This is a genomic window from Sessilibacter sp. MAH1, assembly GCF_054658315.1.
The window spans coordinates 1-57,671 of record NZ_BAAGIC010000022.1 but is presented as its reverse complement, the minus strand read 5'-3'; the positions used below and the strand labels follow the sequence as shown (position 1 = coordinate 57,671).

The 57,671-nt window shown below is 40.5% G+C and carries 36 protein-coding genes and 1 tRNA gene (1 of these 37 running past the window's edge); 13 read left to right on the top strand and 24 right to left on the bottom strand.

Annotated features, from left to right (window positions below):
- Window positions 1–779, bottom strand: partial view of a dTDP-glucose 4,6-dehydratase gene (gene rfbB / locus ACYQ28_RS17685; protein ID WP_460052389.1) — the 5' portion only. The gene continues 274 nt to the left of window position 1, outside the view; only the first 779 of its 1,053 coding nucleotides appear in the window; it begins with the start codon at window positions 777–779; its stop codon lies beyond the left edge, outside the window.
- Between the two features lie 256 nt (window positions 780–1,035).
- Between rfbB and ACYQ28_RS17680 the strand changes: the two genes are divergently transcribed.
- Complete coding sequence (locus ACYQ28_RS17680) at window positions 1,036–3,036, top strand: polysaccharide biosynthesis protein (RefSeq protein ID WP_460052388.1); 2,001 nt, start codon at window positions 1,036–1,038, stop codon at window positions 3,034–3,036.
- A gap of 27 nt (window positions 3,037–3,063) precedes the next feature.
- Here the strand turns inward: ACYQ28_RS17680 and ihfB are convergent, their stop codons facing one another.
- From ihfB to ACYQ28_RS17640, 8 genes are all read right to left on the bottom strand, one after another.
- Window positions 3,064–3,348, bottom strand: coding sequence for an integration host factor subunit beta (gene ihfB / locus ACYQ28_RS17675; protein ID WP_460052387.1), 285 nt, complete (start codon window positions 3,346–3,348; stop codon window positions 3,064–3,066).
- A gap of 194 nt (window positions 3,349–3,542) precedes the next feature.
- Window positions 3,543–5,222 (bottom strand): 30S ribosomal protein S1, encoded by a 1,680-nt coding sequence (gene rpsA / locus ACYQ28_RS17670; protein ID WP_460052385.1) that lies wholly within the window; start codon window positions 5,220–5,222, stop codon window positions 3,543–3,545.
- A 471-nt stretch (window positions 5,223–5,693) separates the two neighbouring features.
- Window positions 5,694–5,768 (bottom strand) — tRNA-Asn (locus tag ACYQ28_RS17665).
- A gap of 146 nt (window positions 5,769–5,914) precedes the next feature.
- Window positions 5,915–7,126, bottom strand: coding sequence for a lipopolysaccharide assembly protein LapB (gene lapB, locus ACYQ28_RS17660; RefSeq protein ID WP_460052383.1), 1,212 nt, complete (start codon window positions 7,124–7,126; stop codon window positions 5,915–5,917).
- A 114-nt stretch (window positions 7,127–7,240) separates the two neighbouring features.
- The gene (gene cmk / locus ACYQ28_RS17655; protein WP_460052382.1) at window positions 7,241–7,915 is read right to left on the bottom strand and encodes a (d)CMP kinase; all 675 of its coding nucleotides are present in this window, start codon (window positions 7,913–7,915) and stop codon (window positions 7,241–7,243) included.
- Window positions 7,916–7,963: 48 nt separating this feature from the next.
- Window positions 7,964–8,698, bottom strand: coding sequence for an orotidine-5'-phosphate decarboxylase (gene pyrF / locus ACYQ28_RS17650; RefSeq protein WP_460052380.1), 735 nt, complete (start codon window positions 8,696–8,698; stop codon window positions 7,964–7,966).
- Window positions 8,699–9,344: 646 nt separating this feature from the next.
- Window positions 9,345–9,668: a ComEA family DNA-binding protein gene (locus ACYQ28_RS17645; protein WP_460052379.1), complete on the bottom strand. Its 324-nt coding sequence runs from the start codon at window positions 9,666–9,668 to the stop codon at window positions 9,345–9,347.
- Between the two features lie 449 nt (window positions 9,669–10,117).
- Window positions 10,118–10,783: an OmpA family protein gene (locus ACYQ28_RS17640; RefSeq protein ID WP_460052378.1), complete on the bottom strand. Its 666-nt coding sequence runs from the start codon at window positions 10,781–10,783 to the stop codon at window positions 10,118–10,120.
- Between the two features lie 482 nt (window positions 10,784–11,265).
- Here ACYQ28_RS17640 and ACYQ28_RS17635 point away from each other — a divergent pair, with 482 nt between their 5' ends.
- From ACYQ28_RS17635 to ACYQ28_RS17625, 3 genes are all read left to right on the top strand, one after another.
- A complete protein-coding gene (locus ACYQ28_RS17635) occupies window positions 11,266–12,822 on the top strand; it encodes a cryptochrome/photolyase family protein (protein ID WP_460052376.1) in 1,557 nt (518 codons plus the stop codon).
- A gap of 530 nt (window positions 12,823–13,352) precedes the next feature.
- Complete coding sequence (locus tag ACYQ28_RS17630; RefSeq protein ID WP_460052375.1) at window positions 13,353–13,856, top strand: DUF302 domain-containing protein; 504 nt, start codon at window positions 13,353–13,355, stop codon at window positions 13,854–13,856.
- Between the two features lie 718 nt (window positions 13,857–14,574).
- Window positions 14,575–17,784: an extracellular metalloproteinase gene (locus ACYQ28_RS17625; RefSeq protein WP_460052374.1), complete on the top strand. Its 3,210-nt coding sequence runs from the start codon at window positions 14,575–14,577 to the stop codon at window positions 17,782–17,784.
- Window positions 17,785–18,241: 457 nt separating this feature from the next.
- Here ACYQ28_RS17625 and ACYQ28_RS17620 read toward each other — a convergent pair whose 3' ends face one another.
- The gene (locus ACYQ28_RS17620; RefSeq protein WP_460052372.1) at window positions 18,242–18,694 is read right to left on the bottom strand and encodes a response regulator; all 453 of its coding nucleotides are present in this window, start codon (window positions 18,692–18,694) and stop codon (window positions 18,242–18,244) included.
- 800 nt (window positions 18,695–19,494) lie between these two features.
- Here ACYQ28_RS17620 and ACYQ28_RS17615 point away from each other — a divergent pair.
- Window positions 19,495–21,192 (top strand): PAS domain-containing sensor histidine kinase, encoded by a 1,698-nt coding sequence (locus ACYQ28_RS17615; protein WP_460052370.1) that lies wholly within the window; start codon window positions 19,495–19,497, stop codon window positions 21,190–21,192.
- Here the strand turns inward: ACYQ28_RS17615 and ACYQ28_RS17610 are convergent.
- Both ACYQ28_RS17610 and ACYQ28_RS17605 read right to left on the bottom strand, forming a co-directional pair.
- Entirely contained in the window at window positions 21,189–24,239 is a 3,051-nt protein-coding gene (locus ACYQ28_RS17610; RefSeq protein ID WP_460052369.1) for a CheR family methyltransferase, read from the bottom strand. The genes ACYQ28_RS17615 and ACYQ28_RS17610 overlap by 4 nt on opposite strands.
- A gap of 277 nt (window positions 24,240–24,516) precedes the next feature.
- Window positions 24,517–27,129, bottom strand: coding sequence for a sensor domain-containing protein (locus ACYQ28_RS17605; RefSeq protein WP_460052367.1), 2,613 nt, complete (start codon window positions 27,127–27,129; stop codon window positions 24,517–24,519).
- A 631-nt stretch (window positions 27,130–27,760) separates the two neighbouring features.
- Between ACYQ28_RS17605 and ACYQ28_RS17600 the strand changes: the two genes are divergently transcribed.
- Window positions 27,761–28,270 (top strand): serine acetyltransferase, encoded by a 510-nt coding sequence (locus ACYQ28_RS17600; protein ID WP_460052366.1) that lies wholly within the window; start codon window positions 27,761–27,763, stop codon window positions 28,268–28,270.
- A 620-nt stretch (window positions 28,271–28,890) separates the two neighbouring features.
- Here ACYQ28_RS17600 and ACYQ28_RS17595 read toward each other — a convergent pair.
- The 7 genes from ACYQ28_RS17595 to ccmA form a co-directional block, all read right to left on the bottom strand.
- On the bottom strand, window positions 28,891–29,424 hold the full coding sequence (locus ACYQ28_RS17595; RefSeq protein WP_460052364.1) for a DsbE family thiol:disulfide interchange protein: 534 nt from the start codon (window positions 29,422–29,424) through the stop codon (window positions 28,891–28,893).
- Window positions 29,425–29,486: 62 nt separating this feature from the next.
- Window positions 29,487–31,502: a heme lyase CcmF/NrfE family subunit gene (locus ACYQ28_RS17590; protein ID WP_460052363.1), complete on the bottom strand. Its 2,016-nt coding sequence runs from the start codon at window positions 31,500–31,502 to the stop codon at window positions 29,487–29,489.
- Window positions 31,492–31,956: a cytochrome c maturation protein CcmE gene (ccmE, locus tag ACYQ28_RS17585; RefSeq protein ID WP_460052362.1), complete on the bottom strand. Its 465-nt coding sequence runs from the start codon at window positions 31,954–31,956 to the stop codon at window positions 31,492–31,494. The genes ACYQ28_RS17590 and ccmE overlap by 11 nt, the downstream gene beginning before the upstream one ends.
- A 27-nt stretch (window positions 31,957–31,983) precedes the next feature.
- Window positions 31,984–32,211, bottom strand: coding sequence for a heme exporter protein CcmD (gene ccmD, locus ACYQ28_RS17580; RefSeq protein WP_460052360.1), 228 nt, complete (start codon window positions 32,209–32,211; stop codon window positions 31,984–31,986).
- 76 nt (window positions 32,212–32,287) lie between these two features.
- The gene (locus tag ACYQ28_RS17575) at window positions 32,288–33,028 is read right to left on the bottom strand and encodes a heme ABC transporter permease (RefSeq protein ID WP_460052359.1); all 741 of its coding nucleotides are present in this window, start codon (window positions 33,026–33,028) and stop codon (window positions 32,288–32,290) included.
- A 248-nt stretch (window positions 33,029–33,276) separates the two neighbouring features.
- Window positions 33,277–33,999: a heme exporter protein CcmB gene (ccmB, locus tag ACYQ28_RS17570; protein WP_460052358.1), complete on the bottom strand. Its 723-nt coding sequence runs from the start codon at window positions 33,997–33,999 to the stop codon at window positions 33,277–33,279.
- Entirely contained in the window at window positions 33,996–34,652 is a 657-nt protein-coding gene (ccmA, locus tag ACYQ28_RS17565) for a cytochrome c biogenesis heme-transporting ATPase CcmA (RefSeq protein ID WP_460052357.1), read from the bottom strand. Before ccmA ends, ccmB begins: the two co-directional genes overlap by 4 nt.
- 703 nt (window positions 34,653–35,355) lie before the next feature.
- Here ccmA and ACYQ28_RS17560 point away from each other — a divergent pair.
- The 3 genes from ACYQ28_RS17560 (at window position 35,356) to ACYQ28_RS17550 (ending at window position 37,849) form a co-directional block, all read left to right on the top strand.
- Window positions 35,356–36,684 carry a hypothetical protein gene (locus tag ACYQ28_RS17560; RefSeq protein WP_460052355.1) on the top strand — a complete coding sequence of 443 codons (1,329 nt, stop codon included), beginning with the start codon at window positions 35,356–35,358 and terminating at the stop codon, window positions 36,682–36,684.
- A 3-nt stretch (window positions 36,685–36,687) separates the two neighbouring features.
- Entirely contained in the window at window positions 36,688–36,930 is a 243-nt protein-coding gene (locus ACYQ28_RS17555) for a hypothetical protein (RefSeq protein ID WP_460052353.1), read from the top strand.
- A gap of 67 nt (window positions 36,931–36,997) precedes the next feature.
- Window positions 36,998–37,849, top strand: a complete 852-nt coding sequence (locus tag ACYQ28_RS17550; protein WP_460052352.1) for a sulfurtransferase — start codon at window positions 36,998–37,000, stop codon at window positions 37,847–37,849.
- 188 nt (window positions 37,850–38,037) lie between these two features.
- Here the strand turns inward: ACYQ28_RS17550 and ACYQ28_RS17545 are convergent, their stop codons facing one another.
- Both ACYQ28_RS17545 and msrA read right to left on the bottom strand, forming a co-directional pair.
- Window positions 38,038–38,247, bottom strand: coding sequence for a cold-shock protein (locus ACYQ28_RS17545; protein WP_460052351.1), 210 nt, complete (start codon window positions 38,245–38,247; stop codon window positions 38,038–38,040).
- 163 nt (window positions 38,248–38,410) lie between these two features.
- The gene (msrA, locus tag ACYQ28_RS17540; RefSeq protein WP_460052349.1) at window positions 38,411–39,046 is read right to left on the bottom strand and encodes a peptide-methionine (S)-S-oxide reductase MsrA; all 636 of its coding nucleotides are present in this window, start codon (window positions 39,044–39,046) and stop codon (window positions 38,411–38,413) included.
- Between the two features lie 1,222 nt (window positions 39,047–40,268).
- Between msrA and ACYQ28_RS17535 the strand changes: the two genes are divergently transcribed.
- Window positions 40,269–41,765 carry a Ppx/GppA phosphatase family protein gene (locus ACYQ28_RS17535; protein ID WP_460052348.1) on the top strand — a complete coding sequence of 499 codons (1,497 nt, stop codon included), beginning with the start codon at window positions 40,269–40,271 and terminating at the stop codon, window positions 41,763–41,765.
- Window positions 41,766–42,309: 544 nt separating this feature from the next.
- Window positions 42,310–43,017, top strand: a complete 708-nt coding sequence (locus ACYQ28_RS17530; RefSeq protein ID WP_460052347.1) for a J domain-containing protein — start codon at window positions 42,310–42,312, stop codon at window positions 43,015–43,017.
- Window positions 43,018–43,019: 2 nt separating this feature from the next.
- On the opposite strand, the gene ACYQ28_RS17525 is transcribed toward ACYQ28_RS17530, so the two are convergent.
- A complete protein-coding gene (locus ACYQ28_RS17525; protein ID WP_460052345.1) occupies window positions 43,020–43,844 on the bottom strand; it encodes a methyltransferase domain-containing protein in 825 nt (274 codons plus the stop codon).
- A gap of 210 nt (window positions 43,845–44,054) precedes the next feature.
- Here ACYQ28_RS17525 and ACYQ28_RS17520 point away from each other — a divergent pair, with 210 nt between their 5' ends.
- Both ACYQ28_RS17520 and ACYQ28_RS17515 read left to right on the top strand, forming a co-directional pair.
- Window positions 44,055–44,354: a GIY-YIG nuclease family protein gene (locus tag ACYQ28_RS17520; protein WP_460052344.1), complete on the top strand. Its 300-nt coding sequence runs from the start codon at window positions 44,055–44,057 to the stop codon at window positions 44,352–44,354.
- 421 nt (window positions 44,355–44,775) lie between these two features.
- Entirely contained in the window at window positions 44,776–47,697 is a 2,922-nt protein-coding gene (locus ACYQ28_RS17515) for an insulinase family protein (RefSeq protein WP_460052343.1), read from the top strand.
- A 563-nt stretch (window positions 47,698–48,260) separates the two neighbouring features.
- Here ACYQ28_RS17515 and ACYQ28_RS17510 read toward each other — a convergent pair.
- Together ACYQ28_RS17510 and ACYQ28_RS17505 are read right to left on the bottom strand one after the other, a co-directional pair.
- Window positions 48,261–51,116: a hypothetical protein gene (locus tag ACYQ28_RS17510; protein ID WP_460052341.1), complete on the bottom strand. Its 2,856-nt coding sequence runs from the start codon at window positions 51,114–51,116 to the stop codon at window positions 48,261–48,263.
- 727 nt (window positions 51,117–51,843) lie between these two features.
- Window positions 51,844–57,671, bottom strand: a 5,828-nt coding sequence (locus ACYQ28_RS17505; protein WP_460164734.1) for a beta strand repeat-containing protein, incomplete at its 5' end; no start/stop codon positions are given.

Sequence of the window (57,671 nt, the reverse complement as noted above, 5' to 3'; positions counted from 1 at the left end):
ACATCAATGTTTTTCTGTTCATTGTGGCCGCCGATATTATAGGTCGAGCCAATTTCACCTTCGAAAACAACTTTCAATAATGCTCGTGCATGGTCTTCTACGTATAGCCAATCTCGTATTTGCAAACCATTGCCGTAAACAGGTAAAGGCTTGCCTTCTAACGCATTTAAAATTACTAGCGGTATTAATTTTTCCGGGAAGTGATAAGGTCCGTAATTATTCGAGCAATTAGTTTGCAGCGTAGGTAAGCCGTAGGTTTCATGCCACGCTCGAACAAGATGATCAGAAGATGCTTTGGATGCACTGTATGGCGAGTTTGGAGCATAAGGTGTAGTTTCGGTAAAAAAGCCGGTTTCACCTAGGGTACCAAAGACCTCGTCTGTGGAGATGTGATGGAATCGAAATCTTAATTTTTGGTCGGAATCCAAACCGTTAAAATACTCTCTGGCCACTTCTAGCATGGTGAATGTGCCCATGATATTGGTCTGCATAAATTCAACCGGGCCATCAATTGATCGGTCTACATGAGATTCAGCCGCTAAGTTCATCACGATATCAGGTGCAAATTCGGAAAAAGCTTGCTGAACCGCAGCTCGATCGGCAATATCACCCTTGAAAAAGGTATATCGATCAGAATCAGAAACGGAAACTAAAGATTCTAAGTTACCCGCATAAGTAAGTTTGTCAAAGTTACATACACTATGCTCGGTATGATTAATAATCTCCCGCACCACGGCAGACCCAATAAAACCTGCACCACCAGTAACCAGTATTTTCACACACCCTCCCAGAGCAGATTCCATTCAAACAAGTCTAAATTAGGATCAAACCAGAACTTTATCATTAGCGCATTCACAAGAACAGAATGATTACACACCCTGATCAAAACCGGGCGTATGATAATGTAAAAATGATGTAGAATCATCGATCATCGTTGGTAATGCGATCTAATCAATTGAAAACGCAAGAAAAATCGACAAACTACAGCTTAAAGTCAACTCTGAGCGCGTTCGCCTAATTATCGAGATCTAGACAGTGTTAATAAGATTACTTTCATCATCAAGAGCGATAAAAAGAGCCCTATCGGTTTTGTACGACGCTTTGATGATTCCTTTCGCCATTTATGTCTCGGTATATTTTAGAGTCGGGCAATTGTTTGATATTTGGCAAAAACAATTGCTTGTTGTAATTGCGGTTACAATTGCAATCACAATATTTGCTTTTATTAAACTAGGATTATACCGCGCCATTCTAAGATTTATGGCACATCAAGCCGTGTTAACCGTGGTTGCTTGTACCGTGATTTCTGCTTGTACTCTCGTTGTGAGTGCCTATTTTGTTCAGCTACAAATCAAGCTTCCAGATCAAAAAATAATCGAATTACCTCGATCAACACCATTCATATACAGCTGTATACTACTTGTAGCCCTAGGTGTACCACGCATGTTCTTTCGAAGCTTGGTACATCTGTTTTTAGCCAATAGAAATCTGAGCCGAAAACACAATCGTCAGCCAATCATTATTTATGGCGCCGGGCATTCGGGTTATCAAATCGCAGGCAGCCTTCAAGAAGTTGGAGACTATAACGTTGTTGCGTTCATAGATGACAACCCAAAACTCATTAACAACACTGTCCGCGGCATTACGGTTCATCCCGCCAGCGCCATCGAACATATAATTAACATGTACGATGCAAAAGTTGTCTTATTGGCTTTGGGAGCAGCGAGCAAGTCTTCTACCTCTAAAATTGTTGAACAACTTAGCCAGTACCCTCTGCGAATTCAAACGGTTCCAACCCTTGAAGACTTATTGTTCAACCATCCTAAGCATCAAAGGATTCGTGACATACAAATTGAGGATTTACTCGGTAGAGATCCAATTCCGCCGCGGAAAGATTTATTAGATAAATGCACTTGTCAAAAATCAGTAATGGTCACCGGTGCTGGTGGATCCATTGGTTCGGAATTATGCCGACAAATCATTTATCAAAATCCATCGTATCTAATCCTTGTCGAGCAAAACGAATTCGCCTTATATTCGATACAACAAGAACTCTTAAAGCTAACCTCGCAAGCTGGCAGTCCAATATCTGGTTCAAAAATAATCCCGGTCCTAATTAATTGTTTAAATCAAAAAGAAATAACGGCAACCTTAAAAAAATATTCTGTAGACACCATATTTCATGCAGCAGCCCACAAACACGTCCCATTAGTTGAAGCGAATATAATAGAGGGTGTTCGTAACAATGTACTCGGTACGTGGAGTTGCGCTCAATCTGCCATTGAAGCCAGAGTTACAAATTTTGTGCTTATATCAACGGACAAAGCCGTGAGACCTACCAACGTCATGGGTGCCTCTAAACGCGTTGCCGAATTAGTCCTCCAAGGACTTTCTCAAAAAACTGCAAATACTATTTTCTCAATGGTCCGTTTTGGAAATGTCTTAGGCTCATCGGGCTCCGTAGTACCGTTGTTTAAGCAACAAATAAAAGATGGTGGCCCGATCACGGTTACCCACAAAAATATTACCCGTTATTTTATGACCATACCGGAAGCGGCTCAGCTGGTTATTCAAGCATCAGCCATGGCGCAAAAAGGCGATGTCTTTGTTCTGGATATGGGCGAGCCGGTGCTTATTTGGGAACTTGCAGAAAGGATGATTAGAATGTCGGGCTTGTCAGTTAAAACTCCAACATCTCCAAATGGAGACATCGAAATTACTCAAGTTGGACTAAGGCCTGGAGAAAAACTGTACGAGGAATTACTCATTGGAGAAAACGTAAGTGGTACTGATCACCCTTTAATCATGAGAGCAGGTGAAGATCATCTTAACTACGAAGATACTTTGAAACTGATTCAAAAAATCGACGGTTTTTGCCAAGACGGCAACGAAGAACAACTACTTAAAATAATTGCCGAAGCGCCAACACATTACGAAGCAAGTTTTCGAGTTGAGCGAAAACAGAATCAAACACAGAAAAACAATATCATTAAACTGCCATCAGCTCGCGACGGGAAAAAAGAAGAAAAAAGTTAACGAAGCATCATCAATAAAAGTAATTATCTAGATACTTTCATTCACTCTGTCTCTCATTTCTTTGCCGGGCTTAAAATGCGGGACGTATTTACCTTCAAGCTCAACAGGATCACCAGTTTTAGGATTTCGTCCAACTCTTGGTTCTCTGTAGTGAAGAGAGAAGCTGCCAAAACCACGCACTTCGATACGATCACCGGACGCAAGCATCTTGGACATATATTCCAAAATCAGCTTCACTGCTAATTCAACATCTTTTGACGACAGCTGATCCTGTCTTTCAGATATTCTTTCTATTAACTCAGATTTGGTCATTCTCACACTCCATTAGCGCTGGGTGAAACGGGTAATTTGCAATAAGCCAAACTGAATAAGCAGACAATCTGCTAAGTTGCTGATTTATATACTATTAAAATCCTAGCTTCAAGCACACTTTAGCAATAGAGGGTAAAAACTGAACTTACGGGCATAAAAAAAGCGGCTTGCGCCGCTTTTTCAACGAAAAACCATTAATCTTGGCTTTCCATTTGAGCTTTGATGAGGTCACCCAATGTTGCTGGCTGAGCTGTATCAGAAGTTTTTGAAGAATGCTCTTTAATAGCAGCTTTCTCTTCATCTTGATCTTTGGCTTTAATTGAAAGATTGATAACGCGATTCTTACGGTCAACACTCACAATCTTAGCTTCTACAGAATCACCTTCTGATAGAACATTGCGTGCATCTTCAACTTTTTCGCGACTGATTTCAGAGGCTTTCAATGTTGCTTCAACATCATCGGCTAGAACAATGATAGCACCTTTGGCATCAACTTCCTTAACGGTACCGGTAACAATTGCACCTTTATCGTTCTCGGTAACAAAACCTGTAAACGGATCAGTTTCAAGTTGCTTAATACCTAAAGAAATACGCTCACGCTCTGGATCGATTGCCAAAATAACGGTTTCGATTTCATCGCCTTTCTTGTATGCACGAACAGCTTCTTCGCCGGTTTCGTTCCAAGAAATGTCAGACAAGTGAACCAAACCATCAATACCACCTTCAAGACCGATGAAGATACCGAAGTCAGTGATTGATTTGATCTTACCGGAAATCTTGTCGCCTTTAGCAAATTGACGGCCGAAAGCATCCCATGGGTTTTCTTGACAATGTTTGATACCAAGAGAAATACGACGACGCTCTTCGTCGATATCCAATACCATCACTTCAACTTCATCACCAAGTTGAACCACTTTTGATGGGTGGATGTTCTTGTTAGTCCAATCCATTTCAGAAACGTGAACAAGGCCTTCTACACCCTCTTCCAACTCAGCGAAACAGCCGTAGTCGGTCAAGTTAGTAACCTTAGCCTTAACACGCGCACCTTCTGGGTAACGTTGAGTGATTGAAATCCATGGATCTTCACCCAATTGCTTAAGACCAAGAGAAACACGGTTGCGATCGCGGTCGAACTTAAGAACTTTAACTTCAATCTCGTCACCAACACCAACGATTTCACTTGGGTGTTTGATACGTTTCCACGCCATATCGGTGATATGAAGAAGACCGTCAACACCACCCAAATCAACGAATGCACCGTAGTCGGTAAGGTTCTTAACAGCACCTTTAACAACCGCACCTTCTTGAAGGTTAGCTAATAACTCATCACGCTCTGCAGAGTTTGCTTGCTCTAGAACAGCACGACGAGAAACAACTACGTTGTTACGCTTTTGATCAAGTTTAATAACTTTGAATTCTAAATCTTTGCCTTCCAAGTGCGCAGTTTCACGAACAGGACGAACATCAACTAAAGAGCCTGGTAGGAATGCACGAATACCAGAAACGTCAACAGTGAAGCCACCTTTAACTTTACCGTTGATAACACCCTTAACAACTTCTTCAGCAGCGTGAGCGGCTTCAAGCACTTTCCAAGACTCAGCGCGTTTGGCTTTTTCACGTGATAAACGAGTTTCACCGAAACCATCTTCAACAGTTTCTAGCGCAACTTGAACTTCATCGCCTACGTTTAGAGTAAGTTCCCCGTTCTCATTTAAGAATTGAGACGCTGGAATCACACCCTCAGATTTAAGGCCTGCGTGAACAGTAACCCAATCTTTGTCAACGTCGATCACAACACCAGTTACGATCGATCCTGGAACCATATCGACGTTCTTTAAACTTTCTTCAAACAGCTCTGCAAAGCTTTCGCTCATTACGTTACCTATAAATTAAGTGGTCATCCAACCATACAGTTTCTGTGGAGGTCAGAATACACACATCCATGTCGCCAGAAACATGGGGTAGTTAGAAAATCGAGCGCTAAATTCCTTGCCTGGCGGAATAGTAGGCTCTAGTTTGCTGCTTGCAATATACACAACAGCTGAAAAATAGCGCCGAAGACTAGCAGAACAGCCAGCTTTTAGCAATCGAAATTTAAGCGAAGGGTCGCCTGTTCAAAACGGTTACATATCGGGAATTTCGACGCATAGAAAAACAATTCGACCAAAGCGATTGTTTACGCCGAGAACACTCTAAATACAGAAACAAAGAGAAGAAAAAGGGGAATTTTTTAGAACAAGTAAAAGGATTTTTATCTTTGAGAAATGACAAAATTAAACTTAGGAAACGAAAAACCTTAGTGCTGTAAACAAAAAAGCCATGACCTAGATCATGGCTTTGAAATTTGGCTCCGGCACCTGGGATCGAACCAGGGACCAATAGATTAACAGTCTACTGCTCTACCGCTGAGCTATGCCGGATTTATTCTCTCAGAGCAGCTGGCTGCTCGTTGATGGCGCGTATATTATAGAGCGCCCCTAGGGCTGTCAACACATGTGCGAAAAAAAATTAAGTATTTGTTTTTTAACAGTATTTTTGTTTAAAAGACAGTCAAGTTAAGCTTTTTTTACTCACCCTCTATGCCCTTCACCGCTTTGGTTGTGCCCCAAGATTTGCAACTTGGGCATAACCAATGCAGATGATTTCCAGAAAATCCACATGAGCCGCACAAATAATAGGATCGATGAATAACCAACAACTCCAATAGTTCTCTTACTAATTGTTGTGCTCGCTGGTTTTCATTATTTTTTTCTTTTCTTGAAAATTGGAAATCCAAGAATTTACCAATCACTCGTAATGAAGGCCTAGTTTTCAATTTTTGATCCAGCAACTCCACAGCCGCAGTTTCGCCACTAAAACGCTTCACCTGCTCAGCCAGGGAAATCAGGAGCGAGCTACTCGGATAACGATCTTGCAGAAACCTTAAATAATCAATCAACTCATACGGGTTACCTAAAGCTCGAAAACACTCCAACAGCTCAGGAAGAATCTCCGGAATAAAATCCGGGTCTTGATTTGGCACTTTTTGAAACTGCTTAATAGCCTCTGCGTAGTCGCCCAACTCCATTTTAAGTTTGGCCCATTCAAGACTGACTCGCGGGCATTGCGGATCGCTCGCTCGTGCCCGATTAAGGATTTGCTCAACACGCTCTGTAGACTCAAAGTTTTTCGCCTCAAGAGCTAGCTCGCAATAAAAATGAGCTTGTCTATGCAACCACTTAGATCTATTGGCGTCATCCTGAGCCAATTTGATCAGCTCATCCGATGTGGCAATAGCTTTTGGCCAATCGCGCTCATCTCGAAAAATATCGGCAAGATACTCAAGGCTTTTCGTTTTAATGGAAGGAATTTCACATTGACGTAAACCTTCAAAAATTCTTTCAGCTTGATCAAAAACACCGGCTTTTTGGAAATCGAGACCTAACTCCAAACGAACCAAGTACTTCTGGTGCTCGGATAGACTGTGATTTTCGAGAAGATTTTGATGAAACTTTATAGCGTGCCCAATTTCACCGCGACTACGCAGTAAAATACCTAAAGACAAGTATGTTTCAAAGGACTCTTGATTGACCTCCAAAACCTGAGCAAATGTATCTACGGCGGCTTCAGGATTGTCGTTTAAGATGAAGTTCAAACCGCGCAGGTACTGAGAGGCTGCCCTCCCAGTAATCTTACGAATGGTTCTTCCAGATGAGAAAAGATCATAACGACCAAGTACATAGCCAATTGCCAGTGCCGCCATAACCAGAAGAAAAAGACCCAAATCTCCCAATTGCATGATGAATCCTAAATAGAGATCAGATCTATACAGAACAAAGAATTAGCACACGCATCTGAGCTTATATTCAATTTACGCAATGCCTGTCAGACAATCCGCGTAATACATGCCTAACTAAACCAAGGAAAGTGATTTTAGATAATCGTTTACCTGCTGGCACACTCCGTCAATGGTCATCTGACTAGAGTCAATGACTAAAGCATCATCCGCTGGCTGTAAGGGAGATATGGTGCGAGCACAATCATTGTAATCACGAGCCTTAATATCCGCCAGGATTTGCTCGAAGCTCGCAGGACAACCAATACTCAGTAGCTGATCAACTCTGCGACGAGCACGATCTTCAGCACTGGCTGTTAAAAATATCTTGGCATTTGCCGCTGGAAAAATGGTCGTCCCCATATCACGTCCATCGGCCACCAAACCTGGTGATTTAGCAAAATTACGCTGACAATTAACCAATGCTTCACGAACCTTTGGATAAGCAGCAATTTTTGAAGCCGCCATACCTACATTTTCGGTGCGCAACAATTGGCTAACATCCTGACCATTCAGCATAACGGAAACACCGTTTTCGGTAGGTACAAAGTCTACTTCTAATCGCTCACAGAGAGATGCAACAGCCTCTTCATCATCCAAATCAATACCGATTGTTTGTGAGGCAAGCGCCCCAATACGGTAGATCGCACCACTATCGAGTAGGTGAAAGCCATAGCGTCTGGCCAATGCATGGCACAAAGTGCCCTTACCGGCACCACTAGGTCCGTCCACGGTGATGATAGGAAAGCTCACATTCACTCCTGCAATCATTCCAAGCCCTCTGTAGAGTAAAAAATATTATTATTTTTGCAAAGACAAATTGATCATTTCACAAACAGCTTTCGGATTTTCAGACTGTGTAATTGGGCGACCAACAACAATGTACGAACTACCAAGCTTCATTGCCTCTTCAGGTGTAACAACGCGTCGTTGATCATCACTTACGCTTCCCGAAGGCCTAATGCCTGGAGTAACTCTATGAAATCCGTCACCGAACCGGCTTTTAAGCATTGCACACTCTTTAGCAGAACATACAACGCCATCCAAACCAGATTCGAATACTAGCTGCGCATAATTCGCGACCAACTCTTCTGGAGACTTATCAATGCCCAGTTGAGCCAAATCGGATTCGTCCATACTTGTCAAAACGGTTACGCCAATCAATAAAGGTCTACGACTACCTTGGTACGAATCAAGTGCCTCTTTAGCCGCTCTCATCATACGTACGCCACCGCCAGCATGAACATTCACCATCCACACACCTAAATTTGCTGCACTTAAAACAGCTTTTGCACAGGTGTTCGGTATGTCGTGAAATTTCAAGTCTAAGAAAACATCAAATCCGCGATGAACCAACTCTTTTACCAAGCCGGGTCCCGCGCTGGTAAATAACTCTTTACCAACCTTTAACTTACATAGCTCAGGATGTAGCTGATCCACCAGTGCCAAAGCCTTATCTGCATTATCGAAATCTAATGCAACGATTAGTCTCGATTCATTATTTGCAGGCATTAAAGGGCTAATTGGATCAACCATACAAGTCTCATTTTTTATCAGTCAACAACAATGACTTCAATTCTTACCTAATAGGTCAAGTAGCTTACGGTGCGCAAATTCAACATCGTAAATATTAGAGAAGTCATTACAACGGCGAGCACAATTTACTGAAAAAAAAATGATTGTAAAGCCCCGCGGTTAATTATTGATCAAAAATAAACCACAAAAGTAATTCTATCGTAATATTGATAACGATAACTTATAACAATTCAGACCGTGTTTGCGAACTTGAAGAGCAGTGGAAATAACCCCAAGAAGCTTACGCTTTGAATAAAGCATACAAATGAAAAAAGCAAGAATTAATTCAGGTGTATTTGTTTTTATGAAGTTTAAATAACACCACAAAAATAGAGCCATTGACGAAATTAAAATGAGCTAGAAACACTTCTAATAAACCTACGCCTAAAATTAATCGACACCTAGGATTTAAAAAACTCAAGCCAACTCTTCTATGATGTCATCAAAAACTCTTGTAATGAAAAGAGTTTGAAAACACATCCCTGTGTTACGATAATCCATAACTAATTAGGATATTCTATAAAATGCATACAGAATATATCAGCAATTAATTTTAACGAATAAGATTTTATTGAAAAAGCTTAACGGTTAGCCCGACCGACAAAAGTTATTCGGTAGGCGTAATAATAATTCTATCTATATTTTTCTCATAAATTTTCTGACCAATACCTTTGACCTCTACAAGCTCTTCCGGATGTTTAAATGGACCGTTTTCTTCTCGCCAAGCAACAATGGCTTTCGCTTTTGACGGACCAACACCTACCAAAATTTTTGCCAAAAGATCTGCGTCAGCAGAATTAATATCAACACGCTCAACAACACTTGGCGCGCTAATATCATCAGCTTTCACCTCTGCATTTTGAGCGTAAACAAACGACGACAATAGTGCTGCAAAAATTAAATGAGCTATTAATAACAGTGGTTTTTTCATCATAATCTCCATAGAAAAAGAGCAAAAACTTTAATTCCAAGAACCAATGAAAACTAGACGAAATAATCGAAAAATAATGACCGACAATACAGACAAGCAGATGACGAGCGCCAAAGACTAAAGAATGAAATCAATAAACCTTTATTTATTACACTAAATTAACACGCGTAAAATTCTAAAAATACAATTTACGAACAGAAATATTCCCGTCGAAAATTTTCAGGTTAAGGTAGAAGTTATGAAGTGAAATTTTAGTAAGAAGATATAGAAAACTCTAATGAATTTAGAGTCCTCGGCAAGCCAACAAAGGATCGCCAATTTCAAGAACGATAAGTGATTGAAATTGTCAGGAAATTAGCAGCTTTTACAGCAATAATAAGCTCCATTAGAAAGAAAATCACAAACCGCAAAAAATTAAGGCTTGCAAACGCAAGCCTTAAGAATATCAATTAGGTAGTCGCTGGAAGCAACGTGATTTCGACACGTCTATTAAGCTGCTTACCTTCTTGAGTATTGTTGTCAGCGATTGGTTGACGCTCGCCAAAACCAACCGATTCTAAACGAACAGGGTTGATACCTTTGGTTTGCAAGTACGCCGAAACCGAGCGAGCGCGCTGCTCAGAAAGGCCCTGATTGAACGAGTCAGAACCATCGCTATCTGTGTGTCCACCAACCACAACCAAGGTCTTATCGTACTCTTTTAACACCAAACCGACAGAGTCTAAAACTGGGTAAAATTGCGATGCAATCTCAGATCGAGCAGTTGCGAAGGTTATGTTACCTGGCATGATAAGGTTGATGTTATCGCCCACACGCTCAACACTAACACCGGTTCCGCGAAGTTGCTTACGCAGCTTAGCTTCTTGAGCATCCATGTAATAACCAATACCACCGCCAATTGCACCGCCGCCAGCAGCTGCCGCTAGAATGCGTTGGTTACGGGTACGTGAATCATCATCACGGTTCTCAATGTAGGCAATTACGGCACCCACACTGGCACCAATACCCGCACCAATTGCGGTATTTGATGTTTTTTGCTCACCAGTGTACGCATCATAAGTTGTACAGCCGCCTAACATTGCAGCAATCGACACTGCACATAGAATTTTTTTCATTGAAGCTCCCCTTTTTTAAATCTATATAATCGTATAACGTTTCGCCCAATACCCAAAAGTTCAATTACACAAGTAATCAAGTTAAGACACATTGGTGAAATTCAACAAGTTCGATTACTTATCATCTCAATTGACTTTGAGTTGATCTACAAACTCGGTCTTGCAAACCTTAAACTGTTTAGAAATATAACATTTCAGATAAATAGAAACACAGCCGTATATCTCATCGTTAGTAAGTGGTCTTAAATCAACCCAAGTACTGATCCATTCTTATAACAGCCCGTTTGGAAAGTAATCCTTATCGCGCGTAGTAACACAGCAATAAGTATTCTAACAACTCATATCAAAACTCGTTAATAAATTACTAACAAAAAATGAACCAACTAAAATAAACCACTTTTAATGCTACTGCGTAGAACTCCTCTCTAATGATTGCCAACATTTGTTGATTAAAAAATCCCAGCTTTGTTTAAGTCTCCATGATGAAAAAACGCTATAAACACTTACGCCTAGTACTCGGTGATCAATTAAACATCAAGCATTCTTGGTTCAAACACAAGGATGACGAAGTTCTGTATGTACTAGCGGAGCTTAAACAAGAACAAACGTATGTTAAGCACCACGGGCAAAAAATTATTGCAATCTTTACAGCCATGGAAAAGTTTGCAAACGCGCTCAATAAATCCGGGTATCACTGTCTTCACCTAAATTTAGATGAAACCGCTGAGTTTGAAAGCCTCCCCCAAATGCTTACCAACCTGTTTACTCAATTTTCAATTACGACATTTGAGTATCAAAGACCCGATGAGTTTCGCCTACTCATGCAATTGCGAGATTTTTGCACAATCTGCGACATTGCAACAAAAGAGTTCGACACAGAGCATTTTTTATACACCACCAATGAAATACAAAAAAACTTCGAACAAAATAAACACTACACAATGGAATTTTTCTATCGAAAAATGAGAAAGAAATTCCATATTTTAATGGATGAAAACAATAAGCCATTGGGTGGCAAATGGAACTTCGATAAATCCAATCAAAATTCATTTAAGTCACAAGATCTGCAAAATATTCCTGCACCTCTTATATTTTCAAATGAAACGGCAGAAATCGTTAAAAGGTTACAAAGAAATAACATCCAGTATTTTGGTCAAACTGATCATTGCCACTGGCCAACCGACCGAAAAGAATCTTTAAAATTATTAGATTTTTTTTGCAACAATCAACTACAACACTTCGGAACGTTTCAAGATGCTATGACAAATCAGACTGCTTACTCCTGGAGTCTGTATCATTCCAGACTGTCGTTTTCTCTCAATATGAAAATGATTCACCCACTCGAAGTTATTCAAAAAGTTGAAGATACTTATTTGCAAAACCCAAATAAAATATCAATAGAGCAAGCCGAAGGATTTATTCGACAAATTCTAGGATGGCGAGAATTTATTAGAGCCATTTACTGGTCAAACATTGAAAACAAAAATAATCACAATTTTTTAAATGCACTTAACACACTGCCCGATTTTTTCTGGACAGCGAAAACAAAGATGAACTGTTTATCTGAAAGCATTAAACAATCTCTTGAATACGCCTACGCACATCACATTCAACGCTTAATGATCACCGGAAATTTTTGCCTACTAGCAGGCATAGATCCTCGCCAAGTAGACGAATGGTACTTAGGAATTTACGCAGACGCATTTGAATGGGTGCAATACCCTAACACACGTGGAATGAGCCAATTTGCCGACGGCGGGCTCGTCGCAACAAAACCTTACGCATGCGGTGCAAATTACGTCAACAAAATGAGTGACTACTGCAAAAACTGCGTCTATGATCCAAAAGAGAAATTAGGTGAGAACGCTTGTCCTTTAAACAGTTTGTACTGGAATTTTTTTCTGCAACATAAAAACCAATTCGAACATAATCCGCGGTTAAAATTTGTATACTCACACATTAATAAATTATCCACCGAAGAAACTAATGCCATAACCGAACACGCACATCAATTGATAACAGAATTAAATAACCTGTAAGAAATTTCGATTACACTTTAATAGTAAAGATTTTGATTAACCTAGACTTCTGCCAATACATGCTAGAATTGTTAATTTTTATAGAAAACTCTGATTAAACTAGAGCTTCCAGTGGTACAGGGATGTGTCGCCAATTACAAGAACGGTAAGTGATTCAAATTGTGAAGAAGTGGAAAATCGCATTTTCAATTTCAGCCTTCTGATTAAATCAGGAATAGTTAATCACAGGTTCCTATAATGATACCTATAGAAATTACAAAAGTACGAGAAATAGACATTTCAATATCTAATCTCTAATTTTTAAAATTCGACTACCTCTTTAAGACTAATCGCAAAACTACTCGAACGTTACTTGCGAGCGTCATAATATCGGCACATATAGCACAAAATTTTACAGCTCGTTAAAGCCTCAACGTTAAAAACTTGACCAAACTAACGTTAAGTCTTTTAGGAATTTGATAGATTCGTAGCATTAAATTGCATTAGAACACTATATCGAGTTGGAACATTATATTTAAGGAATACCGAGCATGAAGATTCAAACATTAAAAAAAGTCCTGCAAACACTAACCTCAGCAGCACTTATTCTAATAGCACCAACACTTGCAACGGCAGGTGAAAAAAATCAAGATTCTGATCTTAAAGGCATGATTACCATACCGAGCTCACTTTCTTTTTCTGAAACCAGTGCAAAATTACAAAAGGTATTGGAAGAAAAAGGCATGACCCTGTTTACGGTCGTTGATCATGCCAAAGGCGCTGCATCGGTAGGTATTGACCTAACCCCAACTAGCCTCTTTATATTTGGCAATCCCAAAGCAGGTTCTCCGTTGATGCAATGCTCAATATCGGTGGCTCTGGACTTACCTCAAAAAATCTTAATTACCGAATCAAAACAAGGTATTGTTTCGATTACCTACAACGATCCGCACTACCTGGCCGAACGCCATACTTTAACTGGTTGTGAAAATAATATCGAAAAAATCAGTGCAGCCCTAAATGGAATTGCTAACGCAGTGGCAATAAATCAATAACTGTGAGTTTAAAAATTTAACATCCACTTAAGGAAATTTTCATAAACTTAGAGTCTCGCATAAACTTTGAGTTAATTGAAATTCAAGTAATTAAGACTCTAGCAATTGTGACACAAGGATGTGTCGCCAACCACAGGAAGGGTAAATCTTTGAACTCCTGTCCTCCGATTCAATTATGAATGAGTTAATAAGATGTTCTCATAGACTGTAACCATCAATTGACTTCATTTATTAAAAGCAATGCTTTTTTAATTACCTTATAGGTTTTCTAATAAATTTCTCATAATTATCAGAAAACTCTCTCTGCAGCGTAATCCTAGTCAACTTTTTTAGAAATTCGAAAATCGCTAAAAAAAGTTTCTGTAATTTAAATTCATCATAACCAACGCAATAAAAAAATATTCTGCCCTGTAAGTTCTTCCAGCAAGCCTGTTTAAACTGTGTATTTTTCCTAACTTTTTAAAACTTATACGTGTTTGATAGTGAGGAGAGACTTTGTTAATGCGTTGTTAACTTTGTTCTCGTACTAAGTAAACTTTTATCAACTTTCTAGAGAACAAACCGAGCTTAAAATAATTCATAACTCAGTAATTGTGGGTGCTATGAATAGGAATATCCTGACCAAGCTTTATGTTGTTTTTAAAGCGTTTCGATATTTATCGAATAAGTAAAAAAAGTCAGGTTTCATCCTCACACTGCCACTGCCTTGGAGGTGTTTGTGACTTACAAAAAATCGAGCGGGAAAAATAATTCTTCTATGTTTAAGAAAAAATATCTTCCTTTGCTAACTGCACCGCTTTTAGCATTAGGTTTGTCGACTACGGTTGATGCTCAAATTGGGCAAACTCAATTCAGTCGTGATATCGACAACAGACCCACTAACGTACCTTTGGCAGCATTGCGTGCACCAAACACTGCACAAATGCAGGCCATTAACGCAATGCGTCAGGTCAATCCAGATATTTCTGCGACCTTTTCTGCTTTTGGGGCAACGCGTACATTAGCAAACGCAACAGGAAATTTAACCTTACCAAGCAAGGGCGCGCAAAACCCTCAAGCAGTAGCGCGAGCGTTTATTAACGGTAATATTGATGTATTAGGTTTAACCGCAAACGATTTGCGCGGTATGAAAATTACCGATGTTGTCGAATCTATAAGCGGTGTTACGCACTTTTATTTCGAGCAAAACTTGCAAGGTGTTCCGGTTTATAACGGACAAATGCAAGTACACGTTACAAAAGCTGGCGAAATCAGTATGGTGAATAATGATTTTATTCCCAACCTAGCCTCTTCTGTAAAAACCATGACACCTGCTATTAATGCTCAAGCCGCGGTTAGCGCTGCTGCTCGTGAATTAAACGTACCTTTATCAGCTGATCCGGCTGTTATGGAATCTCTAGCAGATGCTCAATCTTCGGTAATGATTGCCCAAGCGCAATTGTCACCAGATCCCATTAAAGCCAGTTTGGTATTGGTTCCTGTAACACCGGGCAACGTAACCCTTGCGTGGAATTTCCAATTTAAAATGGATCACGCATGGCCAGACGTTACCATTGATGCAGAAACCGGTGCGCTATTAACCAGCTTTGATTTAACAAAAGACGCTACATTCCGTGTCTATCCAGAACCTGTAGAAAGTCCAATTCACACCACACCATTACCACCAAATGACGCTCGCGTACTTGTGGTTAACCCAGAAGATCCTAACGCATCTCCAAACGGCTGGTTTAATGCAGGCACAAATATCATGGTCGGTAATAACGCCCATGCCTGTGCCGATCGAAACGGAAACAATGCGTGTGATACGCCAGAAGTAGCTTGCGCAGCGGGTCAAGTATGTGATTTCCCATTAAATCTCACCACAGATCCGGTAAACTCACTGAACGCAGCAATCACTAACTTGTTCTATTGGAACAACATTATTCACGATATCCAATATCAATACGGTTTCGATGAACAAGGTGGTAACTTCCAAGAGAATAACTTTGGTCTCGGCGGCGCCGGTTCTGACTCTGTTAACGCAGAAGCTCAAGACAACGCAGCAGGCGGTTCTAACTGTAACGCCAACTTCTCTACGCCAGCTGATGGTAGCAACCCTCGTATGCAAATGTTTTTGTGTAACGAAGGTAGCCCTTCTCGCGACGGTGATCTTGATAACGGTGTAATTACCCACGAATACGGTCACGGTATTTCAACTCGCCAAGTGGGCGGACCAAGCAATTCCAGTTGTTTGAACAACTCTCAGCAAGGTGGCGAAGGCTGGAGTGACTGGTTTGGTCTTGTCTACACCGCAAGAGCAACCGACCAAGCCACAGATGCTCGTGGTATAGGCGCCTATCTATTCGCTCTACCGCAAGACGGCACCATTCGTCCGCAGCAATACAGTACCGATCCTTCTGTGAACAACTACACCTACGAATCCGTTCGTGGTGCCATTATTCCTCACGGCGTGGGTTCTGTTTGGGCACAAGCGCTTTGGGAAGTTTACTGGGCATTGGTTGATGCACACGGTTATGAGTCAGACTTGATCAACTTCGATATCAACGATCCAAACGAAGCGGGTAACAAACGTGCGTTGTTCTATGTGAACGAAGGCTTGAAAAACACCGCTTGTTCGCCAACCTTTGTTAACGCTCGTGACGGTATCATTTCTGCGGTAACCAATAGCTTTAGCGGCGAAGACGTGTGTACCGTTTGGGGTGCGTTCGCAGCTTACGGTTTAGGTGTAGATGCAGTCTCAGGTGGCTCAAACAGCACCAACCCAACCAACGGCTTTGCACTTCCAGCACAATGTAACAATACTCCACCACCTGTTGTGCAGTGTTCTGATGGCTCACAACCGGTATACATTGCCGACTTTGAAACCGGTGCAGACGGCTGGTTTACGGGTTCAAACACCTGTACCACAGGTGCATTTGCATTGGGTACTCCAAACCTTGTTACCGATGGCGGTGTAACCACTCAAGTTGGTGGCGCGTTTAGTGGCTCAAATGCTTGGTTCACCCAACCAAACAGTGCAGCGGGTACAGTCGATGTTGATGGCGGCGTGTGTGAAACCTTCTCGCCATCGGTTAACTTAAGTGGCTTAAGTGCAGTCGAAATTGACCTATCTTACTTCCACGGTCAACGCGACGGCGGCGATGACGCAGCTGATGGATTCACCATTGAAGTTCTTAATAACGGTGCTGTAGTTGACACCATGGTTAGCATCGGTGACGTTGTTAGCAATGCTGCATGGACCCCGGCCAGCTCGGTAATTAATAACCCAGGTAACATTCAATTACGAGTTCGTGCTACCGATGGTGCCGCTGGCGGTGACCTAATTGAAGCGGGCGTAGATCGAGTGCTCTTCTGTGCTACTGGTGCAACTACTCCGCCACCACCTCCACCACCCACTGCAAACTGTGTTGTTGATGATGACTTTGAAAGCGGCGCAGGCGGTTGGAGCAACTCAGCACAATCAACTTGTGCGACCGGAACCTACGTATTGGGCACGCCAACCGAAATCATCAACGGCGGCGTAATTACCCAAGTAGGCGGGGCTAACAGCGGTGTCAACGCAATCTTTACTGCAACCAACACGTCTGCTGGTGTGAACGATGTTGATGGCGGTAACTGTATTGCTGAATCACCAAACTACTCAGTGCCAAGTTCGTCAACCTTGTCGGTATCTTACTTCCACGGTCAGCGTGATACCGGTGGTGATGCAGGCGACTTCTTCCGTTTAGAAGTATCTACAGACGGCGGTGTTACCTTCCAAACCTTAGCAAGCAATGGTGACACAGCCTCCAACGCTGCTTGGCAAACTGCCACAAGAACCATCCCTGCAGGCTCAAACGTTGTGATTCGCTCGCAATGTTCTGATGGCACCGCGGCGGGTGACTTGATTGAGTGTGGTATCGATGACGTAAGTATCTGTCCAAACTAAGATAACTACGTTATAAACTCGAAAAAGGCGAGCATCTGCTCGCCTTTTTTTATCCCTGCTTTATAAAACTGATTACCTATGATCGATAGAGTTAAACAAATCAGCAAAAATATAATCAGCAAAGAGTGAAAATAATTCTAAGATTCACTGAGGATTTCAATTTATTCAAATCTTCAATCATGGATTATGAGTAAAATCAGTAACCATCGTTGATGTTAAGGAAACTCTGATTAACCTAGAGTTTCTCGCGACACAAGGATGTGTCGCCAATTTCAAGAACTGTAAGTGATTGAAATTGTGAAGAAATTGGAAATCACATTTTCAATTTCTTCCCTCTGATTAAATCAAGGATGAGTTAATCAGAGGTTCCTTAAGATAAACCTTCTACCATCTAGAATTTAATTAAGACTGTCGATTACTGCTCTAAAATATCGTCAGAGAAAGCTCTCTTCAAACTCTAGGTTTTAGGCGCCTTTAAAACGATCGCTTTTTGACCTTCCTCTAAATCGATAATATCGAAATAGCACAGCAATGAACTAAACACATTGGAAAACTGCTCACCCATTTCAGATTTCACCAAAAAGCCGGCAATATCATAGGCCGAAACTGCTTTTTTATCGGAACTCGCAGCCGAGGTTGTCATCACAAACACGACGCTGTCAGCATAGTGATTATCCAGTCGCAATTCGTGTAAGAACTCCAACCCAGTCATTCTGGGCATGTTTAAATCCAAAATAATTAACAGAGGTTTATCTAACAAACGAGTCGATAGAATCTCCACAGCCTCTTCACCGTTGCTAGCAATAATTAAAGGATTAGTAATCGTATTTTTCTTTAGAGTTCGAAGAAACATCTCTTTATCAACAATGTCGTCTTCGACCAACAAAATATTGATGGGTGCGCCCCGCATGCATACCGCCGTAAGACATTTAAATAATATGAATAAAAATTTAGTTACTAATTCTCGGAACCACTGATTAACTCATCCATGACCTAATCAGGACAGACATTGAAAATGCGATTTCCAATTTCTTCACAATTTCAATCACTTACTGTTCATGAAATCGGCGACACATCCTTGTGTCGCTGAAAACTCTAGATTAATCAGAGTTTTCCATAGGAACAGTGGATTTTATCGATAAATCAATTAACATTAAAAGTCTTAAAAAAGCAAAGTATATTATTAAAACCTACTGATTGACACTTTAACGGTTACAGCAGAAAATCGTACCTTTAACGCAAATAAAAACCATGTTACATCAATAGCTTACCAACAGTAGAACTCAGTTTACATAATGGCATGACCATAAATCATACGGTAAAAATAAGTCGGGATACTCAATAATACTAGACATGTAAAAATTGGATTTAAAATACCGAGCTAGATCCAAAAACATTCTGTGTAAATAGCTTTAAATTTTTTGTATCGCGTCACTGAAAATTGCTCAAAACGACTATATTTAACAGAATAACACCCGATTTTCTTGCAGCCTACAAGCGTTATTATCTTTTACTACTATAGGAACCTCTGACTAACTCATCGATGATTTAATCAGAGCGCAGAAATTGAAAATGCGATTTCCAATTTCTTCACAATTTCAATCACTTACCGTTCTTGAAATTGGCGACACATCCTTGTGTCACCGGAAACTCTGGGTTAATTAGAGTTTCCTATAAATTTTGAATTATCAGGTCTATTTGAGCATAACCATGAGTGATGAAGATCAAAGCGAATACTTAAAAAAAGAGCTATACGAATTATTTGGTGGAAAAAAAGAGTTAATTCAACTGCTTGAACAAGGCTCAATGGACGGTATGTGGTATTGGGATATAGAAAAACCTGATAACGAATGGCTAAGCCCAAAATTTAAAGAAACATTTGGTTATAACGATTCAGAAATAAAAAATTCCCCCGAATGGTGGCAAGCTAATATTTTCCAAGAAGACCTAGACAAGGTTTTAGACAACTATCACAAGCACATCGCTGATCCAAACAACCCTTACGATCAAATCGTACGTTATAAACACAAAAATGGCGGAACCGTTTGGATTCGCTGCCGAGGATTTGCCAGCTTCAATGATAAAGGCGAGCCTATTCGTATGTTTGGCTCCCACTCAGATGTCACGCCGTTAATGGAAGCAAGGCAAGAACTGGAAATATTGCACGAGAAATTAAAACGCTCGGTTGAAGTCAATGAACTTGCTATACAAAATGCGCAAATCGGAATCTGGACTTGGGAATTAAATAAGAACAATTTAATTTGGAGCCCAGAAATGACACTGATTCATGGTTTGGATCAGCAAGCTCCACCGGCAAAACTCGAAACTTGGAAAGAAATTATCCACAAAGACGATAGAGAAAAATTTCAAGAATTCTTTGATCGATTGATCGAAACCGATCACTTAAAGACCTCAACATTCAGAATTACCAATAGCGATAATAATAAAATAAAATTTATTAACCTTTCTGCGCGATTATTCAAAGATACCAGTGATGTCGCTTACCGAGTTTTAGGTACAGCCTTAGATGTCACCGATGAAAAAACTAAAGAGTCGCAACTACAAACCTCAAACCAAGAATTAGAAACCTTTGCTTATGTCGCATCGCACGATCTTAAATCACCATTGCGAGGCGTTAAACAGCTGGCAAGTTGGATTGCGGAAGATATTAAAACCGAATTTGAAACACTCCCAGACTCCGTGGAAAAAAATATTGAGTTAATGAATGCGCGAATAAACCGCATGGAGCAGCTACTCGACGACCTACTTGATTACTCAAGAGTCAATAAAAATCTAGAAGAAGAAATCACACAAATTAACTTAACAGAAATCATTAAAAATATATTTGACTTAGTTAAAGGCAACAATTCGAAAGTCACACTAACCATTAAAGGCCAATTGCCGATTGTCTATTCCATAAAAACGCCACTTGAGCAAGTGCTAAGAAATTTAATCGAAAACGCTATAAAGCATAATACGGTTAACACACCCACCGTACACATTGAATACAATAGTTCGAAATGGTTTCACGAATTCAAAATTATCGATAATGGTCCGGGAATACCAGAGCGTCACAAAGAACGTATTTTTAAAATGTTTCAAAAACTACAATCTAAAGACAAGGTTGAAGGCAGTGGAATGGGATTGACCTTGGCCAAAAAACTGGTTGAATTCGCAGGAGGAAAACTTAGTTTTGAGAATATCGGAGTATTAGAGACAAAACGAAAACCCGCACATGAACTGATAGTCAATGTCAATGCGTTAAACAGTGATTATAATTTATCTGTAAAACCAATCCCGCCCGAACAAAATTCAGACGAGACACCAGAAAAGACCGGGTGTATTTTTAAATTCACATGGCCTAAGAATCACTTGAGCCATTTTGATAGAAAATACGACAACAATTAGATTCCTATATCTTCCAATACATCCTGAAGTTTTTGGCGTTCTAATACGTAATCCATGCTGCGTTGTAATAATTGCCCCGAAAGATCATCTTTACTCAAAAAATCGTATACCGCCGAATTTAAAAACTCTGAATCTAATCCTTGCTCGGCATAACTAGAAAGCACTATGACAGGGGTTTTTAAACCTTTAGACACCAGCGCATCAACAAACTCTTTCGCCGTGTGATTACTCAACAAATAATCAACAATACATACGTCGATATTATTAGATTCTATGGCCAATAAACCTTCTTCTATGTCTGAAGCAACTGCAACCTGATGCCGACGACTGGGAATTTTTCGAAGTAATTTAACCACGGCCATTTGATCGACTTCGTCATCATCAATGACCAATATTTTTAAATCATTGTCGCCGCCAATGCGTTTATTTGGACGAGACGAACCTTTAAAATATTCACGTATTTTATGCTGGGTTTCGAGCAGAGATTTCTCCATAAATTTTTGTCGAGAAATATCGGTTAAGGTAATTAATACCCCGGATTTTTGGCGCTCAGATTCGGAATGATAAGACAAAATACGAATTAGAATATCTTTACCCAATTTACTGACAACGGTTTTTTCAATTTCTTGCCCGCCGGCGATAACATTTGCGACGTCAGCAAAAAAATTGTCGTAATTTAAGTCGTACGACAAATGATGGAACGGACGACCTAGATCGGTAACACGCAAATTAATGTATTGCGCAGAAAATGGCGTAAATCGACGAATAGCAAGCTGTTCGTCCAAAAAGATAATACCAACCTTGGTAGCATTTACTACGCTATCCAGATCTTCATTGGCTTTAACCAGCTCAATAATTTTCTGCTGATATTCACTGTTAACAGTATAAAGTTCTTCGTTTACCGACTGAAGCTCTTCATTGGTACTTTGAAGCTCCTCATTGGCAGACATCAACTCCTCATTAGCAGATTGCAGCTCTTCGTTGGTAGTTTCTAATTCTTCTACCGTTACCTGAAGATTTTCTTGCTTTTTGATAAGTTCGTTTTCAAGATCAAGAATACGTTGACGAGATTGCTCAAAAGCATCAAAGGAAATTTTTTTGGACTTAGGGGTTGGCTCTAATTCACCGCTAATAAACTGAACAATATAATAGCGAGGCGATGAACTGTACTCGCCCTCTTTCACCGTAAAAACGGACAAATCGACCGATATAGAGTTATCGCTGTCGGCATGCATCATGACATCTTTATAATATACATCGCCGTCGTTTCTTTCACACCGATACAGCGCGGTAGAAACCGCCACACTTAAATCATCAACAATAATATCTTTAATATTATTACTGATTTTACCCGGACGAATGCCCTTGGTGTATTCACTAACATCACCGTAAACGTGTATCGCTTCAAAACTGCTGTTTAAAACGATGCAATCAGGAGCATACTCCTCTACCAATCTTTCTAGGACAGAATTAAGTCCATTTTTTGCCCCAACTCGAACGGTTTTTAATATATTTGAAATCGGTGGCATTACTCGTGTTTCGGTACTGGGGTGATTAACGCCCAAATTCGGAGGAGTATTACCTATGGGGACGCGCATGTTACTGATTTTCATAAATGTACGTGCACGTTCATTGATAGGTTCGAAATGTGATTGCAAATCACCCAACGATTCTGACGAACCAAGAAACAAATAACCGTTTGGCTTTAACGCAAAATATAACGAGGCCAGCACTTTCTTTTGGGTAGAATGTTGAAAATAAATCAACACATTACGACAGCTCACCAAATCGATATTCGAAAACGGTGGGTCTTCAATCATGTTATGTACAGCAAAAATAACCATTTGCCGAAGCTTGGGGGAAACTACATAAGATGTATCTTCATGTTCAAAATATTTTTCTAATCGCTCAAGACTAATATCCTGAGTGATGTCGGCGGAATAAACACCAGAGCTTGCCTCTGCAATTGCCTCTTCATCAACATCGGTGGCAAAAATTTTTACTGTACAATTTAGGTTTTTGCGATTAATTTCTTCATCAATTAAAATAGCCAGTGAATAGGCTTCTTCACCGGTGGAACAACCAGCCACCCACAGTCGAATACCTTCCCGTTTGTTTTTATGACTTTCAACAACCTTTGGAATCACCTGTTGTATTAAATTTTTATAAGCATCGTCGTCGCGAAAGAACCGAGTCACGCCAATTAGTAATTCACGACTTAAAATTTGTAATTCTCTTGGCGAATCGATTAATAACCGAAGATAAGCGTCTAATGAAGTTAACTGATTAATACCCAGTCGCCTTTCTATTCGACGCGCAACAGTAGAAGCTTTATATTGAGAAAAATTAATAGAAGACTGACTACGTAACAACTTAAATATTTCATCAAGAGTGTCGTCATTTGAGGATATGGGTAAACGCACGGCTGTGCCTTCACCGGAAATAGATGGGTGACGAATAAATTTTAAGATGCTCTGCCCCATTTGCTGAGGTGGCAAGGACATATCCGCAAGACCCGTATTACAAGCACTGATAGGCATACCATCAAACTTTGCAGAACCCGGCTCTTGGACAATAACCAAACCTCCGGACTCTTTGAGTGCTTTAATACCGCGGGTACCATCACTACCTGTACCCGACAAAATAATACCAATGGCTCGATCTTGTTGGTCTTCTGCTAAAGAACGTAGAAATATATCGATTGGCATGTGCGGGTGTCCACCCGGCATCTGATCTGATAAAAGTAACTTACCTTCGGCGACCAACATATTCTTACGAGGTGGAATTAAGTAGATGCAGTTAGCTTCGACGGTTACGCCATCGGCAACTTGATAAATAGGCATAGAGGTATGCTTAGAGAGAAGCTCAGGCATCATACTTTTAAAATCAGGCGAAAGATGCTGAACAACAATAAACGCCGCATCTGTACCTTCAGGTAAATGACTAAAAAATTCAGCTAGCGCCTCTAAACCGCCGGCGGATGCGCCAATACCCACATAATAAGAAGGCTGCGCAAATGCACAGCTATTTTCAAATTGCTCGCTCATAGGTTATTTCACGGGATAATGTATAATTATGCGTCAAACTAACAGTTATTATTGAAGCATTATTAGCCGCTATACTAACTCAGATACATCATCGTGAATACCAGTCTACAATTTTTTAAAAATAATTATTGAAGCTCAACTACCAGTCAGCCAGTTATAAAAAATATATTTTTTGTTGCATTTCTGAATTTTTACACAACATTATTTCTAAAAATTTAATATTTCCTATATTAATCAGCAATAATTGTTTTTACTCAGAAAGTACTCAAATACATTTTTACAACAACCAATGTTCAATCAACTCTTGACTGGTAATGGGTTCAGAAAAATAGAAACCTTGCTGTAAAAAACATTCGTTATATTCTAACCAATTTTTAATATTAAGTTGATCAACACCTTCCGCGACCACTCCAATTCCTAAAGCCTTCGCCAAAGATAAAATGGCCTTAACGATCTTGGCATCTTCTTCATCGTGTACAACGTCTTTTATAAAACTCTTATCGATCTTGACATAATCTAAAGGCATTGTACGCAGGTGAGAGAGCGAGGAATATCCGGTACCGAAATCGTCCAATGCAATCGTAAAACCGGCTTGAGACAGATCGAATAAAACTCGGCTTGCCTGTTCAGGATCGTCAATTAAAGCCGTCTCCGTTACTTCGAGTGTAAAAACATTACTGTTAAATTTATATTTATCACATAACGCCGTTAACACGGTAACAAGGTCTGAATTTCTCAATTGTTTTGCTGATATGTTTATGGATATTTTAATATTATCAACGGCGAGAGATTTTGAGATCCAAAGAGATAATTCATAAAACACAGCTTCAAACAACCACCGTGAAAACTCATCAATCAGTCCGGAATCTTCGATAATTCGAATGAAGACATCTGGCGAAATAGGCTCTACACCTTTTAATGACCAACGCGCCAGTGCTTCTACGCCTACTATTTTATTTGAGAGCACATCTATTTGAGGTTGATATAAAACTTTAAAGTCTCCCGTAGGATTTTCTTTTAAGCTTTGTTTTAAATACAATAACGTCGCTGCATCCTTATCCAGTTCTGCGGTATAAAATCGAAATTGATTTCTACCAGCATTCTTAGCTTTATACAAAGCAGCATCTGCCTGACGCACCAACGTAACTGCGTTTACATTAGCGCTGTCACCAACGGCAATACCAATACTACAAGTTACATAGATTGTTCTATCACCCAAAATGAACGGGGAGTTAAAGGTAGAAATTAGTTTTTCTGCGGTAGAATTGATGGATTGTGGATTGTGTAGATTGGTAAGAATTACCGTAAACTCATCTCCCCCCAAACGCGATATAGTATCGACTCGTCGTAATGAACTGGTCAAGCGTTTCGCCACTTCTTTTAAAAGCCGATCTCCTGTTTCGTGTCCGAAAGTGTCGTTAATTGATTTAAACTTATCTAAATCAATAAAAAAAAGACCAACCATGCCATAACGGTGTATTCCTTGAATTGCGACCTCAAGTCGATCATGAAAAAAGCTTCGATTAACTAAACCTGTTAACTGATCTCGTTCGGCAATATCTTTTAGTTTTTTCTCTTTGCGCAAATTGTCAGTGATGTCTTGGGCGCTGAGAATTACACCGCTAACCTCTCCGTATTCTGAAATTAAGCATCGGGCATCTATACGTGCCCAAATGATCGTGCCTAGGGGAGACTGCAACCGAAGATTACAGGTATAACTACCACTATTGCTTAACCCACTTCTCAATTTATTAAGAGCTTCTCGAACATCGTCTGGATGAATTGCATTAATCCACCCCAATTGAACGCTTTCTTCGGGTGATAAATGAGACAATTCACACCAAAAATCATTAACATAAGAGCACTCCCAGCGACTGTTCAATTGAATTAATCCCACCGGAGCAAGATTGGTCAGTGCCTTTTGATGCAAGTAGCGTACTTCATATTCGGAATTTGCGAGGGCTAATGCGTTGACCTTTCTCATGGCCAGGCCTCTTACAATATGGAGCCCTGTGCAAAATTGAAAACTTCTTACCTCGACCTCCACTTTAGAACCGTCATAAGCGACAATATTGGCGCGTTGAAATCCATGGAAACTCGAACTCAACTGACTCAACAACTGAAGATCCTTTTCATTACGAAGAAAAGATTCCTCTCTCTGTTCAAAAAAAGACCCAATAAATGTATCAATGTTTTTATTAACTAGCGTTGATTTGCTAGCACCTAAAAGGTCTACTGCTGGAGTGTTAACAAATAATATTTTGTCATTTCGGTCATACGCTACAATACAGTCGAACAATAAATCACAAAACGTCTCCAGTTGCGGCAGTACCGCTCCCCAGGAATTTTGTTCTAAAAAACGATTCCCAACATCTGTACTTAAAGCGTTAAGGAAAGCCCTCAGGGCAAGAAAAAGCCGAGTCAATGCTTGATTATTATTAAGCTCCACCATTTTTTTAGGCGCAGACATAACAAAAATCAATCGTATGGTGCCTTTATTTAACAGAGGTAAAAACGTGTAACTATCGTAGAGGATTTTATTTTCTGGAAAATTTAGACCTTCACATTCATTTGATAATAACGAAATGCATTTAGAGCGACGCATTCGGTCTAAAAAAATTGTATTTATTGTAAAGTCATTTTTTTTATTAAAAACTTTTTTAAAAATACCATTCTCTATTACAGAGGAGCCCACCAGCGACATTTTATTGATGTCTGCATTGCTTTGAATATCTGTGCAATCCCATACAAACGCATATTCAGATTCAAAAATAAAACTAATCTGTAAAAGCACATTTAATATTACTGAATCAGATTCAGTTCTCGCAAATGAATCTTTTGAGCCCCAAATACCGGCAATCCCGGACAACACTTTATTAGCCTTAGTCATATCCGGCGCAGCCCTAAATCGTTGTATAAATTAAAACATCGACACTTAGAAGGTATAGTCAAAATAGCAGACGACGTCAAAAAAAATACCCGTTTAACTGCCGGTCATTCAAGCCGGGAGTTTAAGAATGATTTTAGAAGTATCAAAAAATAATAATTTATAATTGTCTAAAGCTCTAAAAAGTCACGCGCCGTAACGAGTCTGCTCAGGTCTTTAGGTAAACATGCTCACCGGATGTTTTTTAATATTCAATCTAATTATTTGAACAAAACCATACCTGCAACACTTTTACCCTGAGAACGTAAGCACAAAAGTGCTTTAAAAATCTAAAATGAAATGAACAACATTGTCTTTTATAGGTCTTTCGGTGAACCAAAGGATTTGATACAGCCCGATTAATAGTATTTTAACCGATGCTGTTTGGTTAGATTTGGAGTGAAATATTAGACGACTTGTTATTTTAATATTCAAGACCGCGCAGGTTAATCGTTTTTCTTACTTGAATACCAGTTTAAATTAGCGTGAGCTACTCGTTATTATTAACAAGGTATTTTTGTTAGCTTTCGATTATGAAACTCACTATGTTAGACTCTATCCATGCTGTGGAGCTGTAGGACAAATGGATTCAAAAGTGAAGAATGATGTAGATTGGCAGACGCCAATATGGGATCGAGAAAAACCCAGACGTTTTTGGGATCCCAGTCGCAAATTGCTTTTATCAATAAGGGATTATCAAAAGCTCAAAATGAAAGGCGATGCTCTGTCGACTCTTTTCATGAAGTTTTGCGTACTTCGTCACCGATTTTGGACCGTGGTTACCGGTGCAGAAATAGATCTTAATTGCCAAATTGGTGGTGGTTTATTAATGCCGCACCCTAACGGCATTGTGATTCATCCACATGCGGTTATTGGTGTGAATTGTTTGATTTTTCAACAAGTCACCTTGGCAGGAAAGGTAGAGCTTGGATATCACGTAGATGTAGGCGCGGGCGCAAAAATTCTTGGGCCACTAAAGATTGGTGATAATGTCAGAGTAGGTGCAAATTCTGTTGTCACAAAACCAGTTGCATCAAATCAAACTGTCGTTGGCATACCTGCAATGCCAGTGGTACGGTGTAAAAAAAACGCCGTGAACCTCTAAATCATAAAGCCTAAACTCCCCCTTAATTCTTCAAATACGTGACTATCACCAAGTAGCTCACGTAATAACAAAACCGAGTAGACGATTCCTCGCTATTTCTATTAAGTCAAACCCAAAGGCTTCCCGGAATGTTATCGCAAACATGCCTTAGGAACCTTTAATTCACTTATCTCTCTCCAAATCTAAGTGCAGAAAATGGTAATGCGCCTTCCAATATCATTGGAGTTTCTGGGGTTTATTATCGTTCAAATTGACGACGGATATTTTGGGGTTGCAGGCAAAACCTGGATTTCAAATAATCAAAAAATTCTCAGGTATTTAACGGGACTACTCACGCAAAGGTCTCGCATAAAGGTATTGGATGTCGAATTATGCTTATTCTCTGTCTTGAATAATTTTTATTAGAATTATTTACCTACATCAATTACCCAACACTGGATATGCGTTCTAACATTTTATTTTGTATAGGATAAAATTATAGAAACTGGTTAATTTAAGTATTTCTAATAAAAAAGAATTAAATTGGTAGGAATAAAAAGATAATGAAATAGTACATAAAACAAGAGCCACAGATGTGTGGCTCTTGTTTTGTGCTTCTCAAAATAAGTCGCTAAAAGAAATTATAAAGAGGAATAAATAGGCGCGATTTTACTTTGCCAAACGTCCTTGGTAACAACACCAATGTGCTTATAACGGATGAACCCTTCTGAATCAACGACATAGGTCTCTGGAGCACCGAATACTCCCAAATCCAAACCCAGCCTACCCTCATCATCAACAATGTTCATAGAATAAGGATTGCCAAGCCTAGCAAGCCATCGCTTGGCTTCTTCGGTGTCGTCTTTGTAGTTCATGCCGTAAATATTCACGCCCTGTTCCGCAAGCTCTACCAAATAGGGGTGCTCTTGACGGCAGGCAACACACCAAGTAGCCCAAACATTCAACAAATAAGGTTTACCCTTCAAGTCATTTTGAGTGATGTTACTTTCAGGGTTTTCTAGATTTGCCAATGAAAAATTAGGAACCGGTTTATCGATCAGAGCGCTTGGCATCTCTGTGGGATCAAGAGATAAGCCGCGATAAAAAAATACCGCCAGTACCAAAAATACCGCCAAAGGTATAAAGAGTTTTAATCTGCCCAAAATATTACCCATCCACCACTGCCGCGAGTAAAAAATCGACAGTGGATTGATTGAACCATTACGTTTAATTTGCCTTAGACTTTTGCTCCGGCGAGATCAGTATCGACTTGATCCGCACTTGAGCTTTGTACCGTCTCGACCGCTGGATTTTTGCGTTTTACATGAGCACGGTAGCGCTTATCGGCAATTGCCATAAAACCACCTAGGGCCATGAAAACCGAACCAAGCCATATCCAGGCGACAAAAGGTTTAAAGTAAACTCGCATTGCCCAAGAACCACCAGTTAGAGGCTCGCCCAGCGCAATATAAATATCTCGGAATAAATTCGAGTTTATTGAAGCTTCGGTCATGCTAGGACCGCCCGAAAAATAATTGCGCTTTTCAGGCATAAGTATCTCAAGCACCTTACCATCTGAGCTCACTTCAATTTTGCCGCGCTGAGCCGTATAGTTTGGCCCAGGTACCTGTTCAACGCCGTAGAACAGGAACTCGTAACCACCAGCCTCAACCGTAGCGCCGGGGTCCATTCGAACATCTTTTTGTTCGCTGTAAATGGTATTAAGAGTGACGCCAAGAACCGTTACCGCAACGCCTAAATGCGCAAATACCATTCCGTAAAAGCTTAGAGTCAGACGTCGCAAACCCGCGACAAAACTGCTCGCATTGCGTGTTTTATGAATCACTTCAGCCACAGTGGTTGCGATAATCCAAATACCTAAAATCGCCGCAATAGCAGCCGATATTGAGTAAGAATCGCCATACACGGCCGGAAAGATTAAGCCCAAAATAACGCTAATGGTTAAAGGCTTGAACAGAAGATTTTGAATGTATTTGAGCGGAGATTTTTTCCAGCTCGCCAAAGGACCAATACCCAGCAACACGCAAACAATGGCCATTAGAGGCACAAATAACGCATTAAAATAAGGAGGCCCAACCGATACTCGCCCCCACCCCAACGCATCGGCAATCAATGGATACAAAGTACCCAGCAGCACAGTAGCCGACATCACCACAAACAAAACGTTGTTGCCAAGTAAAAGCGTTTCTCGTGATAACACGTCAAAACGACTGATACTTTTCACTTGCGGAGCTCTAAAAGCGTACAGCAATAAAGATCCACCAACGGCGAAGAGTAAGAAAATTAATATAAAGGTTCCCCGTGCTGGATCTGTAGCGAATGCATGAACGGAGGTAATTACTCCAGAGCGAACCAAGAAGGTACCCAGCAAGCTTAAAGAAAAGGCAAATATCGCTAATAAAATCGTCCAGCTTTTAAACACGCCACGCTTTTCGGTTACGGCTAGAGAATGGATTAAGGCAGTTCCAACTAGCCACGGCATCAGTGATGCGTTTTCGACGGGGTCCCAGAACCACCAACCACCCCAGCCAAGTTCGTAATAAGCCCACCAGCTCCCTAGGGCGATGCCTAAAGTTAAAAAAGACCAAGCCACCGTTGTCCAAGGACGAGACCAGCGTGCCCACGCGCTATCTAATCGGCCACCAATTAGTGCGGCAATTGCGAAGGCAAAGGCTACAGAGAATCCGACGTATCCCATGTAAAGCATGGGTGGATGGAAGATGAAACCAGGATCTTGTAAAAGCGGGTTCAAATCCGACCCTTCTGCGGGTTGATCAGGCAACAGACGATCAAACGGATTTGACGTTAATAGAGTAAAAAGTAAAAAACCAACTGCAATCATGCCCATTACCGATAAAACGCGGGAGAGCATTTCTAACGGCAGATTACGACTAAAGAGAGTGATCGCAAACGTCCAAGCTGACAACATCCAAGCCCATAGCAGCAATGATCCTTCATGACCACCCCACACTGCGCAAAGCTTGTAATAGATCGGCAGCAAGCTGTTGGAGTTTTGGCTAACGTACGCAACCGAAAAGTCATCTTGACCGAAGGCTATTGCCAAACACATAAAGGCTATCGTGCAGAACACAAAGAAACCTGTCGCAAGCGAACGCGAAGACTGCATTAATAAGGTTTGGCCGGTAAAACTACCAACGAGCGGCGCTATAGAAAGAAAAATACACAAAAATAACGCCAAAATAAGGCTAAAGTGACCGATCTCAGGAATCATAAGGAATTACCTCACAAGTCTTTTGATGCTCTACACCGTCACCGGCCATATCCGCAACTTCTGGTGGCGTATAATTTTCATCATGTTTGGCCAACACTTGAGAAGCTTTAAAAATACCATCTTTTGTGACTTCGCCACTCACTACAGCCGCTTCACCTTCGGCAAACAAGTCAGGCAAGATTCCGCTGTACAAAACCTTAACCTGTGAGTTTCCGTCGGTAATGGCGAATTCGACTTCTAAGCCAGCATCAGACCGAACCACCGAACCTGGAAGCACACATCCGCCAGCACGAATATGTTTATTGACGGGAGCTTCCCCCGACACAATTTTAGAAGGTGGATAGAACAGGTTAATGTTTTCGCGCAAAGCAAAAACAATTAAGCCAATTGCAATCGAAGCAAAAGCGACGATGAATAACACCAAGTACAGACGTTGTTTTCTTACAGCATGCATGATTGAATCACTTTAGAACGGATAGATTTACCAACTTTGCTTAGCTTCCGTCACTGATGCAGGAGCATCAGAATTCTCGGATTGAGCAACTTGTTCCTGACGTTTATAGCTTTTCAAAAGCTTTTTCTGTGTTCGAATGGGTGCGATTAACAAATAACCAATAGCGATAAAGGTTATTAGATAACACACCCAAACGTAGGGTCCATGCCCCGCCATATTAAAAAATTCTGATAGATTGTCGAATTGAAATTGCATTAACTAACCTATTAATTGTTATTTTCCCTAACATCTACGGTAATAACCGCAGATTTACCGCTTCTCAAATCTAAACTTAAGAAGCTAGGGCAAGATCCTTTACCCACTTCGCTTTACGTTCTTTTTGTAGGATTTCAGTGCGTGTTTTTAGAATCAACGCAGTTGCATACAATACGTAAAAACCAATAACCATGATCAACAAAGGATATTTCATTGAAGGATCAATGGTGCTTGCTTCGGTAAACTTAATCGTTGCTGGTTGATGCAGGGTGTACCACCAATCAACCGACTTGTAGATGATCGGAATGTTTACGGTGCCGACCAACGCCAAAATTGCGCTGGCCTTGTTCGCTGCATCTTCACTTTCAAAAGCATTTTGTAGAGCCATTACACCCAAATACAAAAAAAACAGAATCAACATTGATGTGATTCGAGCGTCCCAAACCCACCAGGTTCCCCAAGTTGGCTTTCCCCAAACTGCTCCTGTAAACAAAGACACAAAGGTCAGGATTGCGCCTATAGGTGCAGCAGCACGCAGTACCACAAACGACACTTTCATGCGCCAAATCATACCTATGGCACCACTGATTGCCATGATGTAATAACCGGCTAGAGCCAAGAAAGCCGCAGGTACATGAATATAAATAATACGATAACTATTACCTTGCTTGGCATCGGCAGGAGCAAAACCTAAACCCCAAATCGAGCCCACAGCCAATAGAATTAAGGCGATTGAAATTAGCCAAGGCAGCCATGCCGTACTTTTTTCGTAGAACCATCTGGGAGATCCCAATTGATGAAACCATGTCCAAGCCATTTTTCTATCCTCAAGCGCGCCGAAAGCACGTTAACCACACATTTCCTAAGATTTTACACAGGGACTCTATAATCGAGTAGATTCAAGGTATACATACCTTATGACTTTAAGCGCTGTCGATATAGGTATTTCACCGATTTACACTCTGAATAAAAATGAAACACGGCAATTTTTACTGAACTTTACGCCCCTTTACGGTAAGAATCAGCAATAGAGATTCATTGTAAGGCTATTTGCTCGACATTCCTCTAACCGTTAACACCAACCCGCAATGCACCCGCCGTTGCAAAAGGCGCTAACATTAAGCCAAACGCTAAGAAAGCACCCAAAACCGCAACTTGGCTGGAAATACCAATACCCTCAATAGCACTGCTCACAGAGCTAGCACCAAAGATAAGAACCGGCGCATACAGAGGCATAACAATTAGAGACAACAGTAAACCGCCTTTACGAAGCCCCACCGTCAAAGCTGCGCCAATTGAGCCAATCAAACTCAATGTTGCCGTTCCTAAAAACAACGATAACAACAATGCTCCATAACCTTCCGCAGGTAGTGAAAGCATGACACCGAGTACAGGTGCGAGCAGTGTCAGCGGCAAACCTGTAACCAACCAATGCACAACAACTTTGGCAAGCACCGTCAAATAGAGAGGATTGGGTGACAGCATAATTTGCTCAAGTGTGCCGTCTTCAAAATCTGACCGAAACAGCCCATCAAGCGATAAAAGTGTCGCCAACAAAGCCACAACCCAAATCATCCCAGGAGCCAAAACCGCCAGCATTTTGGGGTCTGGTGTAATGCCTAGAGGCACCATGGTGATCACAATCAGAAAGAAGATAAGAGGGTTAAACAACTCGCCCTGATTGCGATAAGCAAGTGTAATGTCTCTTTGGAACGTCGCCAAAAAACCGGCCCAAAACGACACGCCTTGAACAACTCCTTTAGACTGCTGAGTATTCACCGTGGTCATTGAGCCGCCTCGTAGGCCATAGTCGTTTGCGTACGATAATCGCGTAAGTCAATTTTTCTTAACCCTTCAAACGCCATATCTTGATGAGTTGTTAAAATCACGATTCCGCCGGCCAGTGCGCGCTTTTCGATAAGCGCCTCCAACGCGGCCACACCTTTCTTGTCAATTGCTGTGAAAGGCTCATCTAAAATCCATAAAGGTGAAGGATCAAAATAAAGTCGCGCCAACGCTACTCGACGTTGCTGACCAGCTGACAGCTGAAAACAAGCAACATCTTCATAACCGGCTAAGCCAACAGCTGCCAGAGCGTTCATTAAGTTTTCTTTAGAAACAACACCAGCGGCTCTTTGATACCAAAGCAGATTTTCGAGAGGTGTAAGAGACTTTTTAACACCTGGAGCATGGCCCAGAAACAGTAAATTAGAAAGGAACTCGAACTTGGCTTGAGAAAAAGGCTGTTCGTTAAAAAGGATATCGCCCGAGTAATCGCTGGATAGCGTCGTCAAAACACGTAACAGTGTGGTTTTGCCAGAACCATTTGGTCCTTCGATCTGAATTACCTCCCCGGCCGAAAAAACGGCATTTAATCCGGAAAAAAGTATCCGATCGTCCCTCTCACATTGGAGGTTATGTAGCTCCAACTTTAGCCCCATGACTTCCTCGTCTCACAAATCCCAAATATCATTTTTGTTATATAAGTGCAGGTATTAAGCAAATACTAAATTATGGCGCCGATTATACGCATAAAACAAAAATTTTTAAGCATCAAATAGCCACCAAACTAAAGATTATAATACTCGTTCCAAAATTCGTTAAACTAAATGAGAATAATTAGCCTATTTTTAAAGATCAATCCCATTGAAATTTTAGCGTACCGCGACTTTACTGGGTAATAAACAGCTACTAAACAACTGCTAAATTAGACAAGAAATTAGTCATCAATAAAGTAGAGGAAACTCTGATTAACCTAGAGTTTCTCGCGACACAAGGATGTGTCGCCAATTTCAAGAACGGTAAGTGATTGAAATTGTGAAGAAATTGGAAATCGCATTTTCAATTTCTGTCCTCTGATTAAATCATGGATGAGTTAATCAGAGGTTCCTAGAGATAATTTTGTTTGTCGATTTAATTCTGAACGTACCTAAAATCGATAACGTTCGAATTACAACTATCGGCCATAATTAATACGATCCCATTAGCTATTGAGAATAATAAAACCGTATAAAGGTAATTTAGCGCGCAATTTAAGGATGTCAAAAAGATGTATAAAATGGGTTGACTGGCATTTATAAGCAACTTTATCGAGATTCATTTAAGACTCCCTAAGAAGCAAACAATCTATTGAAAACAATAACGATGGATATAAAACCGCCCTCAGCAACAAAAATTCCAATTCAGACTTCAAACCGTATCGGACAATCTGCGCCAGAATTAAATGCCCAAGCCAATAACCCTACGATTACACGCAATGAAATTATCCAAGCAAATAACCTTGTCAAACAACTGCACAACAAACTATTGGAAAATGTAATTACATTAACATCAAACCCAATTACACAAAAACAATTAAAAAATCTACCAGCCAACACACCTACCCTATCAAAAATTTATTTTACCGATAACAAAAGTATTGAAACAAACTATAAACCCACTTTTCTAAACTCATTTGAAATAAATACCTCAACCAAACAAAAATCTCCGCATAAAATATTCCTACTTTCAAACATTGATATTAAAAAATTATTCGCAGGAAACCGCATTGACCTACAATTCAACAACACGAACGCTTATATTACTTTAAAACAAAAAGCTTTTTTTGAAGCATCTATCTTTAACCAAATTTATTACGCCAGCCTTAGCAAAATCTCAACTCAGAATAAATCACTAAACCCTAACACATCCATTCAATTCCGAGAAAACCTTGTAGAATTAAACCCGATTAAACACCTGCCATTAACCGAAGACAGAAATCCTGCCAGATCACTAACAGAAACAGCAAATTATCTGCAAAACTATTTAGCAGCCAATTCTTTGAAACATCTCCACAAAATCTACACACAGTTTTTAATACACTTAATTCATTCAGAAGCAGGTAATCTCAGCAGACAATTTACACCCAATATTAAATTGATACTAAATCAGCTGAATAGCCAAAACCCAAACCAAACGGCCCACCATCAAGAAAATATCACTGGTATCAACCTGCCAATTCTATTCGAGAATCAAGCACAAGAATTTCTAATCGAGCAATGGAAAAAACTCCATAAGGATCGATGGCGAAGTTATTACGAGTCAACTCAGTCTGAATCAAATATAAGCTTTATGAGCCTACCGATACAGCTCAACAAAAGAACTGGAACAACCCAAATCAAATTAGAGACCTTTAACAAAAATGAAAGCGATGTAGATCAGACAATAGACGCTGATAATTGGAAACTTGAACTAGAAATCGATATTGACCTCAATAGCCATCTACTTGTACACGCAAAACATTCCAAGTCAAACCTGACTATCACCCTTGGAGCGAATAATTTGGAGCTTTTCACTAAAATCGAAAACAACAAACACATACTGACCGGGCTGTGCAATTTAATAAACAAAAAAAATATAACCATTAATTTTGATAAAAATTTAGACTTATCGATAAATAAAATAAAAATTCCCAAACAACACATAGAAGCCTAGTATATGACAAAAAACATATCCGAAACTTCTCAATCTTTAGAGTTGTATTTCAACGACAACGGCAGCATAACCATTGGCAGCAAAGAATTGCCATTGGTACAGAACAATACCAACCAAATAAAAAATGCCATGTTATTCAATTTATTAAATCAATTTGAAAAGGATCAAGAAATTCCAAAAGAGGTATTCGAAACCTTGGCAATACTCTTAAAGTTCTCACAACTACTCGCTGAAGATGACAAGTAAAAACTGACTTATCAGTGAATTATTGGCACAATAGAAATAACTTTAAAAACTGGGCTAAAAATTACCTATGTATTCCACCATTATAGAAACATCTGAATTAAACCAACTGTATCAAGATAAGAAACCTTTTATTGTTTTTGATTGCCGGTTTAATCTTTTTGACACGCAAGCAGGTTTTAATGCCTATTGCGAAAAACGGATTCCAACTGCTCATTATTTACATCTAGATAATCACCTTTCCTCGCTAATTACAGCTTCAAGTGGGCGCCATCCGTTACCTTCACGGCAAAAAATAGAATCACTATTCGACTTTTTTAACATAACGCCTGAAATTCAAGTTGTGTTATACGATGCTCAGAACCATGCCTTTGCGTCTAGAGCTTGGTGGCTGTTTCAGGCCCTAGGACACAAGAACTGCGCTGTGTTGAACGGCGGATTCAATGCTTGGCAAAGCCAACAGAACAAGGTCGAAACAGGCACCTTATCTGAGCTTGATTCTTTTAATCCTATCGAAGTTAAAAACCAAGAAGATCCCGGTGCCTTTGACTTTGTATTACCGGTCGTTTCTCAAAATGAATTATGCAATTGCATCAAAGATACAACCCATTTATTAATCGACGCTAGAGAAGCCCAAAGATTCGAAGGAATACAAGAACCCATCGATCCGGTAGCAGGACATATTCCAACCGCGATCAATGCACCTATGAACAATGTCATTGATGCAAATGGCTTTTTCTATGATAAAGAAAAACTTAGGCAGTATTGGGGTAACCTTGGGGCAGCCGACAAAAACGTCATTCATTATTGCGGTTCTGGCGTGACAGCTTGCGTAAACATTTTATCGTTCGCAATAGCAGAACTACCGATTCCGACCTTATACGCTGGTGGCTGGAGTGAATGGTGTAAATCGAAAATTTAAATGAAAAGCCTAGTTCTCATTCAGATTATTTTTAAACAACAGATTACTAAGCAATCTTTAAAATTCGTAAACGAATAAAGACCTACAGATTTTTCAAATTGTAAAAAATCTGCTGATACTAATGAAATAAACGGCTGTAATCGTTGGATTACTACAGCCGTTTAACTTCTATCTATACTGAAAAGCTACTACAGAGGAGTAACGTTTTCTGCCTGTGGACCTTTTTGTCCTTGAACCACTTCCATCGTCACTTTTTGACCTTCAGTCAAAGTTTTCCGACCATCGCCATTAATCGCGCTAAAGTGAACAAAAACGTCTTTACCACCCTCTTGAGCAATAAAACCGTAACCTTTTTCGTCGTTAAACCACTTAACAGTACCAGAAATTAAATCAGACATAACACTCTCTTTTTTACACACGCCCTTTTACAACCCATTCGAGTAAGCTCACTCTTAGTTGAATTCTTACTCGACGAGACTAGACTAACTCAGCAATTGACCAAATTCTATGAATTTTTTTTGATTTATTTTAATTTAAATTAATAAGGATTTATTTATAGACCTAAGCCAAATACTTAACACCTGTTGATTTTAATCCACAGTAGCCATTTGGATGCTTCGCCAAATACTGCTGATGATATGACTCCGCGTAATAGAACTCATCGGCCTTTTTTATTTCCGTAGTAATTTCACCAAAACCAGCCGCACTGAGCTGACTCTGATAGTCGTCGCGAGATTTATTCGCCAACGACAGTTGCCCTGAGTTAGTGCAATAAATAGCAGATCGGTACTGAGTTCCAACATCATTTCCCTGACGCATTCCTTGAGTTGGATCATGTTCGTTCCAAAATACATCAAGTAACTGAGAAAAGGATATTTTTGCACTATCAAAACACACTTGCACTAATTCGGTGTGGCCAGTTTCGCCAGAACACACTTCTTCATAGGTAGGATTTGGGGTATAGCCACCGCCATAACCAACGGCACTTGATATAACGCCAGGCAATATCCAAAATCGCTTCTCTGCACCCCAAAAGCAACCCATACCAAAATAAGCACGTTCGCACTTATCGTCCGGGACCTTCAATGGAGTATTCAGTACAAAATGTTGGTTATCAACAACTAACGCTTCAGGCCTACCGGGCAGAGCGTTTTCGGGCAACGGAAGAGTAATTTTCTTTTGTTTTCCAAATAGCATAGGGTATTAACTTCATCTAAATAGGATTCACCCAATTATGAACGATTTACCGGATGCAATCACTGGCTTTTCATCACAAAAAATATTTACTTTAAAAAAGCCTCGAAAATATCTCATACATTAATTACTGATTCGCACATAACCCAACACCTAACGATGAGCAGCATAAACAATACCAACTTACGAACACCCTAGATTAAAATCTAATCTGTCATTTAGGCAAATATTATTACGTTAATAACAACGATATAAATCAACCACAGATGCAACATTTACCGACTGGCCTTCTAGCGAACATTCCACCTAGGAATGCAACGTTATTAACTTAACCTCCAAATTATAATTTGGGTTAAACGAAATTGTTTATAAAAAACAGACGTATCGTGCCACTTTTATAAACTCACTATTTCTCGAATAACAGTTAACGACTACTCATTGCCATCACACATTTTCGATACAACAAAACACCGCCAACACGATACATTACCTAAAGATGAACACCACTAACAATACCAAAATAGCCATCGCGCAAATTAATAACCTATTCCACACACAGTCAAAACACAGGGAACATGAAATTCAATTTTTAGAAAACCATTAAAAATAGACTTATTCAATAACCATAAAAATTCAGAAAACTACTCTTCAAACCTCTAACTAACCTTCAAACCTCTAATTAACGCAGCCGCTATCTAATAGCAAGACAGACTGATAGGAAGACAGAAATTGAAAATACGTTTTCCAAATTTTCACGACTTCAATTCATTACTATGAGAAACTACGCATCTCTTTTTATTGCCGATCTCTCGAATTAATCGGAGTTATCTGTGATTAAATCCTATTGGAATAAATTAGAGAAAACTCTAATTAACCTAGAATTTTCATCGATGTAAATTATTTAGAAATTGAAAATCGTATTTGCAAGTTCGGCCCTCTAGTTAAATCATTGAAGAGTTAAATGGAGATTCCAATAAAATATTGGATGACTTTCAGAACACACTCGTTTTCACATAAACCAGCGATTTAATATTCGCTTAAAAACACCTGAGCCCGCGTGCCGTTACTTTCTTCGCTATGTTTCTTCCCTGGTTAATAACCATTCATCACATTTGAAACACAGATAAAGGGATTATCGTGTGGAATTAATGCACATTTGACTCTTAGGCTTCTGTATCTTGCCATATGGTTGATATACTTCTAAAAAATGTAACGGGATGACACTGTGCAAGACCTAACACCCCATCAAGATCACTACTTCGTCGCTGTCGATTTAGGCTCGAATAGCTTCCATATGCTTATCGTGCGAGAAAATCACGGTTTGCTACAGGTTGTAGATCGAGTCAAAGAAATGGTGCAAATTGCTCGCGGCTTAAAAGATGGGCAACTCTCACAGGAAGCACAAGACAGAGCCATCGAATGCTTGAGATGTTTTAATGAGCGAATTGTTGGCATACCCAGCACAAACATTAAAGCTGTTGGCACCAAAGCCTTAAGAGCAGCTAAGAATGCACGAGCATTTTTGCGAGAAGCCGAAGTAGCACTGGGCGTACCCATTGAACTGATCTCTGGTTATGAAGAAGCGCGATTGGTCTATGCCGGGGTCGCCAGCAGTATCTCTCAAGATCATCGCAAGCGATTAATTGTCGACATAGGCGGCGCCAGCACCGAATTTATCATTGGACAAGACAACACCCCAACTCTTTTAGAAAGCTTGAGTATTGGCTGTGTCACCTACACCGAGCAATTTTTAACCAACGCCAAAGGTGACTTAGAAGTCACCCCTGAAACCATGAAGGCCGTTTATATCGCCGCGCGCGAGGAGTTAGAGGCTATTCAGTCACAATTCCGAAAAGAAGGCTGGGATATCACCTACGGTACCTCAGGTACAATGAAGTCCATTACAGAAATGATGCCCGATTTAACGCCCGCTGGAGTGATAACGCGGGTTGGTGTGACGGAGCTCTACCACAAGATCGCTCGTGAAGGTGAGCTAAAAGTAGAAGGTATCGCCAAACCGAGAAGATACGTTATGCCAGCCGGTATGGCGGTATTGAGAGCCATACTCGATAGTCTCTCAATAGAAGAGCTGCATGTTTCGGATAGCGCACTCAAAGAAGGCTTAATCCACGAAACTATCGGACGCAGAAACCAAAAAGATATTCGTAACGAAACCGTACGTAAATACCTCGACAAGTATCACATCGATGCAGGCCAGGCACAGCGAGTTAAAGAGACTGCATTGGCGTTAATTGCGCAAGCAGATATCAAAGAAGATTCTGGATTAAACCCTATCAGCTTAATTGGTTGGGCAGCGCAACTGCATGAAATTGGCTTAATGCTTTCTCATTCTGGCTACCACCACCACGGCCGCTATATTTTAGAGCACTGTGATTTAGCGGGCTTTAATCGGTACGAGCAATTTCTGTTAGCAACTCTAGTGGGAATGCATCGACGCAAACTTAATCAACAATCGCTGGAAAGCCTTAATCCTAACCATCGCGAACCCATATTAAAAATGGTCATCTGCTTACGACTTGCAGTGATTTTGAACCGCAAACGAGATTCAACCGATCAAACACCCAAGGTTACGTGGAATGGCGATAAAATCCACCTAGATTTTGGTGATGGTTGGTTGCCAAACAATCAACTCAGTGAGCGTTCATTGCAGCAAGAATCTGAATATTTGGCACGTATTAATGTGACGATGGAATATTCTTAAACAAGCCACTATCTATTTACAAAAATCTATTTACAAAAATTGAAAACGTTGATTGTTTAAGAGCTTTCGAGGTTAATAGAATATACCACTCAAAATAATAATCGATTAAAACTCCGAAAAATAATACCTCGAATGGTCAAATTCGATTCTCTGATTAAATCATGGAAGAGTTATTCAGAGATTCCTTTCTATAGTCAAACGAGAAAAGCTTCAACACTTGTACTTAAAACACCACATCGAGAATTACTCGTCGTGACAACAAATCAGCACAATATTTATGCTGTAGAATCTGTTTATTTTCCATGCCAACAGTTCGCCATCCCATTTCTAAATCTGGTAGAGTTAACCGATAGTTCGGCACAAATGAGGTGTCATTGAGTAATTTGCTCTGTCTTTACGAGTTACAACATCGGTAGCAGATTCCTTAAATTTAAATCCTAAAACCATCAACAGCTTCGGTAACGAGACTCAACGCTGAGATCAATCCGGTGAAAATCTGTTATATCAGCAGGCACGAAATGTTTACCAAACCCGAGTTTAAATTATGATTCGAAGTCTTCTCGTTATTATTGCCTTGATTGTTATTTTTACCGGAGTGAAATACATCAATCGGCAACCGCCAGAAAAAAAGCGACAACTGTGGATTAAAGTAACTCTGTATACAGTTGCGGCGGTAATGATCGGTTTAGCACTCACCGGAAGAATTCATTGGCTCGGCGCGGCTCTAGCAGCACTGCTACCGATTGGCCGGAGCCTTTTAGTGTTAGCGCCTAAAGTTTTCCCATTTATACAACCTTGGCTTGCCAACAAAATTAAAAACAACAACAAGAATGCTCGCTCAACAAATACATCTATTTTGCAATTTGTCTTAAGCGATAATGGTGAAATGGCCGCGCTTGTGATTTCTGGGCCTTTTTCTGGAAAAGCGCTGGCCGATTTAACGGATGAGCAGCTCATCGAATTATTAACGTTTTGCAAAAGTGACGCAGATTCACATGCACTAATAATCGCTTATCTCAATAAATATAAGCCGTATCTTGTGCAATCACGGGCACCCAAAATTGACGATAATATGAGCATAAGCGAGGCTCAAGATGTACTCGGATTAAAAGGCCAATACCAAAAGCAAGACGTTATCGAAGCGCATCGCAAGCTTATGCAGAAATTTCACCCAGATCGAGGCGGCTCAGACTATCTCGCCGCCAAAATCAACTCAGCGAAAGAAATTCTTCTACGCAACCTAGAGCGCTAAATTTACTCAGGTAAGCGTTTGTAGAGAACGTGTTGATAACGACCAAGCTCGCGAAAAGGCGACTCACGGGAATAAAACAACTCCCACTTAAGCAGCTCTTCAGGTTCACGATCGCGATCTTGTTCATTAAAGATATAGTCGTGAAACACACGAATACCACTGTGGCAAAGACGTGTTACCGGCAAGAGCTCAAACCAAGAAAAAACCTCTGAAATAGTGCGCGGATAACGAGGCGTCAAACTTCTTTTACTGCCCGAAAAATCCTGTCGATTAATTCTTTTAAAGTTTGTTCGCAACAAATTTTTAAATACACCCCCGTGAACATTGTAGAAACTTAATGACAACAGGCCGTCTGAAGCTAATAAATTACTCAGACAAATCATCAAAGGCTGCGGCGACTGCAACCACTCTACAACGGCATGGCAAAGAATAAGATCGAACGACTTATTACCAACAGACGCGGCTTGTTCTGAATACGCTTGCGCAGAACCGTGAAAAAACTCGATGCGATCTAAAACACCCGACTGCTCAGCATCGGCATAGGCGTGCTTTAACATCTCAACAGAAACATCTACTAACGTAACCCGGTGACCTAATTGAGCCAATTTGATGGAGATTGGCGCTCGACCAGCACCAACATCAAGAATACGCAAAGGTTTTTGGGACGCAGTAAATAACTCTGAATTGAACTCCTGGAGGTCTCGCTCAATAACACCTAACCTAATTTTACCCTTCAAAGATTGATAAACATTGCGTTCAAATCTGTGCGCTAAATCATCAAAATTACGGTCTCCGCTGACCAATGTTTTTGTGTGGTGTTTTTCCATGACAACAGACCGTTGAAAAATGCCTAGTTTAAATAAATATAATAGAGGAAGCTCTGATTAACTTACGGAAGAACTTATCAGAGTAGAGGAAACTCTGATTAAATCATGAATGAGTTAATCAGACCGCCATAGAGTCGCCGAGCCAAATACAAACGTAGATAATGAATAAAGATACAGCTAAAACCCCTAGCCCAAGCGGCACCTCACCTAATGTGTAGCTTCGAATCACAGTCAGATATTAAAAACACCAATAACTGGTGTGTATATATGATCGAAACCCGATCGGGTAAGCTCTATACTGGAATTAGCAATAATTTAGCAAGACGTTGTAAACAACATTCCAACGGCACGGGGGCCAAGTATTTCCGGATGGATCGGCCATTATTCCTAGTTTGGTCAGAGTTTAATCACGACCGATCCAGTGCCAGTAAGCGCGAGATTGCGTTAAAAAAACTCAACCGGGCCCAAAAACTGAAGCTAATCCATGCTCAAACCAAAATTCTGTTATGAAATACCCTGATTCTTTAGCATGACCGTTGCCCGAGTTTTGCAGAGGTGTACACTGTAGAAATTATGATTTGCAGCAATTTCTGTAAAACATTAGCTGCAAATATTAATTTTTTATAGCAATGCAATATCGAGATGATTTGCAAAAAATATCATCAACGAAGCCTAACCTAGGTCAACATCGCTGTTTAGCTTTTGGAGTGCTGATTAACCTAGAATCGCTTCGATACAAGATCGAGTTAATCCGACGCTCTTTTGGTTGATATTCTTTTAGTTAGTTATTGAGTTGATTACTCGACACCTGTGTTTTTAAAGTCTGCGCGTTGCGACATAGACAAGAGCAACACTAGAATAAGCAGATTACAGGTGCCAACGGCAATAAATTTAAAACGCCACAATCTGTGCGTTAACAACGAGGAAGTCCATGCAAGCTACTGCACACCCTGCTTTTGAGTCTATTCGTCAGCAATCCATTGATTCGCTGAATGTTACGGTAGAAGAGTACCGTCATACCAAAACCGGCGCACAACACATCCACATTCAAGCCGATAATCCCGAAAATGTCTTCTTAGTAGCCTTGCGGACAGTACCCATGGACTCCAGCGGTGTGGCGCACATTCTAGAGCATACCGCCCTCTGCGGCAGCGAGAAATACCCGGTTCGCGACCCATTCTTTATGATGATCCGCCGCTCACTCAATACCTTCATGAATGCGTTTACCAGTTCAGATTGGACGGCCTATCCTTTTGCGAGCCAAAACCGTAAAGATTTCAATAATCTGCTGGACGTTTATCTAGACGCGGTATTCTTCTCGCGTCTCGATCCTCTAGATTTCGCCCAAGAAGGTCACCGTGTAGAGTTTGAGAAGGCCGATGACCCTACTACGCCGCTGGTTTATAAGGGCGTTGTATTCAACGAAATGAAAGGTGCAATGAGCTCGATTCCGTCGCAGCTTTGGCACACCATGTGTAAATACCTATTCCCGACCACTACCTACCACTACAACAGTGGCGGCGATCCAGAAGCCATTCCTGACCTTTCTTATGAACAATTAAAAAGCTTCTACAAGAATCACTACCACCCAAGTAATGCCATTTTTATGACTTTCGGCGATATTCCTGCCGTGGAACATCAAGAAAAGTTCGAGAAGCAGGCACTGTCTCGTTTTGAAAAATTAAATTATCGCGTAGATGTTGGCGAAGAAAAACGCTATCACGCACCGATTAAAGTGCAAGAGTTCTATCCCTTAGACGACGCAGAAGAAAGCGCGGAAAACAAAACTCACGTAGTTATGGCATGGTTGCTGGGTCCAAGTATTGATCTCGACTCTGTATTAAAAGCCCAATTATTGAACAGCATTTTGTTGGATAACAGTGCTTCCCCGTTACAACACCTACTTGAAACCACAGAACTTGGCTCTTCACCATCGCCACTGTGTGGTTTAGATGACTCCCAAAAAGACTTGTCGTTCTTATGCGGAATTGAAGGTAGCGACAGCAATAAAGTAGAAGACTTCGAACAGCAGATTCTCGGACTGTTTGAAAAAATCGCCGAAGAAGGGGTTAGCGAAGAACAACTTGAAGCCTGTTTGCATCAACTAGAGTTACACCAACGAGAAATTGGCGGCGACTCCTACCCCTACGGATTACAGCTAATTCTGAGCGCTCTTAACTCAGCCACACACCGCGGAGACCCAATATCACTATTGGACATAGAACCCGCTTTTGCGCGTTTAAGAGAAGCCGCCAAAGAGCCTAATTTTGTTCAAAATTTAGCGCGAGAACTCTTAGTGGATAATCCGCACCGAGTCACGCTGGTGATGAGTCCAGACTCCAAAATTAACGCTCGCAAAACAGCAGCTGAGAAAGCGCGCTTGGCAAAAATGCAATCTTCCTTGAGCGATGATGACAAGCACAATATCGTGGATCTAGCGGCTCGCTTGGTGGAACGCCAAAATCAAGTTGACGACGAATCCATTTTACCAAAAGTAACCGTTGCGGACGTTCCCGAAAAAACCCATTACGTTGCCGGTAATTCTTCAAAAATTAATAACCACCCATTAACTGTTTACACGCCTGGCACCAATGGTTTGGTTTACCAACAAATTATCGTAAAACTTCCCGAATTAACTACCGAAGAACTGCAACTTTTACCGCTCTATTCTATTTGTTTAACGGAATTGGGCGTGGGCGAAAAAGACTATTTGGCAGCTCAACAATGGCAAGCACAAGTTGCAGGTGGCTTTAGCGCTTTTTGCAGTATTCGCGGCACCATTAGCGATGTACAAGATATTTCAGGGCACCTAACGCTTTCGGGTAAAGCATTATTTAGAAATCAAATGCAACTCGCCGAACTCATGAAAGAAACCTTAGAGTCGGTACGTTTCGATGAATTAAATCGTATTAAAGAATTAGTTGCGCAAGTTCGTGCTCGCAAAGAAATGAGCGTAACCGGCTCAGGCCATAGCTTAGCAATGTCTGCCGCTGCTAGCGGCATTAGTGCAGGTGCCAAAATTTCACATCAGCTAACTGGCCTAGAAGGTATTCGGTTTATTAAAGCCTTAGACGACGACCTTAAAAATCCAGAGCAATTAAGTATTTTTGCGGAAAAACTCGCAACGATTCACAACAAAATAAAACAGCAAGAACAGCAATATTTTCTTGCCGCAGAACCACACAACAGTGAAAACTGCATTAAAAATCTTGAAAAAGTATGGAGCTTTGACGACCTATCAGGCACCTCTGAATTCAATTACGAAATCACGCCAGAAATTACTAAAGAAGCATGGATTACCAACACCCAAGTTAACTTTTGTGCAAAGGCCTACCCTACTGTTGCCGTAAGTCATCCTGATGCACCTGCGTTAACAGTCTTATCGGGATTTCTAAGAAACGGCTATCTACACCGCTGCATTCGCGAACAAGGCGGTGCCTATGGTGGCGGCGCAAGCCAAGACAGCAACACCGGTAGCTTTAGATTTTTCTCCTACCGTGATCCACGATTAGAAGAAACACTGTGCGACTTCGACGAGTCACTGCAATGGTTATTAACTCACGACCACACAGCGCAATCTCTCGAAGAAGCAATACTGGGCGTTATCGCGTCTTTAGATAAGCCAAGTTCACCTGCCGGAGAAGCGAAACAAACCTTCCATGCCGAACTTTTTGGACGCGATCAAAAACAACGTGAAGAATTTAGAAAGGGAATCTTAGCAACCACACTGGATGATTTAAAACGCGTTGCAAAAATCTATTTAACACCAGAAAAAGCAAGCACAGCAGTAATTACCAATGCAGACCAAAAACCTGTTATTGAAAAATTGGGATTATCTTTGAAGAAACTCTAAAAGTTATTGCTGCTTAAAGAGAATCAAGACACAAGGATGTGTCGTTAACCGAAAAGCCAGAACCCACGAGCAATAAAATCAATCCTTCAACTCTTTACCTACCCCCATAATAAATCAACAAAATTAATTAAGTTCAGCAAACTAAAATTTATTTCAACTCCAAAAAATTTTAAGCTTAAAAAGCTTGTGGATACATCAAACAACAAGGGCCAACTCGAATTTAAATTACGACAAAAATTTAGAGAATTTAAAAAATACTAAATATTCTAATAATTGAGTCTTTTGAACGAAGAGCTTAAAAAAATTGTTAAGGAAACTCTGACTAACCTAAAGTTTCTCGCGACACAAAGATGTGTCGCAAATTTCAAAAACGATAAAAAATTGAAATTGTAAAGAAATTGGAAATCACATTGTCAATATCTTACCTCCGGTTAAATCATGAATGAGTAAACCAGAGGATCCTTAAGTTTAAGTACGAATAAAAAAACCCAACCTCAAACGAGGCTGGGTCTATAGGAGTCAAATCAAAAACAACAAACAGGATAATTAAAGCTCGTTGTTATTTAAAAGCTCAATGCAATATATTCTTGGCTAATAGGTGAGTAGGAGTAAATAGCCCTATCGAAAGGTTGCCCCTCAGTTATACTATAATAATATAACTGGCGTGATTCATCTAAATCCACGCTTCCGAGCAAAGGATCCACTGCTGAGAATAGGGATGGCGAGATACTACCAAAAACTGGAGCAAATTCATTTATATCTCTACTATATCTAAAAGATTGATTTAATGCTGAGTCTGCATCTACGGTAAAGATTAAAAATGAGCTTTCACTCTCGTACAAAATATCTAAAGGAAATGCTCGGAGCATATCATCAGTGAAGGTTGCACTGATGATATTTCTTTCTCCTGTGGTCAAATCAAGCGAAAAAATATTTTCTTCGTCTAACACAAAAACTTCATTAGTATTTTGGGGATTAAAAACAAAATCCACTGAAAAGATAAAGTTAGGCCCAGATCCCACAATAAGATCTAATGATGGATTACTATCATTAGGAGCAGCACTTGTAGATATTGGTTGAACTTCTCCACTAAAAACATCAATCTCAAAAAAACCAACCGCCGGACGTCTAGCGTTCGATAATAAAAGAGTATCTCTACCCTCTAACTTTTCCAACTTTAACAATTCAATATCAGTTGAGGTAAAAGGTATAGATAATACACTCACAAAAGATATTTGCAAACTTTCTAAATTTATGCGGTATAAGTTCTCACGACTGGTATCGATAAAATAAATATTCTCGCGATTATCATCAAACGTCATCGCGCTGGTAAACCCCGTGTAGCCTACACTCGAAAAATCATCTTGGTCAAATAATAGAGTTTTATTTCCGTTAGTTAAATCAATTTCAAAAAATTCCCATTCAGTAGGATTTGCTCTGTCATTCTGGTCGGCTTGATAAATCTTTCGACTCTCAGGATCTAATAAAGGCTCGATATCAAAAAAATTTCGTCTAAAGGGTGAAAAAAAATCGCCTTCTCCGCCTTCATTTATCACCGATTGATAAATCTCATTATTTCCGTTAAGCGAAGTTAGTCTTTGCGTACCTGCAAAATTATAAAGTGAATCATTGAAATTACTAAAAAATACATCGCCACTAGAGGCACTACTAATTGGATTATCTCCCGCAGCTATCGCATCAACAGAAGCTAACTCGGTAATGCTCAGATCACTCAAATTAACTCTAACTGCTTCTGTACGTGAACTCAGCACCACTCTATTTTCAGAACTTAGATCAACTCTATCAGGTGTAAATTCTACCCCGGCATTACTGTAGGTAAATAATGTGCTTGTAGTACCTGTAGTAATATTATAAGAACTTAAAGCAGTAGTATTAGGTATTAATATACGATTATTAGTAGAATCCAACGTTAAATTACGCGAAGAGCTAAAGCCCAGAGTTGTTATAACTTCTGTATCAGGATTAAGAGTAAACACCCCTCGACTATCACTTAAATAAATAAGGTTTTGTGATGAATCATAACCAAATATTTCAGCGGAGGTATTTGCAGTATCGGGTGCGAAGGTAATTGGGGTTTGGGAACGAGTACCTGTAGCCAAATCAATTTCGACAATTGTATTATCTCTGACAAAAGATGCACCCAAAAAGAATAAACGCTGATTATTCTCGTCCAATACACCAGTGGTTAGTGCACCTGACCCGCCAATTAAAGGGGCACCATCAGCTGTAATATCACTAGAAACCAAACGATAAACACTAGTATTAATGTTAAATTCCAGAATTAATGTCGAGGTTAGAGAACTCTCTTCTGCAGAAAAATAAACTAAATTGCCATCAGAACTAATATCTAGAAATTGTGGATTTGCGTACAAGAGATTATTAAAAGCAGTAATCGTTTGAGTTTCTGTGTTGTTAGCCGTAGCAACCAACTCTGACTGAAAATCGTTGGCACCAGGAACAACTGGGACAGTAACACTCCAGAAGTCTGGGAATTCCGCACTTTGAACTAGGTTTTGACCATTAATAGTAAAAGAAATCATGGTAGCCGCTTCTTCTGCGGTGACTTCGCCATCTTCTAAGTCGATCAATTTCGCAACGGCTTCGAACTCGGTTTTACCTGAAGCTTGCAGTTCTTCCAGCGTCGTTTCGGTTGCAATATTGCTGTTTTGTGTTGGAAATACGAGCTCGTGAGATAAAATAAATTGATTGGTTACCGAAACTTGAAATAATTCGCTGGTAGTCGCTCCAGTGTTGTCTGTCGCTGAAACTTCTACTTCATAAACATTATCGGTGTCGCCGTCCAAAGGATCTTCAAAATCGAACGTTTGTGAGGCGACCAAACTATCGCCAGAATCGGAGATTGTGAAAAGCTGGGCATCGGCGCCGCCGGTAATAGAAAGAGTGAGATTATTGCTTGCAACACCATCAGCAGAAGCTGTAATCGGTAACGAAAAGGAAGTATTTTCTTCTACCGATGCATCCGTTGTTGACTGAAAACTAATTTCTACCACATTCCCAACTTCAACAGTAAATGGTGCCGTTGCTGTGGCGCCCGTGCTGCTGGTAGCAGTAACTTGGAATTCGTATACATTATCGCCATTACTGTCTTGTGGGTTTTCGAAATCAAAATTTGCACTGGCGACGAGGTTACTACCGTTGAATGAAAATAAGTCAGCATCAGTACCACCCGATACAGAGAACGTAATACCCGTACTCGCGGAATTATCGGACCCTGCTTCAACTGCCACAGACAAACTACTGTTTTCTTCTATTGAAATAGACGGTGACGTCGAGATGGTTACATTTTCTGGTGGGGTACTATTTCCGCCGCCACCTCCACCGCCGCAAGCAGTCAAAACCAGTGTAGATAATACGACCGTTGATATTCTTGTGTGCACGATATTCTCTCCGTAATCGCTCGTAAAGCTTATTAATACATAAGAAATGGATACTAAATATTAAATAGTCAAAAATCCATGACCGAGGTTAAAAGTTGAAAGTTTTTCGAGGAATTTAAGTCATTAGTGTGATAATAAAGTTGAATTGAGTGGTTTTTAATTACAACCACCGAGCCTTTAAAGACCGTTAAAATAGTCGTGAAGAACTCTATAGGAACCTCAGATTAACTCACCCATGAATTAATCTGAGGTTCCTATAGTCAGAAGTTGTAAATATCAGCGCCTCGCTAAACAAGTACAGATATTTTGTGTTTATTCTAAAACGCAGCTATAAATATTTAATCTTAGTGGGTATTTTTTAATACGATAGCAACCTAAACACTTCATTTTTCTTAATAACAACTAATTATGCAGCACGAAAAAAACGCCTCTTTGCATAAAAACGCACACCAAATAAATATTAATAATTCACAACAAATAATTGATAGACAATCTAAAATCAAATGGCTCGAAACACTAATTTTTAAGAATTATTGATTTTAAATTGGCGAACTCAATTACGATTAGCAATGTTTAAATCTTGAAAAATAGCCCTTTATGTCAAACACAACCACCCGAACATTAATTATTTTTATTTTATATCTACATGTAATTAAACGTATTGGCTTTAGCTAGCAAGCTGTTAAAAAAGTAGCATAATAAAAAGCCGGCATATGCCGGCTTTTTATTATTTCTGAGAGACCGTATCTGATTCGTTGTAGTCAACAAACTCTTCGTCAAGATTTTCCTCAAACTCATCTTCCCTTTGATCTTCTGGAAGAAGTAGAGGGCTAGAACCAACGGCATAGGGTTTTAATTCCGCAAAAATCGCAGGATCAACATTACCTATTTCTTCTAATCCAGTTTGAGCAGCAGCTACACTAGCTCCTGAGGTTGCGGCTCTTTCTGCAATCGATGAAATCCTAAAACCAGACTGACGAGGAATAGTACCAGCCAAAGAATTGTTAACCGGAACGAACTCCTCAGAGAAGCTTGAAAAGCTAAAGACGTTAGTACGGAATGGTGTATTCTCGCTACCAATAATGTCATTAGCGATCAAAGTTGCACTTGCAGAAGTTAGATTCACTATTCGGTCAGGGTTTTCCCCAAAGTCGATTAATGGATCGATTAAAATACTTACGCTAGCATTCAGATTAACTTCACCAGAAGAAGTAGAACCAGTATTAATAGTATTCAAAAAGATATTACCACTGGCAGCCCCAACTGATACATTACCACCCGCAGTAGAGATATTAGTAATAACAATATCGTTGTCGTCTTGGATAGAGACAGCACCATCAATCGTGGTAGCGGTAATATCAATAAAATCGCCGGACAATGTTATATCACCCGTAATATCCATCAAACTAATTGTCGATTGAGCAAACAGTGATCCCGACACGCTTGCCGCACCACTGATGGTTAATGGAGCATTATTGAAATCAAATTGAATATTATTGCCAATATTCAAGAGGCCAGTATCTGAAAAACTAACCGCCAGCGGCGTCGAAATATCAACCAATCCAGTATTATCTTCAATAAAGTCGATGCCACTGAATGCAAACCCACCAAAAGAGGAATTACCATTGGTAATTGTAAATGGCGATGATTCTCCATTAGTAATTAAATTGTTGAAGCCAGATCCTGCCTGCAAACCACTAAAGCCCGTAACTTCAAAGACCTGGTTACCCGCACCGGTTAAATTAACGCCCAGCACACCATTTGAGTTGAGGTTAAAGGTTAGATCTTGATTTGATCCCGCTAAAGTTGCTTCACCTTCAGCAACAAAATTCTCAACACCTTCAAAAGCGGATCCATTGAGCTCCCCAATTACAACAGCATTAGCATTAATGTTGGTTATTTGGAACGCACCGCCGCCCACCAGACTGTCTGAGCCCGTTCCCGCATTAATCAAACCTGAAACGGAACCAGAACCTGTAAACTGCAAACTATCGTTACCTGCGCCTGTTGAAATATTTACTAGGCTGCCAGAAACGGAAACCTGATCTGCACCGGAACCGGTAATGATATTTTCTATGCCGGCAAAGGTATTGCCATTAACGTCACCAGAATTTACCCCGGTTACATCAACGATATTATTGGAATTATCAAGCTGTAGGGTGTCATTTCCAGCCCCACCAATAAGTGAAGCCGTTGAGGTGGCAGTCAAATTAATTACATCATCACCAGCACCTAAATCAAGGCTGGTCAGGGCACCACTTGCAGAGAAATTAGCAGTATCAGTGCCAGAGCCAGTACGTATGATTCCAAAACCAGTAAAGGTAACAGAAGATCCACCGTCAACTTGCAGGCTACCATTATTCAAACCAGTGATGCCGACTAGAGTATTTTGATCAGAGCCAGTGAAAGTTGCAGTTTCATTACCGAAAAATTGCTCTACACCGGTAAATGATGTATTGCCAGAAACACCGTCAGCGCCGTTGGTTATGTTTGTTAATTCGACGTTAGTATCCGATATTAAAGCATCGTTACCGGTACCTCCATTAAAGACCAAGACACTACCATTTGATATAAATTGATCAGCACCGCCCAATCCATTTACTTGGTTGGTGCCAAAAAATTGGATATTAAATGCGCCAATTTCGTTGTTACCAAAATCTTCAAATTGATCGGCCAACGTTGTACCAACAATAGTTCCTGCGGCTTGAACTTGTTCAATGGAAGTAAACGTAAATCCGCCAACAGAAATCGAATTGCCAGTAATTAACACAATATCATCGCCTAGGCTATTAACAACTACGTCATCCGCAGAAGCGCCGGCATTGACCACACCACCACCTACAACCGTTAGCGACGCATTAGCAGCTGTGGTAATAGATAGTTCATCAGCAGCGGTAATATCAAAAATTTCTATTTCGCCTGAACCCGTGATATCCGTTACTCGTTGAACAACCTCCACACCGGAGACGCCAATATCTCTTGAAGTAAAATCAACCGCATCTACTGAACTGCCTAAAGCAATAGAAGCATTATTTATATCCAAAGTATCGGTACCACCAGACCCAATTAGACGCGAAACGCCATTAAAGCTAATCGAACCTAGAGAAACCTGCTGACTTTGCACCGAAGAGAAAGATTCAGATAAAGAACTCCCGGTTAATACACCCGTGCCGGTGATATTTTCAACGTTAAAGACGGAAATTTGGCTGGAAATAAAATCAACATCAGCGCGTGCATCAAGAACCGCTCCCGCTTGTGATAAGGAAATACTGTCACTCCCTGCCCCACCATCAAGCCCAATCACTCCTTCAAAGCTTATTCCCGCACTTGCAAGACTATTGTTGCCAGACAATACAAAACTATCCGAGGCACTAGAACCAATGAGCGACCCGGTATTTAAAACAGAAGACACACCAGAGAACGTTATAGAATCTCCACCCAGTTGAGTTTGAAGGGCGCCCATTTGCCCTTGTACTAGTGAAAACTGCCCTTGTTCACCAGATGCAACCTCAATAGTTGATGCACCAGAGATAGATTCAAAACCAGTAAATTCGATTAGATCAGAAGTTATAGAAGCCGAACCTAATAGAGCAGAAGACAACAGAGAAAGAGAACTTCCCGTAAAGCCAGTAACTGAACCGACGTCTTGAAATAAAACACCAGATGCTGAGCCTTCGGACGCACCAGTTACAGCAAAATCAAAGCTAGCAAAAGATGACACATTTCCAGAGTTTTGCACGACTTCCACATTAAATACATCAAGGCCACTGGTTAAATCTCCCGGAGTGGAGAAAATTCGGAAACCGGCAGTTTCTAGCAACACAGGATCAAGAGTCGACCGTGTACTACCAGAACCGACTAAAATAGAGTCACCGGAGCCGGTTTGCCCCAGACCATCAATGGACGATGCATTAAGAATTGTTGTTGTGGAGGTTACTGTAGTACCTGTGTCATCAAACAGGCTAATAACAACGTCAATAGAGCCATCTAAATTAAGCTCTACTGTAAACGAATCGATTCCATTGGAGCCTAGCGCTATACCACCAGATTGGTTAACACGCTCAAAACCGGTAATTGAAATATCGCCATCGGCCAATTCAGAAATTGTGCTTCTGTTACCGTCAATTGCACCATCTAAAAGATTGATGGTATCCAAACCAGCATCGATGATGCCGTCGCCATTAATGTCTGTATCACCGGCGTCAATGTCACGAACACCAATAAAATCAATCGTATTTCCAGAGCCGTCAAGTAGGTCTAAACGAACAACGGTTTCAGTAGTGCCTTGATTATTTCGATCAACAACCGTGAAATTATCATCACCCGAAGATCCTATTAGATTTCTGGTATTGGTAACACGCTCGACATTATCGTAGTTAATCTGAGAACTACCGCTGAAGCGGAGGGAATTTACAGAGTCAAGTGTTACAGTTGAGTTATTGGCAAGATCAACAGTATCAGAACCGCTTACACCATCTACAAAGGTAATATCACCGTAAATGATTCCATTGCTGGTTACTTCTCGGGAACCCGTTTCGCTGAAAGTATCGTCGCCAGTAGTGCCGATAAGATTGCCGCTACCGTTTTCAACATTCTCAATACTGGTAAACACCAAACCTGCGGCGTTCGTAAAGCTTGATGCAGTTAAAGTAATGTCGCTGCCACTAGCGTCAACGGTATCTTGTCCTAAACCACCATCAACGGTCGATACATTATTAAAGGCGGTTCCTGAAACGGTATTCACCGCGACAGAAGAACCAGACACTGTGTAAATCTCACCAGTAGATGTGCCAGTCAAAGTACCTGCATTGTTCACAGTTCCAATTTGATCAAATTCAATACTGCCAACGTTAAAGTCACGGTTTGACGTAAGCGCTACTGTTTGCGAATCTAGATTTACTGTTTGACTGCCATCACCAATGACAACACCAGTATTAAATCCAACTCCCGCAAATGCATTCGATGTTAGGGTAGTACCACTTAATGTTAACGTGTCGCTATTGGCTGAGGTTAATTCACCGATATTATCGACGGTTTCAATACCACTAAAGGTTACGCCACTGACTTGCAAACCAACGGTAAGATCTAGGTCTTGGTTGTTAATATTTAATGCGTCTGTACCAGTACCCGCCGTCAAGGTGGTGATGTTATTAAAGGTAGATCCGAGAATATTCAAATCATTATTGGTGAGTGAATAGGAGCGGTTGCCATTCACACCGTCAGAAACAAAGGTTACGCCATCAACTGTGTCGATATTGGTGTAGGTGATACCCGATACGGTAAAGTCGGCAGTATTAAGACTGGCCGATGAGCCTGCGCGTACACTTAAGCTATCGGTTCCACCGTTACCATTAACTGTAGACACACCTTGGAAAGCGAAACCATTCGTATCAATTTGATTATTCGCGGTTTCATCAAAGCTATCATTTCCAGCGCTACCAGTTAGGGCACCAACCTGAGTTGCAGTTGTTACGTTTGTATAGGTAATACTGTTACCACTGGTGAAGGAACTTCCACCTAGAGTTACTCCGGAGTTAATTACATTAACTGAGTTATTACCGCCGCTACCGTTAATGCTTGAAACTTCACTAAATTGAATGGATTGAACAGCAACTTGGTTTGCATCAGTTTCTACAAAAGTATTGTCGCCAGCAGATCCAGCTAAAATTCCCGTATTGCTAACGTTTTCAATACCGGTCACCAAAACAGAAGAACCGACATTCAGAGCAGTACCCGTAAGAGTCGCATTACCAAAGTTAATATCTACTGTATCGGTTCCCGCGCCCGCTAATAAATTACCAACATCGTTAAACGTGGTTCCAGCAACGGTATCAACTACAAGCGAGTTACCATTAATAACGAAGTTTTCAGAGCCATTAGTTGCTGTGACGGTACCAGTATTGTTGACGTTGGCAATTTGCTCAAAGGCCACAGTACCCACATTAAAATCACGAGTAGACGTTAAATCTACGGTCGAAGAGTCTAGATTTAACGTCTGGGAGCCATCACCCAATACATTATTCGCATTGAAAACGACACCACTCTGAGAGCTTGAACTTATCGAGCTGCTATTAAATGCCAGTACATCATTGGTGGCAGCCGTTAACGCGCCAATATTATTAATTGTTTCAAGTGAAATTAAATTCACACCATTTGTAATTAAACCAACTGCGAGATCGATATTTTGACCACTAATATCGACAGTATCTGAACCGCCAGATCCATTAATAGTATTAACATTCTGGAAGCTGGTACCTACCACAGAGCCAACCGTGGCCGTTGTGCCTGACAAAGTAAAATTATCACCTGCAGTTGTACCAGTAAGAGTACCAACGTTGGTCACGGTACCAATTTGATCAAAGCCGATACCGCTAGCAATAAAGTCGCGAGTCGTATCTAACGTAACGTTTTGCGTGGTTAGATTTAAGGTTTGACTGCCATCACCAATAACAGCGCCAGTATTAAATCCAACACCCGTAAATGCATTCGATGTTAGGGTAGTACCACTTAATGTTAACGTGTCACCAATGGCTGAGGTTAATTCACCGATATTAT

Bases quoted from the DNA above. Each gene is read 5' to 3' on its own strand.
- lapB (WP_460052383.1), bottom strand. From the start codon at position 7,126: ATGCAATTGGGAGATTTGGGTCTTTTTCTTCTGGTTATGGCGGCACTG.
- ACYQ28_RS17545 (WP_460052351.1), bottom strand. From the start codon at position 38,247: ATGTCTGATTTAATTTCTGGTACTGTTAAGTGGTTTAACGACGAAAAA.
- ACYQ28_RS17515 (WP_460052343.1), top strand. From the start codon at position 44,776: ATGCAAGCTACTGCACACCCTGCTTTTGAGTCTATTCGTCAGCAATCC.
- ACYQ28_RS17590 (WP_460052363.1), bottom strand. From the start codon at position 31,502: ATGATTCCTGAGATCGGTCACTTTAGCCTTATTTTGGCGTTATTTTTG.
- pyrF (WP_460052380.1), bottom strand. From the start codon at position 8,698: ATGGTTGATCCAATTAGCCCTTTAATGCCTGCAAATAATGAATCGAGA.
- ACYQ28_RS17640 (WP_460052378.1), bottom strand. From the start codon at position 10,783: ATGAAAAAAATTCTATGTGCAGTGTCGATTGCTGCAATGTTAGGCGGC.
- ACYQ28_RS17615 (WP_460052370.1), top strand. From the start codon at position 19,495: ATGAGTGATGAAGATCAAAGCGAATACTTAAAAAAAGAGCTATACGAA.
- ccmA (WP_460052357.1), bottom strand. From the start codon at position 34,652: ATGGGGCTAAAGTTGGAGCTACATAACCTCCAATGTGAGAGGGACGAT.
- ACYQ28_RS17520 (WP_460052344.1), top strand. From the start codon at position 44,055: ATGTGTAGCTTCGAATCACAGTCAGATATTAAAAACACCAATAACTGG.
- rpsA (WP_460052385.1), bottom strand. From the start codon at position 5,222: ATGAGCGAAAGCTTTGCAGAGCTGTTTGAAGAAAGTTTAAAGAACGTC.
- ACYQ28_RS17555 (WP_460052353.1), top strand. From the start codon at position 36,688: ATGACAAAAAACATATCCGAAACTTCTCAATCTTTAGAGTTGTATTTC.
- ACYQ28_RS17635 (WP_460052376.1), top strand. From the start codon at position 11,266: ATGAAAAAACGCTATAAACACTTACGCCTAGTACTCGGTGATCAATTA.
- ACYQ28_RS17620 (WP_460052372.1), bottom strand. From the start codon at position 18,694: ATGCGGGGCGCACCCATCAATATTTTGTTGGTCGAAGACGACATTGTT.
- ACYQ28_RS17550 (WP_460052352.1), top strand. From the start codon at position 36,998: ATGTATTCCACCATTATAGAAACATCTGAATTAAACCAACTGTATCAA.
- ACYQ28_RS17605 (WP_460052367.1), bottom strand. From the start codon at position 27,129: ATGACTAAGGCTAATAAAGTGTTGTCCGGGATTGCCGGTATTTGGGGC.
- ccmB (WP_460052358.1), bottom strand. From the start codon at position 33,999: ATGACCACGGTGAATACTCAGCAGTCTAAAGGAGTTGTTCAAGGCGTG.
- ccmE (WP_460052362.1), bottom strand. From the start codon at position 31,956: ATGCATGCTGTAAGAAAACAACGTCTGTACTTGGTGTTATTCATCGTC.
- msrA (WP_460052349.1), bottom strand. From the start codon at position 39,046: ATGCTATTTGGAAAACAAAAGAAAATTACTCTTCCGTTGCCCGAAAAC.
- ccmD (WP_460052360.1), bottom strand. From the start codon at position 32,211: ATGCAATTTCAATTCGACAATCTATCAGAATTTTTTAATATGGCGGGG.
- ACYQ28_RS17595 (WP_460052364.1), bottom strand. From the start codon at position 29,424: ATGGGTAATATTTTGGGCAGATTAAAACTCTTTATACCTTTGGCGGTA.
- ACYQ28_RS17645 (WP_460052379.1), bottom strand. From the start codon at position 9,668: ATGAAAAAACCACTGTTATTAATAGCTCATTTAATTTTTGCAGCACTA.
- ACYQ28_RS17610 (WP_460052369.1), bottom strand. From the start codon at position 24,239: ATGAGCGAGCAATTTGAAAATAGCTGTGCATTTGCGCAGCCTTCTTAT.
- ihfB (WP_460052387.1), bottom strand. From the start codon at position 3,348: ATGACCAAATCTGAGTTAATAGAAAGAATATCTGAAAGACAGGATCAG.
- ACYQ28_RS17630 (WP_460052375.1), top strand. From the start codon at position 13,353: ATGAAGATTCAAACATTAAAAAAAGTCCTGCAAACACTAACCTCAGCA.
- ACYQ28_RS17525 (WP_460052345.1), bottom strand. From the start codon at position 43,844: ATGGAAAAACACCACACAAAAACATTGGTCAGCGGAGACCGTAATTTT.
- ACYQ28_RS17575 (WP_460052359.1), bottom strand. From the start codon at position 33,028: ATGGCTTGGACATGGTTTCATCAATTGGGATCTCCCAGATGGTTCTAC.
- ACYQ28_RS17530 (WP_460052347.1), top strand. From the start codon at position 42,310: ATGATTCGAAGTCTTCTCGTTATTATTGCCTTGATTGTTATTTTTACC.
- ACYQ28_RS17560 (WP_460052355.1), top strand. From the start codon at position 35,356: ATGGATATAAAACCGCCCTCAGCAACAAAAATTCCAATTCAGACTTCA.